The following is a 55,977-nucleotide window of genomic DNA, read 5'->3' on the forward strand; positions in this document are numbered from 1 at the left end:
CGGCGTGTGGACACGCCGCACCCTGCAACCACCCGACCGGGCGGCTACGACGCCATGCCGATGTCCGGAGACATACCTATTCCGATGACGCGAGACACCCTATTCCGATGTGCTGAGCCAGGACACTGTCCCCGCTACGAGTCAGGAGGCCTCTGTCCGCGGAACGCGCGGACCGGGGCCTCTTCGCCATTTCTGCTTGGGGGCCGAGCCCCCAGACCCCCACGGTGCGAGCGGCTTGGGCTTTGCGTTTGGTTACGCGACGTGAAAACGGAGCTTCCGGAGCGCGCGGTGCGAGCGGCTCGGCCATTGCGTTTGGTTACGCGACGAGAAAAAACGAGACCCCAGCCCTTAGCCCCGCCCATGAATTACTTGGCGTAATCGTTGGAGATTTCGGTGGCGTAGTTGCTCCAGAGGGGCTTCATGGTTTCGGCGTTTATGGGGCGGCCGGAGTCGATCAGGGCCTTGAAGTCGCGGAAGTACTGGATGTAGAGGTCGGGCGTGAAAGTGTTCAGCATGACCGCTGGTTCGGTGCCGGGGTTGGCGAAGGTGTGTGGTGCGCCGGTCGGCACGATGATCCAGGTGCCGGGGCCGGCGTCGTAGTTGTCCTCGCCGACTGTGAAGCGCAAGGTTCCCCGGAGCACGTAGAAGCCCTCGTCGTGCTGGGCGTGGCGGTGCTGCAGCGGGCTCGGGAAGCCCGGCGGGATGGTGATCTCGGCGAATCCCAGGCGGTGCTCGGTGTGTTCGCCGTTCTCCAGGATCCGGATCTGCGCCGGGCCGCTCTCCAGGATCTCGCCCTCGCCGGGACGGACGATGGATACCTGCGCCATGGGTTTCTCCCCGCTATCGCGTTTGTTGACGACCACCATCCTGTTCCGGCGGGGCCGTGAGCGTCTTGGTCGTCCGTGCACTGTTGCTGGTCACGAGTGCGCGGGCGGTGTAGCCGTACGTCGCCTTGAACAGCTTGCTGAAATGTGTGGGATCGGCGAATCCCCAGCGGGCGGCCACGGCCGTGATCGTCCGTCCGCTTCCGGCCAGCTCGGCCCGGCAGTGTTCCAGGCGGCGACGGCGGATCAGGGCCGCGACCGTGAGCGGCTGGTCCTCGAAGAGCTTGTGCAGGCGGCGTACGGAGATGTGGTGGGCGGCGGCGATGCCGGGCGGGGAAAGACCGGGGTCGGCCAGCCGGGCCTCGATGTAGCCGGTGATCCGGTCGCGCAGCCGCTCGTCCGGGCCGGGCCGGTTGTCGCCCAGCCGGGCCTCGAGCGCGACCGAGATCAGCTCGACGACGGCCGCCGCCGACCGCAGCGCGTCACCGGCGCGGAACCCGGTCACCGACCGGGCCGATTCGCGGGCCAGCGCGGAGACGAGAGCGCCCGGACCGTTGTTGCCGTCGATGCGTACGCCGATGAGCCGGTCGACCTGGGCGGGGCGGATTCTCAGTTCGCGGCGCGGAACCAGGATGGTGACGTGCGCCGAGGCGGTGCTCTCGAACCGCACCCCTCGGGTGGGGTCGAGCAGCACCAGGTCGGCCGGCCCGAGCTCGGCCTCGCCGCGGCCCTGCCCGATCCGGGTCCGGCCCCGCGTCATCACCTTGACCGCCAGATTCTCGCCGTCGCGGGCGTCGCGCTCGCGGCCGACGCAGGCGCTCTCGGGTGTGGCCAGGGAGACCAGCCGCAGCGGGCCGAGGTCGCGCGTGGCGATCCGGGCCCGGAAACCCCTCCCGGCCAGCTTGTTGGCCAGCGGCGGAAATCCGCTGGCCGCCAGTTCGTCCTGGACCGCATCGAGGTTGCTGACCATCGGCCAACGATACGGTGCGGGAGCGCCCGCGGATGGCGCCGAGTTTGTCCACTTCGTCGCCGGCGCGGCCGTGTGCTCGCGGATCTTGGATGAGCCATTCCCCTGGACCGCTATCGACACTACGATTCGGCGGCATTGGAAGGCGTCCGGGCGGTGGGAGCCCTGTGCGATGCTTAGCGCGAACGGGGCGTTGCGCTTCCGAGTGCCCTGAAACCGGACAAAACAGCATCTTTTACACGAGTCTCGCCCGTGGCGTCACTCGTTAGGACTCGCAGCGGCCGGCCGCGAGCTCGATACTTTTGAACGATCCTGGAGACACCGTGAAGACCGTGAACGCGACAACGGAGACGCTCGCCGAGCCCCTGGCCGCGATCGGTTCGACTCCGTTGCGGGACATCCGGGCCGAGCAGGCCGCCCGCGTGGTGCGACGGATCGTCGACAAGGAGACGCTGCTGCGACGACTGGACGTCGCGGCCTTCCAGTCCGCGCACTGACATGCCGGTCTCGGCGGGTGGTGTCCCGCACCCGCTGAGCCAGTTCGTCCTCAAGGTCCACGGCCGCTGCGACCTCTCCTGCGACCACTGCTACGTCTATGAGCACGCCGACCAGAGCTGGCGGACCAAACCGCGGGCCATGTCGAGGGACGTGCTGCGGGCCGCGGTCCGCCGGATCGCCGAGCACGCCGTCGCGCACGCCCTGCCGCTGGTGCGGGTGATCGTGCACGGCGGCGAGCCCCTGTTGCTCGGCCCGCAGCGGATGGACGACTACCTCACCGAGATCCGCGGCCCCGTCGAGGCCGTCACCCGTCTCGAGCTCACCTTGCAGACCAACGGCGTCCGGCTCCGGCCCGAGATGTGCGACGTGCTCCTGCGGCACGGCGTGCGGGTCGGCGTCTCGCTCGACGGTGACCGTGCCGCCAACGACCTCCATCGGCGCTTCGCCAACGGCTCCGGCAGCTTCGACCACGTACGGGCGGCTCTGGCTCTGCTCCGGTCGCGGCCCTACCGGGAGCTCTACGCCGGCCTGCTCTGCACGATCGACGTGCGCAACGACCCCGAGCGGGTCTACGAGGCGCTGCTGGCCGAGCAGCCGCCGCGCATCGACTTCCTGCTTCCGCACGCCACATGGGACGACCCGCCGCTGCGGCCCGGTGACGACCCCACGCCGTACGCGACCTGGCTCTCCACCATCCATCGGCGGTGGCTGGCCGACGGTCGTCCGGTGCGGGTGCGGCTCTTCGAGGGTCTGCGCTCCACCGCCGAGGGCGGGCCCAGCGGCAGCGAACAGCTGGGCGCCGACACGGTCGACGTGGTGGTGATCGAGACCGACGGCCGGTACGAGCAGGCCGATTCGCTCAAGACCGCGTACGACGGAGCTCCCGCCACCGGGTTGAGCGTGCTGACCCACCCGGTCGACGACGTCTCCCGGCTCGACGCGGTCGCCGTCCGGCAGACCGGCGTGCGCGGCCTGAGCGCCATCTGCCGTGAGTGCCCGGTGGTGCGGCAGTGCGGAGGCGGCCTCTACGCCCACCGATACCGCAGCGGCCACGGCTTCGACAATCCGTCCGTCTACTGTGCCGACCTGCGTGCTCTGATCGACCGGAGCAACGAGGAGACCACGATGCACGCGACCACCCAGTCCGAGGCTTCCGGTGCGGTGCCCACCGACCTCGTCGCCCGGATCGCCTCCGGTTTCGGCGACGAGCGGACCATCGGCTGGCTGGTGGAGCAGCAGCGGTCCATCACCCGGGCCCTGCTCTACGCGACGATCGACCAGCACGGCGCGACCCCGGCCTGGCGGACGCTCACCGATCTCGAGGCGGACCACCCCGATTCCATACGGGCGGTGCTCGCCCACCCCTATGTGCGGTCGTGGGCGGTCGACCAGTTGCGACCCGGAAGCGGCCCGGCCACGCTCTCCTACCTGGGGTCGCTGGCCGCCGCGGCCGCCGTGCGGGCCGGGACCCCGGTCGAGGTCGACGTCGAGATCGCCGACGGTGTCGTCACCCTGCCCACGGTCGGCACCCTCCACGGCCCGCCCGGCGTCAACGGCCCGGCCCGGCTCACGGCCGAACAGGGCAAGCTGTGGGTCGCCGGTCCGGAGGGCACGATCACGGCCGACCTCGCCCACCCGGCCGCCGACGCCGCCTGGCAACCCGCGCGGTGGGTGCCCCTCGACGACTGGGGTGTCCGGCTCGAGGACGGCGATCCCGCTCGCGACTGTCACCGCTGGACTCCGGCCGGCCGGCTCGACGCCGCGGCCGAACGGGCCTGGCGGTCGGCGCTGACCGAGGCCTGGCGGTGGATCCGGGCCGAGGTGCCGGGTTACGCCCCCGCCCTGCGTACGGGCCTGCAGGTCGTTGTGCCGCTGCGGCCGGACCCGTCCGGAGCCCAGCGCGCGTCCACCGCCCGCGACGCGTTCGGCTCGCTCGCGGCCGCCCTGACCGGCCCCGAAGACCTGGCCGTGCTGCTGGTCCACGAGTTCCAGCACGCCAAGCTGGGGGCGCTGCTCGACCTCTGCGACCTCTACGACGCACGGTCGGAGGCGACGGTCATGGTGGGCTGGCGGCCGGATCCACGCCCGGTCGAGGCGGCTCTGCAGGGCGTCTACGCGCACGCGGCCGTCGCCGACGTCTGGCGGGTGCGAGACGGCAACGACCAGTCGTATGCGAAATATCTCCGTTGGACGACCGACGCGATCGCCGCGCTGCGGGGCACCGACGCTCTCACCCCGCTCGGGGCCGAGTTCGTCGACACCATGGCGGCCACGGTGGAGGGCTGGGAGTCGTGATCGGCCGCGACGCGCTCGTCGCCGACCTGGCCGGCCTCGACCTGCCCGCGGGCGGCACGGTTCTGGTGCACTGCGCGATGCGCCGCGTCGGGTGGATCGACGGCGGGGCAGCCACGCTGCTGGCCGCTCTGCGCGAGGTGATCGGTCCGGCCGGCACGGTCGTCGTTCCGGCCCTGACGCCGGACAACTCGCTGACGAGCCCGGTCTATCGCGCCGCCACGTCGGGTATGACGGTCGAGCAGCGGACGCGCTACGAGGCCGCGATGCCCGGCTTCGACCCGGCCACCACCGCGTCGTACGGCGTGGGGACGCTCGCCGAGGAGGTCCGCCGGCACCCGGACGCCCGCCGCAGCCGGCATCCGCAGACCTCGTTCGCCGCGCTCGGCCCGGCGGCGGCCGACGTCGTCCGCATTCATGATCTGCGTTGTCACCTCGGTGAGAGATCACCTCTGGGTGCGCTCTACCGCCGGCGGGCGACGATTCTGCTGCTCGGTGTGGGAATGGACAAGTGCACCGCGCTGCATCTCGCCGAGTACCGTCTCGAGCCGAGGATCATGAGATATTCCTGCTTCGTCGCCGACAACGGTCGTCGCCGGCGCGAGGAATTCGATGCTCCGGCGCTGGACGACACCGATTTCGAGCAGGCCGGAAAGGATCTTCTGACCCGTCCGTGGGCGGTTCCGGGCCGGGTCGGCGCCGCCGCCGTACACGTGTTTCCCATGGTCGAGGCGGTGGACCGGGCCACCGAATGGTTCCGGACGAATCGACGGTCGTCCGCCGCGAAAGTGGACGATGACAGAGTGGTACGGGCCCATTACGCTGGATCCGGGATCGCAGCAGAATCGCCCTAGCCCGGGGAGTCGACGTGCGCGTTGAGGGAATCCGACCTGCCCTCCGTGCATTGATCGGGTTCTGGTCGTGAACCGACCCGACCTCTACTTTTCCTTGATCCACGCGCGGACCCCGTTTCCCAATCAATGGGTCGAGCGCTTCTATCGCCGTCTCGACGAAGAGGTGCGCAGCCGCGCCGAACCGGTGCCCGGCCTGCGTCCCGGTTCGCTCTTCTTCGCCACCGAGGGCGAGGCCCGGCTGGCCCTGGCCGGTTCCCCTCCCGGGGTCCGCGTGCTGGTGCCGCTCTACACCCGCGAGTTCCTGCACGACCCGCCGCCCGACTTCAGCGACCACCTCTACCGCCGGGCCGAACCGGGCGAGCTGCCGTTCGTGCATCCGGTGCTCTGGGACACCTATGTGCCCGCGCGCACCGTCGGCGGGCTGGCCCAGGCCCGGTCGCTGGGCAACTCGGTGCAGGAATACGCCGACTGCGGGATGGCGGCGCTGTGCCGGCTCAACGCGTACGCGGTCGAACTGCGCCAGCTCGTCCAGCTGCTGGCCGAGCGGATCGTGCACGCCGCGCAGAACCCGGACCAGGCTCCGGAGTGGACCCGGGGTGAGCCCACACAGGAGCCGGGCGCTCCCGAGGCCCGCTTCATCGTCTATCTGGTGCGGCGTCCCGGCGCCGGGGCCGAGTGGGCGCCGTTCGGGCCCGAGCCGGGCGTGCTGGGCGACTGGGCCCGCCGCGCCGCCCAGCGGCTCATCCTGCTGCCCGAGCTCGTCGACTATCTGACCGCGCCGGCGATTCCGGCCGGTGGGGTGCCGCGGGCGGCCGGTGTCGTCCTGCTCGACCCGATCGCCCTCGACGAACCGGTCGCGCGGCAGAAGATCAAGCGCCTGTTCGAGCGGCTGCCGGCGTGGATCTCGGTGGTGCTGGTGATCGGCCGTGATTCCGAGGAGCACGAGGCCGAGGCCGTACGGGCCCTGACCGACGAGGCCCGCATGCTCGCGCCGGACGGGGTGCGGCTGGCCCGCAACGCACCCGAGTTCGGCCGGGTGATCGACGAGGCGATCCACCGGGCCCGCAACAACTATCTGCGGCTGGCCCGGCGCGACGGGGGGTGAGGAGTCCGCATGGGACAGGTCATCACGTTCTACTCCTACAAGGGCGGCACCGGCCGCACGATGGCGCTGGCCAACGTGGCCTGGATCCTGGCCGCCAACGGCCACCGCGTGCTGGCCGTCGACTGGGACCTCGAATCGCCCGGCCTGCACCGGTTCTTCACCCCGTTCGTCGACCAGGGCGTGCTGGCCAGCACCCGCGGGGTGATCGACATGATCCGCCAGTACGAGTGGGAGACCACCCGGGCCGACTGGACCCCGGGCCGGATCGGGCGCTCGGCCTCGGTCCGACGGCACGCGTTCTCGCTGGACTGGGAGTTCCCCGGCGGCGGCACCCTCGACTACCTCTCAGCCGGCCAGCAGAACCACGAGTACGCGGGCGCTCTGACCGAGGTGAACTGGGACGACTTCTACGCGCACCAGGACGGCGGGCGGTTCTTCGACGCCATGCGGGCCGACATGAAGGAGCACTACGACTACACGCTGATCGACAGCCGGACCGGGCACAGCGACATCGCCGGCATCTGCACCGGTCACCTGCCGGACGTTCTGGTCGACTGCTTCACGCTCAGCGAGCAGGGCATCGACGGCGCCGCCCAGATGGCCCGGCAGCTGCTGAGCCGTCGCGAGATCCGGGTGCTGCCGGTGCCGATGCGGGTCGACCCGGCCGAGAAGCGCAAGGCCGACATCGGGCGCACCGTCGCCATGCGACAGTTCCCGGGGCTGCCGGGCGGGCTCAGCGAGAGCGACCGGACGGCCTACTGGCTCGGCGTCCAGGTCCCCTATCAGGCGTATTACGCGTACGAGGAAACCCTGGCCGCGTTCTGTGACGTGCCCGGCAGCAGCGGGACGTTGCTCAGCGCGTACGAGGCCCTGGTCGGCCACATCACCGAGGGCGCGGTCGATGCGCTGCCGCCGATGGCCGCGGCCGTGCGGGCCCAGATCAGTGCCCGCTTCGAGCGCAAACCGTTCTCCGAGGCCGACGTGGTGCTGCTCTCGGGCACCGGGGTCGACCACGTCTGGCACGAGTGGGTCGAGCACCTGCTGGTGGCGGCCGGGTTCCGGGTCGTACGGGTGGGAACCGGGCCGGACGGCGACGCGCCGGCGGGGAACGCTCAGCGCCTGAAAATCATCTCGCGGGCCGACGCCGGCACCGCCGGTCCGGAAGATCCCGACCTGCGGGCGATCTACACCGCCGACGTGCCCCGCTGGCAGCGGATCGCCCCGGCCAACGCCGCCGACATCGCCGGGGTGGGCGCCGCGATCGCCGCCGAACGCATCCTCGACCTGGTCGGGCGGCCGATCGCCGACACCGACGCCCTGCTCTCGGGCGCGCCCCGTTTCCCCGGCAGCGAGCCCGACCTGGTGGTGAACCTGCCGGCCCGCAACGCCCGCTTCACCGGCCGCGAGGCGGGGCTGCGGCGGCTCCGCGAGCAGTTGCGCGGGGGCGCGGCCGTGGTGCTGGCCGAGACCAAGCAGATCGCGTTGCAGGGCATGGGCGGCGTCGGCAAGACCCAGATGGCGATCGAGTACGCCCATCGCTACCGCACCGCGTACGACGTGGTGGCCTGGTTGAACGCGGCGACCGACGAGAGCCTGGAGAGCTCCCTGCGCGACCTCGGCGTTCCGTTGCACGTCACGACCGAGCTCTCCGGGCCGGAGTACGTGCGCGCGGTCGTGCAGGACCTCAGCCGGGACAAGCGCCGCTGGCTGATGATCTTCGACAACGCCGACGAGCCCGAGACCGTGCGCAACTACATCCCGTACGGGCCGGGGCACGTGCTCATCACCTCGCGGAACCTGTCGTGGGGTGAGCAGACGCAGCCGCTGCAGGTCGACGTGTTCACCCGCGACGAGAGCATCGACCACCTGGTGCAGCGGGTGTCCACGTTGACCCGCCCCGAGGCCGACCTGATCGCCGAGCAGCTGGCCGACCTGCCGATCGCGGTGGCGGCGGCCGGCGCCTGGCTGGCCGAGACCGGCACCGAGGTCGAGGAATACCTGCGCCTGATCCGGCAGGAGGGCCCGACCGCCGTCCTCGAGGCCACCGACCGGTCGATCGCGCGCACCTGGGACCTCTCGCTCAACCGGCTGCGCGACCGCGACCCGGCCGCCTACCGGATGTTCCAGCTGTGCAGCGTGATGGCCCCGGAGATCTCCCTCGACCTGGTCTACAGCGACCAGATGGCGCAATACCTCAAGCCGTACAACCCGGCCCTGTCCGAACGGCTGCTGCGCGGCGCTCTGGTGCAGCAGATCAACCGGCTCGCCCTGCTGCGCCTCGACCCGCGCCCGGCCTCGGCCGGTCAGGGTGACCGCGGCGGCCAGATCCTCATCCACCGGGTCGTGCAGAATGTCGTCCGCGACCGGATGACCGACGCCGAACTGGCCGAGGCCCGCCTGCAGGTGCACCAGGTGCTGGCCAAGGCCCGGCCCGACGCCGAGATCGAGGCCCAGGAGCACTGGCCCCGGTTCCGGCAGCTCTGGCCGCACCTCGACGCCTCCGGCGCGGTGCACAGCGCCGACGAGTCGGTGCGTCAGCTGCTGATCGACCGCGTCCGTTACTACTACATGCGTGGCGACGCGGCCGTCGGGCGTGAGCGGGCCGAACGCACCAGCGAGGTCTGGTCGGCCCAGCTCGCCGATCTGACCGACGCCGAGCAGGCCCGGGTTCTGCACCGGCAGCTGCTCCATCTGCGGTTCAACATGGCCAACCTGATCCGCGACCAGGGCGAGTTCGAACTGTCCCGCCAGGTCGACGAACAGGTGCTGGACGAACAGCAGCAGCTCCTGCCGGCCAACCACGCGCACATCCTGATGACCCGCGGCGGCTACGCGGCCGACCTGCGCGGGCTGGGCCGCTATCCGGAAGCCCTCGAGCTGGACATCGAGACGTACAACGCCTGGCGCGAGGAGTACGGCGAGGAATACTCGCGCACCCTCAACGCCCGCAACAACCTGGCCGTCTCCTACCGGCTCATGGGGCAGTTCCGGCTCGCCGCCGAGCACGACGAGCAGGTGGTGGCGCGGCGGCGCGAACTGAACGGCGAGACGCACATCTACACCCTGGCCAGCTCGGCCTGCCTGGCCCGCGACTGGCGGGACACCGGAGACTTCAGCCGGTCGGCGGCGCTGCTCGAACAGGTGCTGCGCGACCACATCGAGGTGCGCGGGCCGGACACCCGGGCGACGCTGACCACCCAGGCCAACTACGCGGTCTCGCTGCGCAGCCTGGGGCGGGTCGACGAGGCCGTCCGGTTGCACCAGGACGCCTACCTGCGGCTGGCCGAACTGACCGGCCCGGACAGCCCCGACACGGTGCAGTGCCGGCTCAGCTTCGCCCTGAGCGTGCTGATGTCGGGTGACGCCGAGCGGGCCGCGGGGGAGTTGCGCGGCATCCTCAAGTTCTATCGCGAACGGCTCGGGGCGCGGCACCCGTACGCGCTGGTCTGCATGAACGACCTCGCCATCGCCGAGCGGACCTGTGCCCGGTTCGATTCGGCGCAGGCCCTGATCGCGCTCGCCGCCGAGAGCCTGACCGAGGTGCTCGGACCGGACCACCCTTACTCGCTGTCGTCGCAGATGAACCTGGTGATCTGCCGGACCGAGCCGCTCGACGTGAACGGCGGCGAGGAGAACCTGCGGCGCGCGCGGGAGAGCCTGCTCGCGATCGCCCAGAACACGCGCCGGGTGCTCGGCGCGGAACACCCCAACATGCTGCGCTTCGAGGCCAACCTCGCGTTCATCGAGGGCATGCTCGGCGACCGTACGGCCGGTGACCGCGTCGCCGCCCTGCGCGCGCGGACCGCCACCCGCCTCGGCGACGAGCACCCGATCATCGCCGGGCTGGAGAACCGCAGCTACCTCTTCCGCATGATCGACCCCCACCAGTTCTAGGACGGCCCCTGATGCCCGAATCCCGCGTGACGGTGCCCTCGCTGGTCGTCTCGGCGTGGCGCACCGCCCCTCCGGTGCTGCGCCGGTTCGCGTACTGGGTATGGGGAATCGGTTTTGTCAGCGTCGTGCTCGCGGTCGTGGCCGACACCCGGAACTGGTGGGGTGGCCTGCAGTTCACCTCGAACATCATCGCCGAGATCGTGTGCAGCATGGTCGCCCTGCCGGTGGCGCTGGTCATCATCGGCCGGCTCGCCGAGTATCAGGTCAAGGAGATCGACCGGGTGCGGCTGGACCGGCGTTACGGCGCGCTGCGCAAGCAGATGGCCGTGGCCGTGCGGGACACTGTGGGCCGCATCCAGGACGTCGAGCAGGAGGTGTCGGCCAGCACCAACGACTTCGCCCGGGCGGTCAAGGCCGAGAACGGCGCGCTGGCCGACGTGCATCTGGCCAACGAGGCCGCCCGCACGATCCACGCGCAGACCGACTCCCAGCAGTGGCTGTTCTACGAGCACATCATGGCGCGGCTGCGGATCCTCGGCACCCACCTGCAGAACCTGCTGGACGAGCGGGACCGCAACGGCGACCCGATCGACGAGTCGGCCGACTTCGCCCGGCTGTGGATCGACCTGGAGTCCGCGCTCGCGCATCAGCGGCAGATCATGGCGACCGCGCACGAGCTTTTCCGTACGCGGCCGGCCGTGACCGTGCGCAACGTGACCCGGGCCAACCGGTTGCGCGACGCCGCGATCGAGCACCTGCGCGGTATCGACCGGCTGCTCGAGCTCTGCGAGGCCGTGGAGAAGGAGGTGACCGGGCCCGACCTCAGGCCGTCGTGAGCCAGGCCAGCATCCGCGGCAGCACCTCCATGGCCGCGAAATGGGCCGCGCCGTGCTGCACGACGACCTCGGCCCGGGGGATCCGCTCGGCCAGCCAGCGGCTGTGGCTGGCCGGCGAGAACGTGTCGTGGGCGCCGTGCCAGAGCCGGACCGGCGGCACGATGGTGTCGAGCGCGAACCCCCAGTCGCCGCGGAACGCGAGCACGTCGTCGACCCAGCCGTACGGGCCCAGGCGCAGCGCGTCGGCGTAACTGGCCACGAGCAGGCGGCGGTACATGACGCTCTGCATGAACCGCAGGTCCGGCCCCGACATCTGGGTGCGCAGCTCCTCGATGAGGCTCTCCGGGTCGGCCGCGGTCTGCTCCACGAGGGCGCGCATCTCCTGCATCAGCTCCTCGGCGCCCCGGTCGGCGGCCGAGTGCTTGCGGGCGTTGGTCTCGGACATGCCGCCGTACCAGTCGAGGTCGTCGGCGTCCGAGGGCGCGAGACCGACCAGGACGGCCGCACGTTCGACCCGGTGCGGCAGCAGTGAGGCGCAGGCCAGCGCGTGCGGGCCGCCGCCGGAGCGGCCGACGACGGCGAACCGTTCGACCCCGAGATGGTCGGCGACGGCGTTGACGTCACGGGCGGCGTCGGCCACGCGGCGGCCGGGCAGGCGGGTGGAGCCGCCGTACCCGGGGCGGTCGTAGCTGATGAGCCGGATGCCCTGGCGGTAGAGCAGGCTGTTGCGGGGTTTGGGGCCGCCGCGCGAACCCGGGGTGCCGTGCAGCAGGAAGACCGGGGCGCCGTCGGGGGCGCCGGACACCTCGACCGCGAGGACCCGGCCGTCGACGTCGATCTCGAAACGGGATCTCACGGCGGTCTCCATCCCGAGAGTGACTGTCTGTCTACGGACAGTCATCGATGGTAGCCGCGGTTTTGTCGTACGGGCGCGGTACCGTTCCGCCGTCGTTGGGGTTGTCGTCGTTTTCGAGGTGAGTCGATGTATCGCCAGGGAGACGTGTTGATCGTGCCGGTGGCTTCGGTGCCGGTCTGCTCGGCCGTGCCGCGTGACCGCCGTGGGCGGATGGTGCTGGCCCGCGGGGAGGCGACCGGTCACGCCCACGTGATCGGCGGTCCCGGGCTGCGGCTGCTGGCCGACGTCGACGATCCCGAGAGCATGTTTCTCGACGTGCCGTCCTACGGCCGGGTCACCCACGAGGAGCACGGGCCGATCTCGCTGCCGGCCGGGCACTACCGCGTGGTCCGCCAGCGCGAATACGTGCCCGGTTCGTTCCGCCCGGTCGCGGACTGAGAGGCGGCGTCATGCGACTCACCGACGAGCAGGAAACGGCGGCCGCAGCCGTCGAAGATCAGTGGCTGGCCGCGGCGCTCGAGACGGCGCCCGCCGACCGGGCCGCGGCCGAGGCCGGGGTGCGCTCGGCCTATCGGCAGGCCGGGTTGCCTGAGCCCGAGCGGGTGTTCTGGCTGGGTTCTCCCCGGGCCGGCGCGGTGGCGGCCGCGTTGCTGGGCGGGGCCGCTCCTGAGGGGCCCGACTGGATTTTCCGCCTGCGCGACTCCTTGGCTCTTTCCGGGTCGCGCTCGTCGGCCTCTTCCGAGGCGCGTGGGTCCGTGGCTGCTCCGGGCTGGGTTTCCGTACGTCGTCAGGTGCGCACCGAGCCGTGGGCGGCCGCTCGTGAGCGGGCCGCCGGGGTGCTCGGACCCGAGGGTTGGGCGCAGCTGGGCGCCGCGGCCGGGCGGCGCTCGTGGGGGCTGGTGATGGACCGGGTGGCCGGTCGTCTCCGGCTGCGCCTGGGCGAAGACCTGCTCGCCGAGTTGCCGGGCGGCCTGGGCCGGGCCGCGCGTTCGCGGCTGCTCGACGCGATCTACGGGCAGCACGACGGCGTCTGGCTGTCGACGTTCGAGGCGGCCGACAAGCTGCGGCCCGGGGCCGGGCTGATGGACGGCTTGGGCGGGCTCGCCGCCGTGGCCCGCCACTGTGGCTGGTGGTGGGCCGGTTCACGCTGGGCGATCCTCACCGAGCGCCCGTCCCGGCTGGCCCGCGACAACGTCGGCCGCCTGCACCGCGGCGAGGGCCCGGCCATGGAGTTCCCCGACGGTTATGCGCTGTGGGCGTGGCGCGGCATGCCCATCCCGACCGAACTGGCGGCCGAGCTGCCGTCGCTCACGGCCGAACGCATCGGCGCCGAGTCGAACGCCGAACTGCGCCGGGTGATGCTGGAACACTTCGGTTACGACCGCTACCTGCGCGAGGCCGGCGCCCGGGCCATGCACCAGGACGAGACCGGCACACTGTGGTTCCTGGCCCTCCCCGGCGACGAACCGCTGGTGATGGTCGAGGTCGTCAACGCAACCCCCGAGCCCGACGGCACAAGCCGCGTCTACTGGCTGCGCGTGCCACCCACCACGCGTACGGCCCGCGAGGGCGTGGCCTGGACGTTCGGCCTGACCGCCGACGAATACCACCCGCTGGTGCAGACCTAGGCCGGGTGTTCCCGCTCGTCGCCCATCCCACAGCGGGTTCGGTGCGCGGGAACTGGTTCCCTGCTTCAGCGCTGGCTCGCTGCGCGGGGTTCGTTTCGCGTCTGAGCGCGGGGATGTCGGGTGCGGCGGCTCGTGTCTTGCCCAAGCCTGGGAAAGCCGCGTGCGGTGGCTCGTGGCGTGGTGTCTCTCAGCCCGGGCTCGCTGCGTGGTGGTTCGTGTCGCGTCTGAGCGGGGGATTGCTGTGTGCGGTGGTTCGTGTCGCGTCTGAGCGCGGGACTGCCGTATGCGGTGGTTCGTGTCTCCGGCCCAGCGTGAGGACGCCGCGTGCGGTGCCTCGTGGCATGTCCCCGCGTGGGAGCACTGCGCGCCGCAACCAAGATCGGCTGCTACTGACTCCTACCCATGACCCGCCCTTACCGTGGGACCCCCGCCCTCGGCCATAAGTGTGGCGGGAAAAGGCGATCTCTGCGGGGGTGGGAGGCATCGGCTGTGGACAAACGAGGATTGTGGATAACGACGCTAATCGATTCGGACCGTGCGGGGGTGGGGCGGCGGCACGGTCACACCGACGAACGGCCCGGCGCTAGGTTGCGGGCCAGGTGGCGGGGATGCGTTCCAGCAAGCCCTCGGTGTAGACGTCGCGCAGGGCCAGCGGCTTCAGGTGGACGTAGCCGATGTGGCAGTCGCACAGGGTGTTCGTGCACGGGCGGGGACGTAGGGCGGTGCGCCACGAACCGTCGTACAGGTTGCCCAGCGGGGTGGGGATGAAGTGGCAACGGCGTACGGTGCCGTCGCCCAGCACCGAGATCGCGGTCTCGCCCGCGTGACAGGGCAGGCCCAGCGATCGGTGCGGCCGCACGCTGTCGCCGAACCGGGGGTCCACGGCCGTCCACCGGGCCTCCTCGGCGGCCGTGTAGACGTGGCCCTCGGCGGCGTTGATCCAGAGGTAGACCGAGGGTGGAAGCGCGGCCCGCAGGGCCACCGCCTCGTCGTAGTGCTCGGGCAGGCCGACCACGCCGACCGAGTAGCGCACGCCCAGATCGTCGAGCTGCCGGCAGCGGGCCAGGAAGCGGTCGCGGGTCACCTGGCCCGGGTGGTAGGTCGCCCACAACGCCGCCACTCGGGTGTCCGCTGTGGAGAGCCAGTCCACCCGTACGGCAAGATTGGTCTGGATCGCCACCCGGGCGACGTGCGGCAGGTGGGACAGCCGCGCGATCGTCTCGCGGTACCAGCTGCGCGTCAGGCCCTCGCCCCACGGCGTGAACAGCACCGACAGCCGGCGGTCGTCCGTGGCCTCGACCCACGCGGCGAAGCGCAGCAGGTCGGCCTTGTCGGCGCGCAGCAGCTCGGGCGGGTCGACCCGCTTGGCGAACGGGCAGTACGGGCAGTCGTAGTTGCAGCTCGCCAGCGGCCCCCGATAGAGCACGTACAGGTCGTCGGTCATCGTGGGACGTACGCCCCCATCGCCTCGCGGACCGGCCCGGAGACCAGCCACGGCCCGATGGCGTCGGACTGCGCCAGCCCGGCGGCGGTCAGCGTGCACCGGTCGTCGCTCAGCCAGCCCCGCTCGACCAGTTCGCCCAGCTGCGGAAAGTCGTCGGTGTGGGAGCCGCCGAAACGCTCCCGGTAGGCCACCGCGTCGACGCCCTCGCAGCGCAGGATCGACTTGAGCAACCACCGCCGCCGCTGTTCCGTGCCGTCGAGGTCGAAGCCGATCCCGGCGTACCGAAAGTCCTCCTCGGGCCGGGCCAGATAGTCGTCGATCACCGCTCGCACCTCGGAGACGCCGACCGCGTAGTCGAACGAGTAGTGCAGTGACGTCGTGTACGACCGGGCCCCGCAGCCCAGCCCGACCATGCCGTCGTCCTGGCAGCAGTAGTCCGGCCCGTCGATCACCGGGGCGCCGGCTCGGCGGAACTGCCGCATCGACCGCTGCTCGTACCCCGCCGCGGTCAGCACCTCGACCGCCTGCCGATACAAGTCCTGTCGCTGGGCGTCCCAGCCGTCCCGGCCGTGCGCGCGCCGGCCCAGCCCGGTGAGCGGCCGCACATAGAGCGGATAGAGATACAACTCCTCCGGACTCCACTTCAGCGCCTCGTCCAGCGAATGCTGCCAGGTCGCGGCCGTCTGCCCGTCGATGCCGTAGATCAGGTCGACATTGAGCACGGGGATTTCCGCCGTACGGATGGTCTCGAGCGCCCCGAGCACATCGGCGAGCCGTTGTGGGCGCCCGGCCGCGTGCGCCTCGGCGTCGAGAAAGCTCTGGATCCCCATGCTGATCCGGGTCGTGCCGTGCGCGGCCAGCACCGCCAGCCGGTCGGCCGTCGCGGTCGCCGGTGATGTCTCGACCGACATCGGCAGTGTCCCGACCCCGAACGCCGCCCCGACGATCGCGAACAGCTCCGCCAGCTCCGGCGCGGTCAGGTAGGTCGGTGTGCCGCCGCCGATCGCTAGCTGGGCGAAGGTGGCGTCGGTGGCGAGGGACTCCCGCACCGCGACCGCTTGGCGGCGAAGCTGGGCCAGATAGGCGGTCACCTGCTCGGCGGGCGGATTGGCCCGGGTGAACAGGTTGCAGAACCCGCAGCGCATCTCGCAGAACGGCAGATGCACGTAGCCGAAGAGCGCATCCTGTCGTTCCCGCGCCCACACGTCGCTGAGCGCCCGCCGCGGTTCCAGCCGTCGGTAGGCGGTCTTGTGCGGGTAGGCGTAGAGGTAGCCCTGGTAGGGCGATTCGTCGAGTTTCATCGTGTTCCCGGGTTCGTCCTGCGGGCAGTCTCTTCGGCTTCGGGAAGCGTGGGGGTCGCGCGGGCGTCGCGGGGTGTGGGGGTCGCGCGGGCGTCGCGGGGTGTGGGGGTCGCGCGGGCCTCCAGGACGAACTGGGCGTACGGGACCGTCCAGACTGCCTCGTGGGCGACTCGGTGCCCGGTGTGGCCGTCCTCGCCGTAGAGGGTTCCGTGGTCGGAGCAGATGATGACCTGGCAGGGGCGGCCGCGGCTCGTGACCAGGTCGAAGAGGCCTTGCAAGCGGCTGTCCACATAGGCCAGCGCGGCGGCGTGGCTGGTGAGGCTGTCTTCGGAGGCGCCCCGAAGGTAGTGCTTGTTGGGCTGGTGCAGGGCGGCCACGTTGACAAACGTGAACAGCGGCCGTTCCGGCGGCAGGGCCGCGACGACCGTCTCGAGCCGGGCGATCTGCGCGCCGAGGCCGTCGGGGGCGGTCACGCCGAACTCGCGCTCCCAATGAGCCTCGGCGAAGAGGCCCGGCAGCACCCGCCCGAGCGGCGTCTGCGGGTTGAAGAACCCGACACCACCGAGGCAGACCGTGTGATAGCCGGCTTCGGCGAGCCCGCTCGGCAGGTCGGCGGCCTCGAAGACGTACGTCGTGGGTCCGCTCGTCTCGCTGCCCCCGAAGCGCGCCGCGAACATCCGCTCGTGCGGGCCCGGCGTCACCGGCGTCGGCAGAAACCCGGCGAAGAACGCGTGGTGCGCGGCATAGGTGAAGGACGCCGGCGTGTGCCTTTTCTCCCACTGCCCGCCCGGAAGGTGTTTCGCCAGCGTCGGCGTGCGGCCACCCTCCAGTTCGGACACCGCTACGTCGTAGCGCAAGGTATCGAGCGTCACGAGAAGCAGATCGTGGCTGCCGATCAGCTCACGCACGCGCCGGTCCAGCTGTCGTAGCGCCCGTCCAGGAGGGCCTCGATCTGCGCGCCGTACGTGTCGAGCCCGTCCCGTCCCGGCCCGCGCAGGGGCTCGCCGCCGGCCGGTCGGGTGGCCAGGACGCCGGGGAGCAGGTCGCCGAACGCGTTGACCTCGGCCACGGCGTGGGTGCGCCAACCCGCGCGGAACATCAGGTCGACGCCGACGTGCAGGCTGCGCGGAAAGCAGCGTGCGACCGCCACGCACGTCTGCATGGCCTGGTTCCAGGCGGTGGGACCGGCGGCGGCCCGGACCGCGGCCACGTCGCCCCGGGCGTTGCCCAGGTGGAGGTTGGTCAGTGGGGTGCGGCTCGTGCGGGCGACGATGTGGGAGGGCTCGCCCGCGATCACGACCACCCGCAGGTCGAGGACGCGGTCGCCCAGGCCGGCCTTGGGGAACCAGCGTTCCACGTGCAGGCCGTCGGGTGCGAGACGGTCGACGATGCCAGCGATGGTGGGTTCGTCCTCGTAACGCCGTACGCGCAAGTTGTTGTAAAGACGCCCGTCGGCACCGATCTCGACCGAAGTCGTCGCCAGGATGCGGCGCCCGGAGACGGCGAGCGCCACGACACCCGAGGCCGAGGATCCGTGGGCGGGTTTCACAAAGACCCGGGCCCAGCCGTACGCCGCCATGGCCGCCCGCAACTCCGCGAAACTCGTCACCGGTGGCAGTGCGGGCGGAACCGGAATGCCCGCCTCCACAAGCAGACCATGACAGCGTCGCTTGTCGTTCATGGTCAGGATGTCGCCGACCGGATTGAGAAGCCGCCCACCGCCGGCCGCCACCCGTTCAAGCGCAAGCCCGAGCCCCGCAAAGGCCGCCGCACCCCCGCCGATTTCATGCGGCCGCGCCTGAGCCACCTCGCCCAACGGGTGGGTGGGCTGCGGTCGGGCGGTGGTGATGTGGGGAAGGTGACGCATGTCGGATGGCCACGCCCGGGCCGCGTGATTGCGGTGTTCCTGGGCGGCGGTGATGTGGGGAAGGCGGTCTACTTCGGATGGCTGCGCCTGGGCGGCGGTGGCGCGGAGGAGGTGGTCTACCTCGGGGTCTTCGCCGGGGGAGTCGATGCGGACTGTCTCGTCGGGGGTGGGCACGGGGCCGCCGGTGAGGATGTCTCGCCACGCGTAGACCGTGGGGGCCGGTAGGCCGGCGCGGGCCACGGCGGCGGCGAAGAGGGCGACCCGGCGGTTGGCCGGGTTGCCCACGATCGCCAGGCGCATTACTCCGCGACCGCTGTGTAGCGGCCCCACTCCTCCTCCTGCTGGCGGTCGGAGACGTCGACGCGGACGCCGGGCAACTCCTCGGCCAGGCGCTGTGCGAGCTCTTCGCTGAGGAAGTGGTGGGCCAGGGTGAGCGACGTCAGGTGGGTGAGCGGCTGACCGGCCAGCAGAGCCTCGCCGCCCGCGTCGGAGAGCGCGCCCATCGACAGGTCGAGACTGTCGAGCCGGGCCACGACCGGCGCGGCGGCCAGGGCGGCCGCCACCTCGTCGGCGATCTCGGCGTTGCGCACGGCCAGCGAGGTGAGCGCGGGCAGGGAACGGCCGGAGAGGATCGGGGCCAGATCTTCGGCGCGGGCGTCGCCGCCGTAGTTGTCGACGCCCAGCCACAGCTCGAGGTGGGTCAGGGCGGGGAAGTCGGACGCGCCGACCGCACGGACCACGTCGACCGGCAGGCCGCCCGACTGGAGAACCAGCTCGCGCAGGGACTCGTGACGCACCGGCTTGAGCTCGAGGCCGTCGGCGCCGCGCACCCACAGCCGTTCGAGCTGGGGGAACGCCTCGAGCAGCGGGGTGATGTCGGTCTGCTTGATCCAGGAGATCTCGCACTGCTCGAAGGTGAGCTCGGCGGCGAACAGCGAGCGCAGCCGGCTCAGGCGCGGGGCGTGACGCACCAGCAGGTCGGCCGGGAAGGTGCGTTCGTAGGCCTCGCCCCACTCGCCGACGACCAGGGCGACCGGGCCGCCCTCGCCGGTGCGTTTCAGCAGGGCCTCGAGGGCCTGCTCGAACTCCTCCTCGGGGGCGTCGAACTCCTCGACCTCGAGGCGCCACGCAACGGCGGCCGGATCGTCGGGGGTCTCGTCGGCGTCCCAGGCCACGATCGGAAGGCCCGCGAACGTGCTGATCTTCGAACTGATCGTCACGGGCGAGACCCTAGCAACGCCCCCTGACATTTTGCTGGTCAGCAGGAAAGCTGCTGGTGAAGCCGGGCGACCGCGGTGAATAAGGGGCAGGAGGAACGCTGCTGGTGAAGTCGGGCGGCGCGCGAGCTGCGGCGAACGAGGGTCAGCGGGTGAGCTGGGGGTAGAGCAGCGCCAAATCGCCGGCCAGGGCCGACTTCACGTTGCGGGACACCTCGTCGGCCAGGACCTCGTACGCGTCGGCCTCGATCCCGTCCAGGGCGGCCGCGGCCACGTCGACCGCGTCCGACTTCGGGGCGTCGATGCGGGCGGTCATGTCGGTGTCCACGTACGCGACGTGCAGACCGGTCACCTTGATGCCGCGCTCGCGCAGCTGGAGCCGCAGAGAATTGGTCTGCGACCACAGGGCAGCCTTGGAGGCGCTGTACGGGCCGCCGTCGGCCAGCCACGAGAGCGCGGAGTGCACGTTGAGGATGTGGCCGCCGCCGTTGCGCTCGATCACCGGCACGAACGCCCTGGTCACGAGCAGCGGGCCATAGAAGTTGGTCTCCAGGTCGCGGCGCACGTCGTCGAGCGGCGAGTCGAGGTATGACGCCCCGGCCGCGGCGCCCGCGTTGTTGATCAGAATCGTGACGTCGGAGGCCCGCGCGGCCGCCTCGGCGATCGATGCCTCGTCGGTGACCTCGAGCCGCAGCGGGACGGCGTCGGGGTGGGTGACCGTGCGCGGGTCACGTGCGGTGGCGTACACCTTGGCCGCTCCTCGCCGGAACAGATCGTCGACCAGGGCCTTGCCGATGCCACGGCTGCCGCCGGTGACGAGGACGACCGAATCCTTGATCGCAGTCATGACGAGCCTTTCCACGTACGGAGGTAAACCGATCGGTTTCCACGAACCGTAAACCGATCGTTTTCCGTACGGCAAGGCTTTGTGATCTGCGAAACCGATCAGTTTCCAGACCGGGTAGTCTGGTCGTCGTGACCGACACCCGGGACCGCCTGCTCGACGCGGCGGCCGACCTGTTCTATCGCGAAGGACTCAGCGTGGGCGTCGAGGCGCTGACCCGGGCCGCCGGCGTGTCCAAGCGGTCGATGTACCAGCTCTTCGGCAGCAAGGACGAGGTGGTCGCGGCCAGCCTCGACCGCATCGGCCCCGGCTTCAACGCGAGCCTGTTGCCCGGCGACGAGGCCGGTGGTGGCTCGCGCGGGCGGATCCTGCACGTCTTCCGGGTGCTCGACGAGGTGTCGGCCCAGGCCGGCTTTCACGGCTGCCCGTTCGTGGCCACCGCGATCGAGATCAAGGCGGCCGACCACCCGGCGCGGGACGTGGCCCGGCGCTACAAGGACGCGCTCACCGCGTTCTTCCGGCACGAGGCCACAGCGGGCGGGGCGGCCGACCCGGAGCGGCTGGCCCGGCAGCTCACCATGACCTTCGACGGCGCCAGCGCGTGGGCCGTGATGCACGGCGGCGGGCTGGACGGGGAGGGCGTACGAATGGCCGAAACCCTGCTCGACGCGGCGGGCTTGCGCGAGAGCTGAAGGCCGGCGCCCGACGCCACAACGAACGCCCGGCGCGACAACGGAGGACGCTCGGCGACAACAAAAGCGCGGCAAACGAGAAGGCCCGGCGCCGGGCGAAAACTGGGAGAGGCCCGGCTCCCTCACGGGAACCGGGCCTCTCGATCAGCTCAGAGAAGGATCAGCAAGCGGTGTAACCGGGGGAGACGGTGCGCCACACGCAGGCGTCGATGTTCGTGCCGGCCGCGTTGCGCAGGGTGGCCTGCTCACCGTCGTTGTTCCAGACGTAGCCCACCTTGCCCGCGCGACCCCAGTAACGCTGGTTGCCCGAGTTGGTGCCCTTGCCGCTGCGGATGAACACCGACGCGCCGGCCGCCAGGTTGTAGCTGGGGAACGTGTAGATGATCTTCGCCTGGTCGCGGACGGTCCAACCCTTGAGGTTGATGGTGGACTTCGTCGTGTTGGTGATCTTGGCCCACTCGGTGTTCAGGCTGCCGTTGCTGCCCGAGTCGACGCCGGGGGAGTCGTACTGGATCCCGGTGAACTTGACCGAACCGACGGCCGGGTTGGCCGGCGGGGTCGTCGGCGTGGTGGTGCCGCCGGCGATCCACTGCGAGGTCTCGGCCGACGTCGCGCCGCGCACGGCGTTCGACGGGTCGCCGCTGACGACCGCCCGGAAGGTCTGGTCGCCACCCGGCTGGCCGCTGAGCGCGCTGGTCGTGACGCCCGTGTCGTTGTCGGCGGTCTCGAAGGACTTCACGTTGACCCAGCTGCTGCCCGACTTGCGCTGCACTTGCACACCCAGACCGGGCTGGTTGGGCAGGATGCTGATGGCGGCGACGGCCGTGCCGGCCGCGGCGCTGCGGTCGACCCAGAAGGTCGGGCTGATCCGGCTGTAGACCGTGATCTTGTTGGACACCGCGGTGCCCTGGTGGACCTCGAAGTAGAAGCCCGAGTCGAGCCAGCGCCGGATCGTGAACTTGCCGGCGGTGTCGGCGGTCGCCTTGACGGTGCCGCCGCCGTTCTCCCAGTCGTCCGCGGGCTGCATGTCGTCGAAGCCGTACGCGCTTTCGTACAGCTCGACCACGGTGCCCGGGTCGGCGGTGCCCGTCAGGGTGATCTGGGTGTAGCCCACGCCTTCCTCGGGGCCGGAGAGGGTGGGGGTGGCGGCGGCCGATGCCGGGGCAGCAATGGCGAACGTCGCCGCGACTCCGATCAGGGCGGCCTTGGACACGAGCCTGGAGATCATTCGCAGGAGTGTAGTGATGTCTGCAGACCCATGGATGGCCCGGTTGGACAATTACGGACAACTGTCAGGTCACCGACGAGGACGCCTTTAGTCGGTGGGTTCCGGCGCGCGGCGGGGCTTTTCAGCGCTCGCTATTGCCCTGGTCACAGCCGGTTGTTGGCGTAGCGTGGCGGGCTGGTTGCAGAAGGCTACGATCTTGACCCGTACCTCGGGTTATAACGATTTGGTCGCGGCTGGAAGAACGGGAGAAGAATCGGTCGAAGGGCCGGTCGGATACGGTGATATTTCGGACGTCAGAAAGAGGCGTCCCGGGTTTGGGTCAGTCTGAAACAAGTGGGAGAAATGGCCGAACGAGATCTTCGTGCCGACTGTGCGCGGTGCTCCGGACTGTGCTGCGTGGCGCCCGCCTTCGCCAAGTCGTCCGATTTCGCGATCAACAAACCGGCCGGCACGCCCTGCCGAAACCTGGGTGACGACTTCCGCTGCACGATCCACGACCGGCTCGACTCCAGCGGCTTCCACGGGTGCGTCGTCTTCGACTGCTTCGGGGCGGGGCAGCGGCTGACCCAGGAGACGTTCGGCGGCGCCGACTGGCGGCAGCCGGGGCTGGCCGGTCCCATGTTCATGACCCTGCCGATCATGCGGCAGCTGCACGAGCTGATGTGGTACGTCACCGAGGCGCTGAAGCTGGACGAGGCGGAACCCGTACACCCGGAACTGCGGGACGCTCTCGCCGAGACCGACCACCTCGCCGCCGGGTCACCGGCGGAGCTGAGAACCCTCGATCTCGACGCCCACCGCCACCGGGTCAACCCGCTGCTGCAGCGGGCCAGCGAGCTCGCCCGGGCCTCGATCCCGAAGAAGAAGGACCACCGCGGGGCCAATCTGATCGGGAAGCGGCTGCGCGGCGCGCGGCTGCGGGGGGCCAGTTTCCGGGGTGCGCTGCTGATCGGAGCCGACCTGCGCGACGCCGATCTTCGCCGGGCCGACTTCACCGGGGCTGACGTGCGCGGGGCCGACCTGCGCGGCGCTGACCTGACCGGAGTGCTTTTCTTCACCGAATCGCAGCGTAAGGCGGCTGTCGTGTCGGGCGGATAGAAACACATCACCTCTACGATGTGCGGATGCAGGATGTGTCGGGTTTGGTGTGGCTGCTGACTGTTCTCGGCATCATCGGTCTGCTGCTGTACGACTTCTTCTTCCACGTGCGCAAGGCGCACATCCCCTCGCTCGGCGAGGCGACCCGCTGGACGATCGTCTACGTCTCGATCGCCGTGCTCTTCGGCGTCGGGGTGTGGGTCTTCGGCGGCAACGACATGGGCCAGGAGTACTTCGCGGGCTATGTCACCGAGAAGGCGCTGTCGGTCGACAACCTCTTCGTCTTCCTGCTGCTGTTCTCGAGCTTCAAGGTGCCCCGGGCCGACCAGCAGAAGGTGCTGCTCGTCGGCATCGTCGTGTCGCTGCTCGCGCGCACCGGGTTCATCTTCCTGGGCTCCGCGCTGATCAACTCGTTCGCCTGGGTGTTCTACCTGTTCGGGCTGATCCTGCTGATCACCGCCGGCAACCTGCTGCGCGAGCAGCGCAACGACGACGAGGCGCCGGACAACTTCGTCATCAAGATCGCCCGGCGGGTGCTGCGGACCTCGGACGAGTACGACGGCGACAAGCTCTTCACCGTGCAGGACGGCAAGCGCGTGCTCACGCCGATGCTGCTGGTCATGGTGGCGATCGGCGGCACCGACATCCTGTTCGCGCTCGACTCGATCCCGGCCATCTTCGGCCTGACCCAGAACGTCTACCTGGTCTTCACCGCGACCGCGTTCTCGCTGCTGGGCCTGCGCCAGCTCTACTTCCTGATCGACGGGCTGCTCGACCGGCTCGTCTACCTCTCGTACGGGCTGGCCGCGATCCTGGCCCTGATCGGCGTCAAGCTGATCCTGCACGCCATGCACGAGAACAACGTGCCGTTCATCAACAGCGGCGAGCACATCGACGTCGTCGAGATCTCCACCGCGATGTCGCTCTCGCTGATCATCGGCATCCTGGTCATCACGGTGATCGCGTCGTTGCTCAGCCCCAAGGGCCGGGCCCAGACCTACGTCGCGGCGGCCCGCCGGCACGCCAACGAGTTCCTCGACATCGAGAAGGACCCGGCGTACTGCGACGAGATCTTCCACCGCCTCCTGGTCGAGGAGGCGCACCTCAAGAGCCTGCCCGAGAAGTACCGGGCCCGGATCCGCTCCGAGGACGAGCTGATGGCGCTGCTCGGCAAGGCGCACCGGCTGCACGACGAGCGCGTCGCCAACGGCACCTGCTTCGTGCCGGCGGGCGCACCCATGGAGAACTCACCCCTCCGGAGCGCCGAGCAGTAAACGGACGCCGAGCAGCGGCGCGGGCGTTCAGGGACGGCGCGGACCCGGCGCGCCGGGCCGGGAGGTCATGCGGAATGCGGGAAGACCGGGCCGCCCCGAGACGGCCCGGTCTTCATCAGCCCTGGCGGTGGCTGCCCCGTCCGCTGCTGCCCACCTCGCCGTCGTGGCGGGCGGTGGTGCTGCGCCCGCGCGCCGCGTTCCCGGCGAACCGGGCGGCCGTCCGGCGGACCGACTCGGCCCGGTCGCCGGCCTCACTCGGCCACTCGTCGGCGGCCTCGCGCGGCCGGGGAGCCGAGGCGGGCGGGACGTCGAGATAGGCGGAGAGGTTGGTCTGGTTGTCGAACTCGACGAGCGGCCCCGCGCCGAGCCCCGCGCCACCGGCGACCAGGTTGGCCACGCGGGCGGCCAGCTCGGCGGCCCGGGTGTCGAGGTCGGGGTGTCCGTTGAGGGTGGCGTCGTCGGCCGGGCGGGCCCGCCACTCGCGCTGCGGAACCTCAGGGCGTACGTCGATGTGGGGTCGCGCCTCGTCCGCGGCCGGCTCGGCGTACGCATCGATCGCGGGCCGGATGTCGGAGGCGGCGGGCACCACCGGCGGCCGCCCGGCAGCCGGTTCGGAGGCCGCGGGCACGACCGGGGTCCGCATGGCAGCCGGGTCGGAGGAGACGGGCCGCGACGCATACGGGTCGGAGGAGACGGGCCGCGACGCATACGGGTCGGAGGAGACGGGCCGCGACGCATACGGGTCGGAGGAGACAGGCCGCGAAGCGTGCGGGTCGGAGGAGACGGGGGCCACCGAGGGCCGCGACGCATAGGGGTCGGAGGAAACCGGGGCGACCGGCGGCCGGGAAGACTGCGAGGCGGCCGGGCTGACCGGCGGCAGCGAGGCGTACGACTGGTGGGGCACCGACGGGATCGCCGCCGAGCCGTTGACCGGCTGCGCCGAGCCGGGCTGAGCCACCGGCGCATAGCCGGGCCGCGAGTCGTACGACGGCGGGGCCGCCTCGACCGACACCGCCCCGATCAGCGACACCGTCTGGCCCTCGCCACCCTGGAAGTTGTTGAACTCGGGGCCGATCACCAGGCGGGAGAGCATGCGGACCTGTTGCGCCGCGATGCCGAGCTCGGTGGCGTTCTCCACGCGGTAACGGGCGATGGCCTGGCGCAGCGTGTTGGCCAGACGGTCGGCATCACTCACCGTGGCCAGATCGCCACCGGCGAAGACGAGCGCGGGAAAGCTTCCGCCCGGCCCGGCGCACACGAGCTGGATCTGCGTGACTGTGGCCTGGCGGCCGGTGTCGCGGTTTCCCGGCTGCACCCGCAGATGCTGCGGCCAGGGCCAGCGCAGCTCGCCGGAATCGGCCGCGCCGGGGCCGCGGTAGAGGACGCGCTGGTCGGTGACGACGACCTCGGTCTCTTCGGGCAGAGTCCACCGGGGAAGCGAGGCCGGCTCGTCGAACGCGTATTCGGCCACGGCGGTATGGCCGCTCCAGAGGATGCGCTCGGTGGCGGGCGAGATCGTGTCGCGCAGGGTGGTGGGCGACGCGGGCGCGGACGCGTCGGTCACGAAGTACTGCTCGGGCATAGGTGTTCCCCCCACTGACGCCGCGCCCCGATAACGCGACCGTTACCGATTACAACCGCGCGCCATCGCCCAGACAAGTCGGCAGCCGCGAATCACACCGGATTTCCTGACGAGAACACGACAGGCCGAAAATACTTGCACATTCGGCCGAGGAGATGTTACGCACGGTTACCGAAGAGTCCGACTGGTGGGGAAGGTGACGCCACCGCGACACTGTCCGTGACGGGTTTCGTTCCGCCGGCGAAGCGGTCGAGGTCGGTCTCGAGGCGGCCCGGGAACCAGTCCCCGGCGGCCCGCCGGGCGAGCCCGGCCACCGGCGGCGGGGTGCGGCCGGCGATCACCACGACGTTGCCGAAGCGGCGGCCGCGCAGCACGGTCGAGTCGGCCACGAGGCAGGCCTCGGGCAGCGCGGCGCGGATCGTGGCGACCTGGGCCTTGGCGTGCCGCAGCGGTGGCCCGTCGGTGATGTTGGCGATCAGGTGACCGGCCGGGTCGAGCACCCGGGCCAGCTCGCGGGTGAACTCGACCGACGTCAGGTGGGCCGGGGTGCGGGCGCCGGCGAAGACGTCGAGCACGATCACGTCGTACCCGCCGTCGCGCATGCCCTCGACCGCGGCTCGCGCGTCCCCCACCCGTACGCGGACATTGGCCTTGGCCGGAAGAGGCAGCGCCTTGCGCACGAACTCGACCAGCGGGCCGTCGATCTCGACCACGCGCTGGGCGGAACCGGGCCGGGTGGTGGCGATGTAACGCGGCACGGTCAGCGCGCCCCCGCCGAGGTGCAGCGCGCGCAGCGGCCGGCCGGGCGGGGCGAGCAGGTCGATCGCCGCGGCCATCCGGCGGACGTATTCGAACTGCAGGTGGGTGGGGTCGGCCAGGTCGACGTGGGACTGCGGGGCGCCGTCGAGCAGCAACGTGTACGCCGTGTCGCGGTCGGGGTCGGGCCGCAGCTCGGCAACGCCCGAGGCGACCGTCTCGACCAGTCGTTCCGACCTCTTGCGCTGCGCCACGCAGCAAGTATCCACGCCCCGTCGAACAGCCCGATCGGGGCTATTTAGGGGAAAACGACTCATCCGGCCGGAAGACACTCAAAACTGAGGTCTGCGCGACAGAGGAGGTACAGCCGTGTCCACGAGCAATGTCTTGGCGCAGATCATCGGCGAGCAGCAGCGACGCCCGCCCGCGCCCCCGTCGGCCGGGGACATGCCGGCGATCATCGCCGCGGCTCAGGAGGAGGCGGGACCGCCCCTGAAGATCCGGCGGCACCTCTCCGAGGAGGGCCCGGCGTTCTGGCGCTGGGACTGCGCCAACTGCGGCGAGTACGGTGGTGGGCGGCACCACTCGGACGCGGTCAACCGGGCCACCCGGCACTGCTCCGAGCACCCGGAGCACAAGTCCTCGCTGCTCCCGCCGCTGCTGTGCCGCCAGCGGGACACCTACATGCCGCCGCACCCGATGCTGTTCGCGGTCGACGACGACCCGCCGCCCCCGCCGCTCGCCGTCTGAGAAAAGACGAGCCGCCGCCTCCGCCGCTCGCCGTCTGAGAAGGACGACGAGACGTGCGGGGACGGCGGCGAAAACGCGCGTTACGGGCGGGTGTCGCCTTCCCCCGTACGCTTCTGGGCCTCGTCGACGGCCCGGTCGATGTGCGCGGAGTGCTTGTGGCCGGTCCGCTTGTCGACCTCGTCGCCGATCTTCTCGAGCGCCTGGTCGACCTTCTCGTCGTTCTTGTCCAGGAAGTCCTTGGCCTTGTCGAGGAAACTCATCCGTCTGCCTTTCTCCGGGCGAGGATCGCGGCGATCGAGTGAACGCGCGGGTCCTCGGCTATCTCCTCGAGACCGGCGGTCAACGGCATCCGCCAGTTCGGGTATTCGTTCATAGTGCCTGGAAGGTTGGGCTGCGCGAGCTCACCCAGCACGTCATAAAGCGAAGCGGTGACAAACCGGCACGGCGTACGGGCGAGGAACTCGTGCATCGCCACGATGATCTCGGCATCCGACGCGCCCTCGGCGATCAGGCCGTCGCCCCGCAGCACGGCGACCAGGGCGTCGCGGTCGGCCCGGGCGTTGCGGCGCTCCTGTTCGACCGGACCGGCCAGCTGGCCCAGCTCGGCCCGCACCTTCACCTGCTCACCGGTGAGAAACCCGGCCGCGGTCGGCAGGTCGTGGGTCGACACCGTGGCCAGTGCGTTGCGCGGGTATTCCTCGGCCGGGAAGAACGGCTGGTCCTTCTCGGTCCACTCGCGGGTGAAGTAGAGCACCGCCGAGCCGAGCATGTTCATCCGCTCCAGCGTCTCGGTCACCACCGGCTGAACCGTGCCCAGGTCCTCACCGATCACCACGGCGCCCGCGCGCGAGGCCTCCAGGGCGAGAATGCCGAGCATGGCCTCGGGGTCGTACTGCACATAGGTGCCCTCGGCCGGCCCCAGGCCCGGCGGCACCCACCACAGGCGCCAGAGCCCGGCCACGTGGTCGACCCGCAGGCCACCGGCGTGCTTGAAGATCCGCCGCAGCATGTCGCGGTAGGCCGCGTATCCGGTCTCGATCAGCATGTCGGGCCGCCAGGCGGCCAGGCCCCAGTCCTGGCCCAGCTGGTTGAACGCGTCCGGCGGAGCGCCCGTGTGCACCCCGGCGGCCAGCACGTCCTGCAACAGCCAGCCGTCGGCGCCGTTCGGGTCGATGCCGACGGCCAGGTCGTGCACCACCCCGACCGGCATGCCCCCGGCCCGGGCCGCCTCGTTGGCCGCCTCCAGCTGGGCGTTGAGCAGCCGCTGGAGCCAGGCGTGGAACGCGACCCGGTCGCTGTGGAACGCGCGGACGGCCGGGGAGTCGGGGCGGCGCAGTTCCTCGGGCCACTCCGTCCAGTTCGGGCCGTGCCGTTCGGCCAGCGCGCAGAACCGGGCGAAGTCGGTGAGGCCGGGGTCGGACTCCAGGTCGACCTCGCCCGCCAGCGGCCAGAGCAGGTCGAGGGCGGCCCGTTTGGCCTGCCAGACCGCGCTGTAGTCGATCAGCCCGTCCGCGGTGGGCACGGGCTTGAGCCGGTCGACGGTCGCCCGCAGCTCGGGGTCGGCCCGGCGGTACTCGTCGGTGTCGGCGATCCGCAGATAGAGCGGGTTCGAGAAGCGCCGGCTGGACGGAGAATAGGGCGAGGCCGGCACCGGCAGCGTCGGCGTGATCGCGTGCAGCGGGTTGAGCAGCACCAGCCCGGGACCGCCGGAGACGCCCAGGAACTCGCGCAGGTCGCCGAGGTCGCCCATGCCCCACGAGCGCGCCGAGTGCAGCGCATACAGCTGGAGCATCCAACCCCAGGTCGCGGGCGGTTCGGGCAGCGCCGTGGGCACCACGACGAGCGTGACCTCCTGCTCCCCGATGTGCAGCCGGTGCCAGCCCAGCGGCAGGTCGGCGGGGATTCCGGCCGGCGCGTCGCGGGTGGTGCCGTCCTCGAGCGTGATCCGGGCCGGCGCGGGCAACTCACGGGTCGCTCCCTCGCGCACGACCACGGTGCCGGGCATCAGACCAAGGGCCACCTTCCCCCGTACGGCGGAAAGCTCCTCCGAAATCGCCGACGGGCTGGACGCGTCCACACCCAGAAGTCGCAGGACCCCCACCACCGACTCGTCGGCGACGTCTTTGCGTTCGCGGTGCCAGTCCTCGTACCAGGTGGCCACCCCGTGTGCCGTCGCCAGTTCCGCCAGATCGGCGTCCATCCGGGCCCCTCTCGTTGCCTGTCGCTGCTCATACCCTGCCCGATGCGGGGGTAGTCCGGGGACACGTCGTTGCGAGGATCGGTCAGGATGGAACACATGTCTGCAGCTATTCAGTGGTGGTCGCGCCTGGCCGCGGCCGTGACCGGGGCGACCCTGGCGCTCGTGGTGCCCGTGCACGCCTGGGCCGCGAGCAACGGTGTGACCGACGTCGCGATCGAGGCGGCCCGGTCGCGCCGGCGGGGCGGGTTCGGGTTCTTCGGCATCTTCGGGGCCTTGTGCTGCCTCTTTGTGGTCGCCGCGATCGTGCTGGTGATCGTTCTGGTGGGGCGCAACCGCAAGCGGAAGTAGGGGGATTTCCCGAACTCCGGTGATCTTGGCCGGGCGCGACCTAGCGTTGAAGGATGCGTATCCGCGCCGGCCACGTCCGAACCGTCGCGCTCGGCGGCGGGATCGCCGTCGTGCTGTGCGCGCCGCTGGCCGTCTCGGTGGTCGCGGGCGCCGACGACAACGTGCTGATCTCGCGCGGCCGCCCGGCCCTGGCGACGTCGAACACCGGCAACGAGGTCGCGGCCCGGGCCAACGACGCCAGCACGGTCACCCGCTGGGCCAGCGCCGCCGGTCCGGGCACTCAGTGGCTGCGGATCGACCTCGGCTCGGTGCAGCGGATCGAGCGCGTACGTCTGAACTGGTCCGGCGCCTATGCCCGGACCTACCGCGTGCAGGCCTCGGCCGACGGCTCGAACTGGGCCACCCTCTATGCGACGAGCGCCGGCAACGGCGGCGCCGACGACCTCAAACGGCTCAACGGCACCGGCCGTTATCTGCGGGTGCTCGCCACCCAGCGGGCCCGCACGACCGGCGGCTACGCACTGAGCGACCTGAGGGCGTACGGACCGTCGGCCAAGGTGTTGCCGGCCGCCGCCACACCCACCGGTTCGCTGGTGTCGGGCCTGGACGACCGCCGCAAGAAGGAGCGGGCCCTCGAGCTCGTCTCGAGCGCGGAGAACTCGACGCTGAGCTGGCGCCATTCGTTCGCCTACATCGAGGACATCGGCGACGGGCGTGGCTACACGGCCGGGATCGTGGGCTTCACGTCGGGCACGTCGGACATGCTGGCCGTCGTCGCCGAGTACACCCGCCGCAAGCCGGTCAACGGCCTGGCCAAGTTCCTGCCGGCGTTGCGGGCGGTCGACGGTTCGGACTCGCACGCCGGGCTCGACCCGGGCTTCCCGGCCGCATGGCGGGCCGCCGCCCAGGACCCGGTGTTCCAGCGGGTGCAGGAAAACGCCCGCGACACCTACTACTTCAACCCGGCCCTGCGGTTCGCCCGGGCCGACGGGCTGCGGGCGCTGGGCCAGTTCGCCTATTTCGACGCGGCCGTCATGCACGGCGTCTCGGGCATGCGGGCGATCCGGGCCGCGGCCCTGCGCACCGCGAAGACGCCGGCCCAGGGCGGTGACGAGCTGGCCTATCTGAACGCGTTCCTCAACGCCCGGGTGGCCGAGATGCGTACCGAGGAGGCGCACAGCGACGTCAGTCGGGTCGAGACCGCCCAGCGGATGTTCCTGCGCCGCAGCAACCTCGACCTGACCACGCCGCTGACCTGGCACGTCTACGGAGATCAATACCGCATAGCGCAGTGAAGCCGGGAACCCCCGCGAGGGCTCCCGGCTTCAGCGTGTCAGCGAGCTGTCAGGCCTTGGTCCACTTCTGGTTGGACGTGCCAGCGCAGTCCCAGAGCTGCAGCTGCGCGCCGTTGCCGCCGTTCCAGTCCTTGATGTCGACGCACCGGTTGGCCGAGAGGTTCACCAGGTCGCCGGCGCCCGAGAGGGTCCAGCGCTGCACCGGGTTGCCGTTGCAGGTGACCAGCTGGATCGGCGTGCCGTTGCCGAGCGCGCCACCGGCCGGGTCGAAGCACTTGCCGAGCGCGGTCAGGGTGCCGTTGGAGTTGAAGGTCCACTTCTGGGCGCCCGAGCCGTTGCAGTCCCACATCTGGATCCGGACGCCGTCCGCGGCGTTGCCGTTCGGGATGTCGATGCAGCGGCCGCTGAAGTTGCTCTTGAGCATGGTGCCGCCGGTCGAGGGCGGCGGGGTGGTGCCACCGTCGTTGTTCCAGGCGTTGACGCGCACCCAGTCGACCAGCATGGTCTGCGGCATCTGGGTGGTGCCGTCCGGGTAGCCCGGCCAGTAACCGCCGACGGCCACGTTCAGGATCATGAAGAAGTTGTGGTCGAAGACCCACTGACCCGGCACGTTGGACGGGGTGACCCGGAAGTACTCGGAGCCGTCGAGGAACCAGCGGATCAGGTTGGGCGACCACTCCACGGCGTAGTTGTGGAAGTCGTTGCCGAGCGGCGCGCCGGTGACCCGGTTGCCGCCGACGCTCGCGCCGCCCGAGTAGCCCGGGCCGTGCACCGTGCCGTAGACGGTGTTGGGCTCCTTGCCGACGTTCTCCATGATGTCGATCTCGCCGGTGGTCGGCCAGTTGTTGCCGCCGAGCATCCAGAACGCCGGCCAGATGCCCTGACCCTTGGGGATCTTGATGCGGGCCTCGAACCTGCCGTACGTCTGCGCGAACTTGTCCGCGGTCAGGATGCGACCCGACGTGTACTGGCAGGTGCCGTAGTGGCACTGGTAACCGGCCGGGTTCTCACGACGGGCGGTGATCTCGAGCTGGCCCGCGCCGTTGACCCGGACGTTGCTCTGCGAGTTGGTGTAGTACTGCTGCTCGTTGTTGCCCCAGCCGCTGCCGCCGATGTCGAACTTCCACTTGTTGGAGTCGATCGGGCCGGCGGCGCCGTTGAACTCGTCGGACCAGGTGACGGCTCCGACCGCGGCTTCGGCGGTGTCGTTGCGGGAGGCGGCGAACAGGCCGCCCGTGAGTGTCGTCGCGATCACGGCCGCGGCGAGAAGAACCCTTGCCTTACGCATGGGGGATGCCTCCGGGGGAAGAGGTGCGTATCGGAAACAGTCTTTAGAGATTGACGTCATGCAGTCAATGGAGACCGGTCCCGGAACCCCGGATAACGCCTTTTCTTACAACTTCTTGAAAAGATTGGGCAGCGCGGACGGCTCCCACCCGGGCAGCGCCGTGTGCGCCTCCTTGACCTGGTAGGTCACGCCCTCGTAGGTCACCAGGTCGCCCGCCTCGTAGTCGGTGAACGCCTTCCAGGCGGCCGGCTTCGGCGCGGCCGGCGGCTTCGACGTGGCCGGAGGTGCCGCGGGCGGCTTTGACGTGGCCGGGGGAGTCGTGGGCGCGGCGGGAGGGGTGGAGGAAGGGGGCGAGGACGGCGCGGCCGACGGGGTGGTCGGCGCGGGCATCGGCTTCTTGCCCGCCGTCACCTTCACGAAGTCGACCTCCATGCGGGCCGGCCGCCGCCCGTCGGTCGCGAGGTTGAGCACCAGCGCGATCGGCAGCCCCGGCTCGTCCGGCGTCAGCTTCAGGCTCGGCCGTCCGTCGACCGACCAGATCACGCTCCGCGGCGTCCAGTCGATCGTGTACGTGTGGAAGCTGCGGCCTGAGGTCGGGTCGGCGTCCCGGTCCAGCGTCTCGACATTGCCCCGCAGCACCCGGCCGTACTTGTCGACCACGCCGAAGGCCCGCCACGGCCCTGCCGCGCGCCGCACCTTGATCCGCGCCTCGGCGTGCCCGTACGGCTCCGCGAAGGCCCGCCGCGTGCTGATCAGCCGGTCCACGACGAGGGTGCCGTCGCCGTCCTGGCGACCGTGCCGTTCGTCGCCGTCGAGCAGCCAGCGCGACCGGTCGAGGCCGGCGCCACGCTCACCGCCGAAGCTGTCGTCGAAGACCGGGCGGTGCTCGGAGGCGACCGCCACGCCGCCCTGCCCGGTGAAGAAGATCGTGCCCGCGAGGCCGGCGCTCGCCACCGCCAGCAGGGCCAGCGCGCGCGGCAACTTCGACCGACCGGAACGATGCCGTGCGTCATTCACCTGGTGCCCCCTTACTGACAGCAGGACGACTTTCATAAAGGTGAGAGCTTCTCGCAAGATCGGCGAGGCAGGTTTAAGGCTGACTTAAGGAAGACCGGCTGGACACTCGAACCGTGGTGCCGTCCGTCCCCGTGATGAGCTCGAACGAGTCGGTCAACTCCTCGGCCAGCCACAGCCCCCAGCCGCCCGGCTGGTCGGCCGGCGGGCGCACTGCGGGTTCCAGCCGGGCCCCGGCCAGGCCGCTCCCGGAATCGCTGACCTGACAGACCACGTCGCCGGCGGCCGACCACATCTGGACCCGGCCCAGGCCACCCCCGTGCCGCACGGCGTTGGTCAGCAGCTCGTTGACCGCGACCACGAAGTCGTCGAGGCGGTCACCGGTCAGGCCGGCCGCCCGGGCGCAGGACGCGACGGAGTGCCGCAGCGTCGTGATGGCGTCGCGGTCGAAGGTTTCGTCGAGCAGAACTTCGGTGCTGATGCCCTCGACGGTAGGCCACGCCTGATCTTCCCGCAGGGCGGCCCACGGGTGGTGCACGTCATGTGGGAGGGTCGGCGCATGGCGGACGCACGCAACAGCGGCCTCGAAGCGCCGCTGTGGCGGGCGATCGCGGTCTATCGCATCGCCGCCCTGGCCTACACCTCCGGCCTGGTCATCGTCTACGTCAGCGACTACTGGCACCCCGTCTGGGCCTGGCCCGTGCTGGCGGTGATGGCCGGGTGGACGGTCGTGACCACGTACGGGTACGCCGACCCGGCCCGCCGCCGCACCCCGCTGCTCGTGGCCGACCAGCTGGTCACGATGGCCGTGCTCACCTCCAGCCTCTACATCGTCGGCGCCGACGAGCTCGCGCTGGGCACGCCCACCATCGCCGTCGCCTGGCACGTCGCCCCGGTGCTGTGCTGGGCGGTGGCCCGCGGCCGCCGGGCCGGCATCACCGCGGCGCTGGCCATGGGCGCCACCGACCTGGTCGTCCGCGCCCACTGGGACCAGTCCGCGTGGACCGGCACCGTGCTCATGCTGCTGGCCGCCATCGCGGTCGGCTACCTCATGCGGATCGCCCAGGTGGCCCAGGAACGCCTCGAACGCGCGGTCGAGCTCGAGGCGGCCACCCGGGAGCGGGAGCGGCTGGCCCGCGACATCCACGACTCCGTGCTGCAGGTGCTGGCGCTGGTCAAGCGGCGCGGCGCCGGTCTCGACGGCGAGGCGGGCGAGCTGGCCCGGCTGGCCGGCGAACAGGAGGCCGCGCTGCGCAGCCTGGTGGCGGGACGGCAGACCAGCGAACCGGTCGGTGACGAGCTCGATCTCATGGCGCTGCTGCACCCGTACGCGGGACCCGACGTGACCGTCTCGGGCCCGGCCGGCGCCGTCCGCCTGCCCGCCCACACCGCCCGCGAGCTGCGCGCCGCCGTGGGCGCCGCCCTTGACAACGTGACCCGGCACTGCGGGCCCGGCACCAAGGTCTATCTGTTCGTCGAGGACGAGCCGGACGAAGTCGTCGTGACCGTCCGCGACGACGGCTGTGGCATCGCGACCGACCGGCTGGCCCAGGCCGAGGCCCAGGGCCGGCTCGGTGTCGCCCAGTCGATCCGCGGGCGCGTGGCCGACCTCGGTGGCCGGGTGCAGATCGTCTCCGCACCCGACCAGGGCACGGAGGTGGAGATGACGGTGCCGCGGGTCCCGATATCGTGACGGGCATGACGGCAGCGATCCGGGTGATGGTGGTCGACGACCACCCGATGTGGCGTGAGGGCGTCAGCCGTGACCTGACCGCGGCGGGCTACGACGTGGTGGCGACCAGCGGCGAGGGGCGGCAGGCGGTGCGCATCGCGGCCGCGGCCCGGCCCGACGTCGTGATCCTCGACCTCCAGCTGCCCGACGTGTCCGGCGTCGAGGTCATCAACGGACTGCAGACCGAAGTTCCCGGCGTACGGGTCCTGATGCTCTCGGCCAGCGGCGAGCAGCAGGACGTGCTGGACGCGATGAAGGCCGGCGCCACGGGCTACCTGCTCAAGTCGGCCGCCCAGGCCGAGTTCCTCGACGCGGTGAGCCGCACGGCCGCCGGCGACACCGTTTTCACACCCGGACTGGCCGGGCTGGTGCTCGGCGAGTTCCGCCGGCTGGCCACCGCGCCGCCGGCCGACAAGAGCGAGCCGGCGCCGAAGCTCACCGAGCGCGAGACCGAGGTGCTGCGGCTGGTGGCGAAGGGCCTGTCGTACCGGCAGATCGCCGAACGGCTCGTGCTGAGCCATCGCACCGTGCAGAACCACGTGCAGAACACGCTCGGCAAGCTCCAGCTGCACAACCGCGTGGAACTCACCAGGTACGCCATCGAACAGGGCTTGGACTGACCTACTCGTACTTCGGGGCGTTCGTCTCGTGCATGGCCAGCTCCTCGGCGCTGGCGCCGCCACCGGACGCGCCGGCGTCGTAGGCCACGCTGTCGGCCTCGTCGTCGAACCCGTAACCCTCGTCGGGCGCGACCAGGCGGCCCACCGGCTGCGGGCTGTCGTCGTCGAGCTGGCCGTCGTCGTAGAGCGACACCTGCGAGTCGGGGTCGGAGGTCGGGCTCGCGCCCCAGACGTCGGCGTCGAAGTTGCGCTGCTCCGAGCTGTCGACGGTCTCGTCGTCGGGGTCGCGGCGCGGCGGGATCGGGTCTTCCGCGCCGAAGTCGGGCTCCTCCTGCCGGAGGCGGCGGTCGAGGGACTCACCCTCGCGCGCCTCCTCGGCGGTGTCGCCGAAGCGGTTGGACCCGCCCGGTCCGACGCCCGCGAGCGCCGCCGGATCGGGGCCGTCGGCCCAGCGCGAGCTCTCCATCTGGTCGTACGCGGTCGAATCGTCATCCGCGGTGTCGGGCAGACCGGACGCTTCCGGGTCGGACACCTCGGCGGGGTAGTCGTTGTCTCGCATGACCGCAATCTACCCGCGTACGGGGTCGGGCATGCTTGCCGTTTCCGCCGCTTCTTCCCCGTCCTCCTCGGCCGCGAGCAACGCCCACACCACTTTGCCTTCGTCGAGCCGCAGGCTGCCCCAGCGCTCGGCCACCGAGTCGATCAGAAGCATCCCGCGACCCCCGTACGACGTGGGTGGCACCGGACCCCCGGTGAAGGTGGGCACCCGGGGCGTGTGGTCGCGCACCGCCACGCTGAGGCCGCTGCCGTGGGTCGCGACGAGCACGACCATGGGCGTACGGGCGTGGACGACGACGTTGTTGACGAGCTCGGTGACCACGATGCAGGCGGGCCCGGCCAGATCGGGCCGCTCCCAGCGTCCGCAGGCCTCGGTGACCAGCTCGCGGGCTCGGCGGGCGGCGCCCAGCGCTGGTTCCTGATCGAGGCTCAGCCGGTGGTCGGGGTCGGGCTTGCCCAGTTCGGCCAGGGCTTCCCGGGTGCTCGGCCAGACCGGCCAGCCCAGGCCGGGCCAGGCGTCGGCGCCGCGGGGGTCGCAGAGGGCGAGATGGGCGGCGGGCCAGTCGGCGGTCTCGTCGCGCAGGGCGCGCAGCACGGCCACCGCCTCGGTCGTCGGGCCGGTCACCGCGGCGGCGTCGACGAGCACGGCCTCGGGCTGCCCGGCGAGCAGGTCGAGGAGGGCGGACCGCACTGTCCGCGCGGTGTCGGCGTCCAGCGCTCCGGTCAGCATCACCAGCGGGTACTCCGACCCGCGGTCGACCGGATGTCGCGTCTCGCTCGCCATGGTCGCTCCATTGTGCATAACGCGTCCCCTTTTCGCATTTTCCGTGCGTTCGGAGGACCGGGACCGCCTTCCGTGGAGAGCCGCATGGCGTCAGAGGCTGTCCTGCCGCTCTGATAGCCGGCCCGACGCCCCTGGTGCCTGTTTCACGGCTGAGGCGGGGGCCATGGTCAGCAAATACCCGGGGCCACGGGACTCATGCCCGCGGGAAGTTCCGGAAATGCCCCAGATTCCGGAACGTTTGGGTTCCGGAAGTGGCGGTTGCGCGTTCGGGAGCATTCCGGCACGCCTGGGCGAGGGGTGTGGGTCAGCGGCCGGCCGGTGCTGCGCGGGGGTGTTTGCGGCGCGCTTGGACGAAGGCGTGTGGGTCAGCGGCTGGTCGGGGCGGTGCGCAGCGCCGCGGGCTCGGGCCGCCGCGTGGGCGGGGCCGGCGCCTGGTGGTGCTGCGGCTCGGCGTAGCGGGTCAGCGCGATCACCGACGCCAGCGTCACGACGAAGCCGACCCCGGCCAGCCACTCCTTGCCCGGCTCGATGCGGTCGCCGAGCAGCAGCAGGCCGACGATCGCGGCCGGAACGGCACCCGCGGCGTCCATCGCCGCGACCGCCGCCGTGGTCGAGCCGCGCTGCATCGCCAGTCCCAGCAGCAACTGGCCGACCAGCGAGTGCACGACGAGCAGATAGAGCAGCGGGTTGGCGAAGAAACCGACGGCCGAGTGCTCGTTGGCCAGCGGGCGGGCGGCGATGGCGGCGGCGGAGAAACCCACGCCGGCCAGCGAGCCGAGCACCACCGAGCCGAGCGCGCCCTGAAGGCGTACGGCGAAGAAACCGAGACCACCGATGAGCAGGAGCGCCAGGGTCAGGCCGGCGATCGCGGCCGCCCCCAGCGGCCGCGCGTGGGCCGGCTGCGCCGATTTGACCAGCGCGGCGATGCCGACCATGAGCAGCACCAGCAGCACCACCTCGGCCGTGGGCAGGGTCCACTTGAGGAACAGCACGCCCAGCACCGCGGTCACGCCCAGTCCGGCCGCCACGCTGGCCTGCACGAGGAACAGCGGCAGATCTTCGCGGGCGAGGAAGGCGAGCACAAAACCGGCCACCTGGCAGCCGAGGCCCATCAGGTAGGTCCGCTGGCCGGCCAGCCGCACGAGCAGGCTCGGGTCGAAGGTGTGGTGCACCGTCGTGCGGGCCGCGGCCGCCGACTGCAAGAGGTTCGCCACCCCGTACGCCAGGATCATGGCGGCGAGGAAGCACCAACCCGAGGACACCACCTGACGCACGATAGACCAGCCGCCGCCCGGCATCAGCGCTTCGGGGGACACCGTCGCCGTGGGGTGTTTGTCCGCTTACGCAGCGCCATGACTTCTGGGGCTTATGTCCGGTTAACGGGTAAGGGCCGTAAGTACCGTCTCGTGCAGCAGCCCGTTCGTGGCGATCACCGAGGACTTGTCGGCCGGCGGGCGCCCGGCGAGGTCGGTGATCGTGCCACCGGCCTCCTGCACGATCGGGATCAGCGCCGCCATGTCCCACAGCGAGAGCTCGGGCTCGACCATCGCGTCGAGCGCGCCCTCGGCCAGCAGCATGTAGCCGTAGAAGTCCCCGTAGGCCCGGCTCCGCCACGCGGCCAGGCTCAGGTCGACCAGCTTGCCCAGCCGGCCGATCTGCTGCCATCCGTCGAGGCTGGCGTAACAGACGCTGGAGTCGGCGACCCGGCCCACACCCGAGACCTGGATGCGGGTCGCGGCGTGCTGGTGCTTTCCCGCGTACGCCCCGTGGCCGCGCGCCGCCCACCAGCGACGCCCCAGAGCCGGGGCGCTCACCAGGCCCGCCACCGGGGTGTCGCCCTCGAGCAGGGCGATCAGCGTGCCCCAGATCGGCACCCCGCGCACGAAGTTCTTGGTGCCGTCGATCGGGTCGATCACCCAGCGCCGGCTGCCCGGCCCGGCCGCCGCGTGGGTCAGGCCGAACTCCTCACCGAGCACCCCGTCGCGCGGCCGGGCCCGGCCCAGCGTCGACCGGATCGCCTGCTCGACGGCCGTGTCGGCGTCGGAGACCGGGGTCAGGTCGGGTTTGCTCTCGACCTTGAGGTCGAGCGCCCGGAACCGGCTCATCGAGATCGAGTCGGCGGTGTCGGCGAGAAGGTGGGCGAGCGAGAGATCGTCGGCATAACCGGCCATGGTGCGAACGCTAGCCGATCGGGTGCGGTTCCTCGTCGCCGCCGGTGTCTTCCCTCGGGTCGGTCTCGCCGGCCCGGGAGGCCAGCAGCCGCCGGTACGACTCCAGGCGTCGCGGGTCGGCCTTGCCCTCGGCCACCCAGGCGTCGAGCCGGCAGCCCGCGTCGCCGGCCGTGTGCCCGCAGTTGGGCTGGTCCTCCAGGGTGCCCTCGACCAGGTCGGGGAAGCCGTGCAGCAGGCTCTCGGCGCTCACGTGGGCCAGGCCGAAACTGCGGATGCCGGGCGTGTCGATGATCCAGCCTGGATCTTTGCGGCTCTTGCCGATCGGCGGCAGCCGGAGCGCGACCGCGCTGGTCGAGGTGTGCCGGCCCTTGCCGACCGCGCTGACCACCCCGACCGCGCGCAGGGCGTCCGGCACCAGGCGGTTGACCAGCGTCGACTTGCCGACCCCGGAGTGGCCGACCAGGACCGAGATGTTGCCGGCCAGACGTTGGCGCAGCTCGGCCAGGTCGCTGCCGGGGCGGATGGTCACGTACGGCAGGTCGAGCTCGGCGTAGTAGTCGAGGATCTCCTCCGGGCCCGCCAGGTCGGCCTTGGTGAGGCAGAGCAGCGGCTCGATGTCCGCGTCGTACGCCGCGACGAGGCAGCGGTCGATGAATCCCGTACGCGGGGGCGGGTCGGACAGGGCACTGACGATCACGAGCTGGTCGGCGTTGGCCACCACGACCCGCTCGAGGCGGCCCTCGGGGGTCGTGTCGTCGTCGTCGGCCGTGCGGCGCAGCACCGACGTGCGCTCGCCGATGCGCACGATGCGGGCCAGCGCGCCCGGCGCCCCCGACACGTCACCGACGAGCGCGACCCGGTCGCCGACGACAACCGACTTGCGGCCCAGTTCGCGGGCGCGCATGGCGGTGATGACCGGGCTGTCGGGCGGCGCCTCCTCGCGGACACAGCCGTAACGGCCCCGGTCGACGGTGATCACCAGCCCGTCGACGGCGTCGTCGTGTTTCGGCCGGGTGCGGGTGCGCGGGCGGGACGACCGGCCCGGCCGGATCCGGACGTCGTCCTCGTCGTACTCCCGCTTGCGTGCCGGCAGGTCTAGCTCCTCGCCACGAGTCCGGCCCAGAGTTCGGGGAACTCGGGCAACGTCTTCGAGGTACACGCTACGTCGGTGAGGCGGACACCCGGCACGGCGAGCCCCAGAACCGCCGCCGCGTGAGCCATCCGGTGGTCGGCGTACGTCTCGAACTCGGTCTCGTGCAGCGGGCGCGGCTCGATGCGGAAGCCGTCGCGGAACTCGGTGACCTCGGCCCCGGCCTTGGACAGCTCGGCCACCAGGGCGGCGATGCGGTCGGTCTCGTGGCCCCGGATGTGCTCGACCCCGCGCAGCTCGGTCGGGGAGTCGGCCAGGGCGCCCAGCGCGGCGATCACCGGGGTCAGCTCGCTCACCTCGGACAGGTCGGCCGTGATGCCGTGGATGGTGTCGCCGCCGGTCACGGTCAGGCCCTCGGCCGACTGCGTGACCCCGGCGCCCATCGCGGTCAGCAGCTCGATCAGGCGGCCCACCGGCTGCCAGCTCTCGGCCGGCCACCCGGCGAGCGTCACGGCGCCCCCGGTGACCATCGCGGCGGCGAAGAACGGGGCGGCGCCGGAGAGGTCGGGCTCGATCACCCACGTGCGGCCCTGCAGCGGGCCCGGCTCGACGGTCCAGACGTCGGGCACCGACTCGTCGACCGTCGCCCCCGCGGCCCGCAGCATGTGGGTGGTCATGCGCAGGTGGGGCGCGGACGGCACCGGCGGCCCCTCGTGGCGCAGCGTCAGGCCCTTGCTGAACCGGGGCGCCGAGAGCAGCAGCCCCGAGACGAACTGGCTGGAGGCGGAGGCGTCGATGACGGCCTCGCCGCCCTCGACCAGCCCCGCGCCGTGCACGGTGAGCGGCAGCCCGCCGGTCTCCGAGGCGTCGATCGACACCCCGAGCGTCCGCAGCGCCTCGACGATCGGGCGCAGCGGCCGGTTGCGGGCGTGCGGATCGCCGTCGAACTCGACCACCCCGTCGGCCAGCGCGGCGGCCGGCGGCAGGAACCGCATGATCGTCCCGGCCAGCCCCACGTCGACCCGGGCCGGTCCCCGCAACGGCCCCGGCTCGACCAGCCAGCGCTCGGTGTCGCTCGAGTCGACCCGTACGCCCAGCGCCCGCAGCCCCGCCGCCATGAGCTCGGTGTCGCGGGCGCGCAGTGGCCGCTCGACCACCGAGGGCCCGTCGGCCAGCCCGGCCAGCACGAGGGCGCGGGCCGTCATCGACTTCGAGCCCGGCAGCCGGACGGTGGCACCGACCGGCCCGGTCGCGGACGGGGCCACCCACACACGCTTCTCCACACTCACGTGGCCATTGTGCCGAAGCGCCCCGCCGGTCACCCGTGGCGGGGCCTGTGCGGGCCGGCTCCGGTGTAGCGTTCCCGGACATGTGCGGGCGGTACGCGACGACCAGGAGCGAAGCCGACCTCGAAGACCTGTTCGAGGCCGTGAGCATCGCCGAGCGGGCTGCCCCGAGCTGGAACGTCGCCCCCACCGATCCGGTGCCGGTGATCCGCATGTCCGCGTCCCGCGACGCCCGGGTGCTCGACGCCGCCCGCTGGGGCCTGGTGCCGCCCTGGGCCAAGGACCTCCGGGCCGGTGCCCGCATGATCAATGCTCGCTCCGAGACCGTGGCCACCTCCCGGGCGTTCGCCCCGTCCTTCGCACGGCGCCGCTGCCTGGTGCCGGCCGACGGGTGGTTCGAGTGGGTCCGCGAGGGCAAGCAGCGCCGGCCGTTCTACATGACCCCGGCCGACGGTTCGCCGCTGGCCTTCGCGGGCCTGTGGACCACCTGGGGCCCCGACGCCGTGCTCACCTGCACGGTCCTGACGACGGCGGCCGTCGGCCCGCTGGCGCGCATCCACGACCGCATGCCGCTGATCCTGCCGGGCGACCGCTGGCCCGACTGGCTGGCCGGGGGCGGCGCCCCCGAGACGCTCCTGACCCCGCTGACTCCGGCCGAGCTGGCGGCGATCGAGGCCCGCCCCGTGCGGCCCGACGTCGGGAACGTCCGCAACAACGGCCCTCACCTGCTGGAACCTCCGCCCGTGGCGGCCGATCCGGAGCCGTCCACCCTCTTCTGAGGTCCGGTGTGGACAGACCGCCCTTCCCGATGACAGCGGGCCGGGCGGGTTCTGCTACGTTCCTCGCGCCCTCGCCGCCCGCCATGAGAAGACCGAACTCACCGACCCCGCTCTCGCCGCCGCGCCGAGAGGACCGAACCCTCCGGCACCACTCTCGCGTGCGCGCCGAGAGGGCTGAGCTCGCCGCCGCCCTCGCTTGTCCCCACATGCGCGACGTCCGAATTGGGTGCTTAGCGGGTTTTTCGGGTGGCTGGGCGAGGGGTGCCGGGTCGGCCTTGCGAGTGGTTGACGGCGGGCGCCACGCGGCTGAGCTGGGACAAGATCAACATTCGACTTTGTCAATAGATGTCCGCATTTTATATTGGCAACTTTGTTTCAAGATAGATAAGACCCTTGTTCTGATCTCCTACCCTGCGATAGAAAACTGCGCCGGAGTGGTGCAGGTTCGCACGGTGCGAGCCCGTTGCCACACGCAGTACCGGTCCCACGGGGGAGGTGGGCTGATGACACGGGCTCGTATGCCGCGTCCACATGAGGTAGCCATCGCGCGGCGTGATCCGCGCCTGATCGAAGCGATCAGCGAACGACGCAGCGACGAGGCTTGGCGGACCCGCGGCGCATGCCGCACGGTCGACCCGGAAACGTTCTTTCCGGCGCCGAACGAACCGTCCGAAGGCGCGGTTTCGCTCTGCGGCACCTGCACTGTCCAAGGGCCGTGCCTGGCCTGGGCGTTGCAGGTCGGCGACTGTCACGGCGTCTGGGGCGGCACGACGCCCCGCGAACGCCGCGCCATGCTGGTCGCCTGGCGTGAACGCGTCGGGCCGAACGGCGAAACCATCGACGACGACACCGACGAAGAAGACCGCAGGTTGCTCAGCCTCACACCGATCAGCCGCTGACACATCGTCATCCGCTTGCCGACACGTCCTGAGCGGCGTGCCGGCAAGCGGCGTGTCGGTGCGGGCCGGGCTGGTTTCATAGGGCCGTGACCGAGATCGAGATCGAGACGCCCCGCGGGCCCGCCCTGGTGCGGGTCAGCCCGCCCAGGGGGAAGACGTTCAGCGTCCTGGTGCTGGGGCACGGCGCCGGCGGTGGGGTCGACGCGCCTGACCTCCGGGCGGTGCACGACGCCGCCGTCGCCGGTGGGGTGCGCGTGGTTCTGGTGACGCAGCCCTATCGCGTGGCCGGGCGGCGCGCGCCGGCCCCGGCGGCCCAGCTCGACGAGGCCTGGAGTGCCGTGGTCGGGCAGGTGGGCGTACGGGGAAAGCCTCTGATCGTGGGTGGCCGGTCGAGTGGCGCGCGGGTGGCGTGCCGAACCGCGGCCCCGCTCGGCGCCAAGGGTGTGCTCGCGCTGGCGTTCCCGCTGCACCCGCCGGGCAAGCCGGAGAAGAGTCGCGCCGACGAGTTGCCGGTCGGGCTGCCCACGCTGGTGCTCAACGGCGACCGCGACGCGTTCGGGGTGCCCGGGGCGACGGCCGACGTCGAGGTGGTCGTACGCCCGGGGGCCACCCATGACCTGCGCAAGGGCGTCGCCGAGACCGCCGATCTGGCCGTCGCGTGGCTGCGGCGGCACGGGTGGGCGCGCTGAAGGAATGCAAGTTGCGTGTTCGTGGTTGTAAGCCCCGGAGCTTGAAAGTCGGAAGGGGTTTTACTGGTGCGAGCCGGAACCGAGAGCCTCGAGCGCGGGGGCCGGAACGTCGACCGGGTGCGGGACCTGCTGGGTTCCCCCGAGTGGCCGGCCACCGAGACCACGAACACCACCACATCGGTGAGTGTCAGCACACCGGCGGTTTTCGAAGCCGCTGACGGGGTAGTGCCCGTATCCTCGGCGGGGCGGTCGAGGGGAGAGCACAGGGTGGCCCAGACAGAACGGACCGAGGAGCGCAGAGCCCGCTTCGAGCGGGACGCGTTGCCTTTTGTGGACCAGCTTTATGCTGCTGGTCTGCGGATGACGCGCAACCCGGCCGACGCCGAAGACCTGGTGCAGGAGACGTATCTGAAGGCGTTCTCCGCGTTTCACCAGTTCGAGGAGGGCACGAACCTCAAGGCGTGGCTGTACCGCATCCTCACGAACACCTATATCAACTCGTATCGGCGCAAGCAGCGTCAGCCGGTGCAGGCTCCCACCGAGGAGATCACCGACTGGCAGCTCGCCTCGTCGGAGTCGCACACGTCGGTGGGCCTGCGCTCGGCCGAGACCGAGGCGCTCGACCGGCTGCCCGACAGTGACATCAAGGAAGCCCTGCAGGCCCTGCCCGAAGACTTCCGTCTGGCCGTCTACCTCGCTGATGTCGAGGGTTTCTCATACAAGGAGATCGCCGACATCATGAACACGCCGATCGGGACCGTCATGTCCCGTCTGCACCGCGGCCGGCGCAACCTGCGCAAGCTTCTGGAGCAGTACGCTGCCGACCGGGGAATCACCCGGACCGCTTCGGAACCGCAGGAGGCGTGACGCAGATGAGCGGCCTGAACGGCGAGGACCACGAGACCGACTGCGGCATCGTGCTCAGCGAGGTCTACCTCTATCTCGATCTGGAGTGCAGCGAGGACCGCCGCACGCTGATCCAGAAGCACTTGGACGACTGCGACGGGTGCCTCCGCGAATACGGCATCGAGCACGAGGTGAAGGCGCTGGTGTCGCGCTGCTGCGGCGACGAGAAGGCGCCGCGCGAGCTGCGTGACCGGCTCCGCATCAAGCTCGACCAGCTCGAGGTGCAGGTGGAGACCCGGGAGTTCCTCCCGTAAAGACATGCGACACGAAGAAGCCCCGCGGCCTGCGCCGCGGGGCTTCTTTCGTCACGTCCACGGTCAGCTGTTGGGCCGCTTGCCGTGGTTCGCGCTGCTCTTCTTACGAGCCTTCTTCTTGCGGGCCTTCTTAGCCATGGAACGACTCCTTGTCCGTGCTGTGTTTCCCGGGCCGATGGTAGTCGGCGCGTCCGGTCGCCTCGGACTCGCCCGAGGGAGATCCGTGATTTGATGACCGGTAACGACAGACCGAGGAGGGTCCCATGGCCGACGAGATCCGGGCCGAAATGGTCGCCAACGTGTGGAAGGTCGTGGCCAACAGCGGCGACACCGTGGCCGAGGGGGACACTCTCGTGATTCTCGAGTCGATGAAGATGGAGATCCCGGTCGTCGCCGAGACCGACGGCACGGTGGCGGAACTCGCGGTGCACGAGGGCGACGTGGTGCAGGAAGGTGACCTGATCGCCATCATCCAGGGCTGATGTCGACATCTGTCCCGGGCTGATCAGACGGCTCAGGCCGTGTCGACCGGCCCGCCCGGCAGCTGCAGCTCGATCGCGGGAAAAGTGGCGGCCTGCGGCTGGTCGGCCCAGAGCGCGCGCAACTGACCCTGCAGGAAGGCCATGAGCCGGCGCCGGTATTCGGCGTCGAAGATCTCCAGGGTCTCGATCTGTTCCTGCAACGCCTTCCGCTTGACCGAAAGCCCGCCGACCGCATCCTCGTACCGGCGCTGCGCGCGCTGTTCGAGCTGCTCGGCGGTCTCGTTCCCGCCGGCGACGATACTTTCCGCCTCGGCCCGCGCCTCGGTGAGCAACAACTCGGCCTGCCGCCGGATGTCGGCCGCCTGAACCTGCGCCTCCCGGTGGGTGAGCTCGGCCGTGGCCCGGGCCGCGGTCAGCAGTTTGTCGGCCTCGGAACGCATCTGCTCGGCATATTCGCGAGCCTCCTGGCGGCAGTGTTCGGCGTTCGTCTCCGCCTCTTCCCGCACCGCCTGGGCCGCCTTGTTCGCGGCGGCGACGTACTCCTCGGCCGTTCGCTGCGCCAGGGTCAGAACCTGCAGTGCCTCGCCCGGCAGCGCGGCCGGCACCGGCGTCGACAGGGATTCCGGGGACGGGGACGGGGGCGCTTCGTGCGATGTCAGGGACACCGGTGCGCTCTCAGGCGGCGCCGATGACGGTGTCATCGGAGAGATGACGGGATGAACCGCGGTCACGCTGTCGACGGAGGCGCGGCCGAGCAACAACCGGACGCGTCCGGTCAAGGGGTTGTCGTTCACGAGTGTCTCCCGTCCCTCTCAGGGGGTGGTGCCGCTGGGCGAAAGGCGTTACCCAGCGGCACCAAAGGGGTAGAGCAAGGCGTTGTCAGCCCGATGTTTCTTACAATCAGAGCCGTGGTTGCGTCGCGATTCCCCTGCCGACTGACCCATATTTCATGACGGCAGGGAAACCTCGGCGTCCTCCGGCCCGCCCTCAGTTACGGACGGCCGCCCGGGCCCTGGTGACCGGGGCGCACGATCGGGCCCTGGTTGCCGGGGCCGATCGGGCCCTGGTTGCCGGGACGGACGATCGGACCCTGGTTACCGGGACGCACGATCGGACCCTGGTTGCCGGGGCGGATGACCGGGCCACCGGGGCGGACGATCGGGCCGGGGTGACCCGGACGGAAGAACGGACGCGGGTGACCGGGCCGGAACATGCCCCGGTGCCCCGGACGGATCTGACCCCACCAGCCCGGCCGGAACTGGGCCGGGAAGCCGCGGACCACGGTGAACGGGCGGCCGAAGCCGGCCGGGCCCCAGTCGTCGTCGCTCGCGACCTCGAGCGCCCACGTGCCCCGGCGCACACCGAGCTGCACCAGGTCACAGTCGTGGTCGTCCCAGGCGCCGCTCCGCTCGCCGAACTGCCCCGCGAGCTCGCAGGCCCGCAGCGACCGGTAGAAGCCGACGACCTGGGTGCCGTCGCGCCACTGAGCGACGTGGCCGGCGCCGGACTTGCTCTCCGCGGCAACGCCGGCCGTGGTCGACGCCTGGGCCGGCGCGGTTCCGACGGCCAGTGCGGCGAGTACGCCGAACCCTCCCATGGTGAGGGCGCGGGTGAGCTTCTTCATCGCATTTCCTTTCGTACCGTGTTGCGCGGTGACTTACGGAATGGAAAACCGCATTTGAACCACGTCGGAAGTCGAACGCGCGTATGCCGTCGAGCGCCGGAATGACGGTCGGCCGATAGCCGTTCGGCGGACCTTTCTCGAAGGTCCGGAACCGGCTCGCCAGGCCCGTGCGGGAACGGTAATCAATGAATTTCCGGGGGAGTGCTGGGAAAGTGTCCGGCGGGCCGGGCCGACCCCGGTTCCGGCGACACCGCGACAACACGGGAGCACGGAAGGTGACCGGAGCCGGGTGTGGCCGTGCGTGCCGAGAGCGGCCGGGGCGTCGCGCACCGTGTGTGTGCGGCCCGGCGCCCCGAAAGAGAGCTCAGTCCAGGCCGTTCCCGGTCGCCGGGAGGGATGCGACGGCCGGCCGGACGTGAAGGAAAGCGGCTGTGCCTGCGCTAAATCGGATTTGCGGCCGCTTCCGACCGCCGTGCGTTGCTTCGCCGCCCACCGGTGGAACCGGCTCGCCGAGCTCGCGGGAGCCGGAGCGTGTGCGTCACCGGCACCCGTACGGCTTAGTACGACAGGATCGGCGGCACAAATTTTCGGACGCGCCGGGCGGTCCGGCTGGTCGTGCCGGTCGAGAAAAGACCGAGGAGCTACCTGGCCGCCGGTCGTTCATTTTTGTAGCTCCTCCCTCGAAATGATTGCCGACCGGGTTCCACGCCCTATTGCTCTGCGCCGGTCGCCCTGATAGCGGGTCGTTGCCTCACAGCAACAGTGCGTGGAAGCGAGGTCAGACGTTTCTGGCAAAATCCTTGGCATGTCGAATGCCAGAAGTCTTTCGGCCGGATTCCTTGTGCGCCGACCTTGATCGTTGATGTTGAGCGGCGGTGGCGACCGGAACGATTTCGCAATGAAACTCGCATTGTGCGAACTTGATCGCCTCTTCGAAGAATGGCGTCGCCGGTCCACTGCGCCGCTATTCGGATCCGGGATGCGCGCGAAGTGATCGCGTCGTATCGGTTCTAGCATCCCCACCCGGCCGCCGGTCCACCGCCGGCCGGCCGGTTTGTCGCATGCCCGGCTGAATTTCGGCCGGTACGAGCGAGACCAGGTTTGGCCACCTGATCCGCGGTTATCGCTCGACTCGTCGCGGGCCGCCCGACCGCGATCTTCGTTGAATCAGTAAGGAAACACCCGATGGGAACGAGCAACATCGCCCTTCCGGCCCGCTGGCGAACGGCGTACAAGGCGGCTCTGGAGCTCCTCGAGAGCGACAAGCCCTACAACGACCCCCAGGACGCCCAGGCCCGGGCCCGCGTGCAGCGCATGCGGACGGACACACGCCGGTGGATACGGGAGCAGAAGATCATGGCGGCGGCCGGACTCCTTTCTCCGGTTCAGACGTTGTTCATCGCCCACATCCCGGACAACTGGCGTGAGATCGACCTGCGGCGCCGGACCCTGCGGCAATGAATTGACGTCCGAGGCCAAGACAAAAAGAAGGGCGTCCGGGCCGCGGTTTCGCGGTCCGGACGCCCATTGTTCGGGGATTCAGTTCATGCGGAGCGGCCGGCCATGACGGGTGACGTCGCCGGCTCCGGCGGAAGGCCGGCCTCGAGGGAACCGTTCCACAGCATGGTCAACTGCCGCTGTATCGAGCTGATCAGTTGTTGCCGGCAATAGGCGTCGAACATCTCCAGCGCCCGTACCTGTTCCTCCAGGGCCAGTCGCCTGGTCGGGAAACTGCCGACGGCATCCTCGTAGCGGTGCCGGGCCCGCTGTTTCAGCTGATCGAGCCGATCGCGGCCGTCGGCCCGGATGCGCTCGGCCTCCACCCGGGCGTCGGCCAGGACCAGCTCGGCCCGGCGCATGGTGCCCGCGGCCCGATCGGCCGCGTCACGATCGGTGAGAACGGCGGCGGCCTGCGCGTCCGCCAGCGACTCCTCGGCCTCTGCGCGGATCTTCTCGGCGTCCAGCCGTGCGTCCTGCCTGATCTGTCCGGCCCGGGTCCGGGCCTCGGCGCGGATCTGCCGCGCACGTTCCCCGGCCGCGGTGACATAGGCCTCGGCGGTGCGCCGGGCCAGCGTCAGCACTTCCTGGATCTCAGCGTCCCCGCGCTCCGCGTGCCGGGCGGTCACGAGTTCGTCTTCTCGGACATGTAGCCGCTGTAGTAGACCGTGGTGGAACCGACCGGCAACGCCGTGTCCCCCTCAGCGGACGGCAGCTCCAGCGGCGACCGGCCGTACGGTTCCCCATCCGGCCGGCCGGACGCGCGAGAAGGAAAAAGCGCGAGGAACCTGATCGCGCCGACACCGAGCAGGTTGCAGACCGCCTCCACCGGTGTCAGCAGGATCCAGGTCCGCAGCTTCTCCGACCGGCTCATGGCCGGCCGGACGGCCAGGTAGTGGCCCGCCTTGGCATATCGCACGAGCAGGTAGAGCGCACCGTAGAGAATGAGCCAGGGCGCCTGCGACGTCTCACCGGAGGCGGCCTCGACGAGCAGGACGACGGCGCAGAAGACCCACGCCGGACCGCACAGAAGCCGGAGCAGGACAATCGCGCGGGTCCGGTTCCGGTTCGGGGGCTCTGGCGCCAAGGTCGTCGCCAGCACCCGCCACCGCCTGGCCGCCGTACGCATCAGCTGCCGGCGGACGGTCGCGAAGTCGGTCGGGGCCGTCGTCCACACGATCGCCTCGGGTACCGGAACCACCTCGCCGTCCAGATCCGGATACCTCGCCAGGCAATGGTCGTCACCGTCGGCGGCCGGGTCCACCACGGGGCGCTCGTGCTCGAACAGGACACGGGCCCGGTAGACCGACAGTGCCCCTGGGCCGATCTGCACCGCCCGCAGGGCCGATCGGCGCGTCGGACGCATGACGCCGGTGCCGGTGTTCAGATCGACCAGGCGGGTCAGCATGTTGTGCCCGCCGTTGCGCATCACCACCATCGCGGTGGTCGCCACGACGTTCGGCTGGGCGAACTCCCGGAGCTGACATTCCACCGCGTGCTCGTCGAGCACGCAGTTGCCGTCGACGGCCATCACGAAGTCCCAGTCCTCCGGGTCGAGACGGTCGAGAACATAGCGCTGAGCGGCCCGGGCGCCGCCGTGCTCGGTCCGATGCCACCGCACACGCGGATGGGCGAAGGGCTGCACCGGCGCGTGGGTCGAGCCGTCGTCGACCACGTGGACCTCGTCGACGACCACGCGGCTCTGGTTGAGGATCGACCAGATGCAGGCGCGGAGGTCGGATTCGTTCTGCTCGTGCACGCTCACCACGGCGACCACGCGGCCGGTCACCGATCCGGAGCCGGCCCGGCGACGATTCCGGGCGAGGGGATACAGCGAATAGATCACGGCGCCGTTGCTGATCCACCAGAAAGTGAGCAGAGCCGGGTGGTCGATCCGCCCGCGGAAGTGCCATGTGGCTGCGATCAGGCCGAGGAAGAACGCGCCGGCGATCACCGTGCAGATGAAGAACACACGCCGGGAGGCGAGTTTGTCGAACCACATGGGAACTCCTCAGCAGAGCTTCTCGGAAAAGTCGGCAAACGGCATTGCCGAACGTGCGTGATGACTGGCCGGGCCCCCGCGGCTCAGTATTGTGACGATCCGGACACGGCCGAGGAAACTGTGTCGGCCGACGTTCGCACGAAAGTGCGCGGCGGCCGGGCGGTGCGGCCCGCTCTCTACGACGGCGATCATCCGAACGGTCAGCCGGGCCTTATCCATTCTCCGGAACGGCTATCCCCGCGACCGAATTCGGGCGTTGCCGCGGCCGAGTTCTACCTCCTGCAAGAAGCGGTTCCCGGAGCAATCGGTGCTCCTTCGCCGGACAACCGCCCGTAACCGGCGGCGCCGCCGGTGGCGAGCCGGCGAAATCGATGGCCCGGCATGAACCCGCCGGGGGTTCCCGACGTCCCCCGTGAGGGAGCCCCCGGTTGCAGCACATACGACACAGGAAAGGTACGGCGGCCCGGCTCATGACCAAAGTGGAGATTCTGGCGCTGTTGTTGTCGTGTGCCGTAGCGCTGAGTCATCAGCCGCCGCGGGACCGGCGGCCGGGTTCACCGCCGTACGACGACGACGCCGGCCGGCCGGTCTTCGGTCCCCGTGACGCCTGGCCGAGCTGCGGCGGGCGGTATCCCCAAACCGGCGCGCTGCCCCGCCGTCAGCCGGTACGCCGCCACCGGATGCTGCCCGGGAGCTGCTTCGTCCGCCGCCGGCGGTGAAAGTCCGGACCGTCCCACCTCGTCTCACCTGATCAAAGGCTCACCACATGGCAGGCAAACGATGATCGCCCCCGGCAACGAAAGTGTCGTGCTGACACTCGCCCTCGGATTCCTCCTGTCCAGCGCCTACGCGTTCGGCCGGATCCACCAATGGCACAAGCGTGGTCTCGAACGGGACCAGGCGTACCGCACCGGATATGACAGCGCGTCGCAGTCGATCATCAACATGATGACCGCACGACATTCTCCGGCCTCGACGAATTCGTTCGTCCACCGCCCCCATAATGACCGGCCGCAGGCATATGCGGCCGACCGCGAAGAAGTCAGGCCGTTCTGAATCCGTTGCCGGGCGTCTTTGCTCCGCCCGCTCCGACGTGGCCGTCGAAATGACCTGGATGATCGGCCATAAATGCCGTACAGAAGTTGCGTCACGGGTCCACTCGGGCCTTATTTCGCTCGTCGTGATGCAGACTCTAAAGTCAGGGCATGCCGATCGGTAACAGTGGCTCCCTGCAGATCATCGCCGGTGTCGTGCTTTCCATGATGAGCGCATACGGCGGCGGACGTATTCATCAGTGGTACATGCATGGCATGGACCGGGACCGGGCTTTCCGCGAGGGGTACGCCCACGGGTACCAGGCGCTTTTCCCCCTGGCCGCCCGGGGCACCCGTCCCACACCCGGCCCGGCGGGCCCGGCGACCCGTGCCCGGCAACTGTCCGACGCGCCCGTCGACTGAAAACCGTGCCGGCGCAAGGCCCTTCATCCGATGGCGCTACCTGTGCGTGTCGCGCCGACGCCGGGAACGGATCTGCGTGCTCTTCTGATCTTGCGCAAGCGTGATCTTGCGCGGTTCGGTACTCGAAAAGGAGCACGTCAGTGAAGAAAACCATGCGCGTCTTCTCGGCGGCCGGCCTGGGCCTGATGGCCGGTCTCGCGATCGCCGCCGGTCCGGCTCAGGCGTCCGGCGCCACCGCGCAGTCGGGCAGCGCGCCGAGCGCGCAGCAGGGACTCGGCCGGGACAACATCATCGGCTACTTCCGTTCCCCGGCCGTCTGCGAGGTCGCCGGCCGCCTCGGTGAGCGGCAGGGCCGCTGGGACTACTACGACTGCGAGTTCGTGCACGTCGGTTTCCGTCCGGGCTGGGTGCTCCGGGCCGCGTGCGAGTGCGGACGGGGCGTGCACGGCCACCACAAGCCGGGCAAGCCGCACGGCACCAAGGGCGACGACGGCTACAGCAAGCCCCAGGGTTCCAAGAACGACGACGGTTACGGCAAGCCGCAGGGCGACAAGAACGACGACGGCTACGGCAAGCCGAAGGGTGACCAGAACGACGACAAGTACTGACCGGCCGGTTGGCACGTCGCCGATGAGGCGAACCGGCCACAGCTGAGCAGCGTCACGACGTCACTTTCGTTGCCGGGTATGCCATGGGCGTGTCCGGCAACGACGTTTTTCACCGCGGACTAACCCCGCCGCCAGCGCAGGGAGAGACGGCTCCGGCCGCGCTGACGGGGCACGGCGGGCGTCCGGGTGATCGCCGCGGCGAGCTGTCGCGCCGGCTCGTCGAGGGCGGGCGTGGCCAAGGCCAGCTCGGCGAACGACCGCGCACCGGACCGCGAGCCCACCTCGGCCAGCCGGGCGGTCACCACGGCCGCCACCTCGGGGCGCGCCGCCGGGTCGACCCACGCGGCCACGATCAGCGCGAACAGGGCGGCCTCGGTGACCCGGTCGACGCCTCCCTCGACCAGACCCAGCAGCATCCGCCGCCGCTCGGAGTCGGGCCAGGGCTCCTCCGGGCGGTTGTGCAGCAGACCGATGCAGGCCCAGACCTCGGCCGCGGCCACGTCGGCCGGCGGGTGGGCGACCAGCGCGATCAGGTCGGACGGCGACAGCATGATCAGCGGCATCGCCGCGTCGTAGGCCGCCGGCGGGTGCGCCCACGAGAGCGACGCCACCTGCCGCAGCCGGCGAACGGCGTCGTCCGACGGCTCGGCCGGCGCCGGGGCGTTGCCCGGGGGCAGGGGCGCCGCCGCGGGCGTGCCGCTCAGCCACGGGGTGTCGCGGCAGCAGTCGGCCAGGTCGGTGTGCTCGTGCGACTCGTCGGGGTGGTCGCGGATGTAGTCGGCCAGGCGCACCAGGTGCATGAGGTCGCCGTCGGCGCGGTGGCGCAGGCGGTGCGCGGTATGCACGGCGCAGTCGTACTCGGGGTCGCGTTCCAGGGCGCGGTCGACCCAGCTCAACGCGTCGTCCAGGCGACCGTTGTCGGCCAGGGTGCCGGCGATGTCGGCGTACACGGAAAGGTCGTCGGGGTCATGGGCGACCGCGCGGCGCAGGGCCGCGAGCGCCTCGGGCAGACGGCCGGCGCTGCGGTAGGCGTAGCCCAGCCAGATCTCGCCGAGCTTGGACGGCCGGACCCGGGCGCCGCGCGAGGCCCAGTCGACGGCCAGGTCGAACTCGCCGACCCGGCGGGCCAGCGCGGAACCGGCGCCCAGCAGCATCGCGTGCTCCGGATAGGCGGCCAAGGCGTGGCGGACCACGGACAGGTAGGGGCGCAGCGTCGGCGGAGCCGGTTCGCCGACCCGGGTGCAGAGGCGCATGAGAACCTGGGCGAGCAGGCCCGGTTCGATGCGGACGCCCAGCGCGGGCTCGGCCACCCAGGGGACGCCGGCCCAGTCGGCGGTGGGTGACTGCCCACTGGCGGCGGCCAGCAACGGGAGGCCGTCTTCGGGGCGGCCGGCGGCGGCCAGCAGATGGGCCCGGGCCGCGAGCCGGCCGGGTGACGCGTGCGGGCCGGCGCGGAAGAGATCGAGCCCGCCGCCGGGCCGGGCCGCGAGCCGTCCGAGCACCTCGTGGACCTCGGGAAGCGTGGGGGCGTGGGCGAGCGCACCGGCGATGTGATCGGCGGCCTTGGCCGGCTCGTCGGTCGCCAGGGCCGATCTTGCCTGTTCAAGAGCGCGGTCGGCGGCGCGGCGTACATCCACGATGCAAGACAGTAGGGGAAAGAGCCCTTCCTGTCAGTAGGAGGTTTGCTGCGCATTAGTGCTCGAAACGTTGACGAAGTAAGCTCATTCTTGCAAGACTGCGCATAAATCGCACATGCAGGTGCTCACCAGGGGAGGAACACGTGTCATCACGAGGCCAGGGCATGGCCGCGGACATCGCGGAACAACCGGGCGGATTCGCACGGTTGCTCGAGGGTGAGCACGCCGGCGCGATCGCCGCCGTCGCCGCCGAGGTGGCCCGCCGGCGGCCCCGCAACGTCGTGTTCGTGGCCCGGGGCACCTCCGATCACGCGGCGCTCTACGGGGCGTACCTCACCGAGATCCGCCTGGGCCTGCCGGTGGCCAGCGCCTCGCCCAGCGCGATCACGCTCTTCGGGGCGCGCCCCAACTTCTCCGACACGCTCGTGGTCGGCGTCAGCCAGAGCGGCGGCTCGCCCGACCTCACCGGCGTGCTCCAGGTCGCCCGCGAGACCGGCGGCCTTACCCTGGCGGTCACCAACAATCCCGATTCGCCGCTGGCCCGGGCGGCCGAGCTCTCGATCGACGTGGCGGCCGGTCACGAGCGGGCGGTCGCGGCCACCAAGACGTACACGGCCGAACTTCTCGCTCTTCTGCTTCTGGTCGAGGGCATCCGCTCGGGCGACGGCTCGCTGCCCGACGACGAGCGGGCCGCGCTCGACAAGCTGCCCCAGCTGGCCGAGGACGCCCTGGCCGACCGCACCGCGGACGACCTCGCGCAGCGCTACCGGTTCGCCTCCCGGCTGGTGACCACCGGGCGCGGGTACGCCTATCCGACCGCCCGCGAGGCCGCGCTGAAGCTGATGGAGACGTCGTACCTGCCGGCGCTCGCCTTCTCGGGCGCCGACCTGCTGCACGGGCCGCTGGCCATGACCGACCCGGACGTGCCGGTGCTCGCCGTCGTGGGCGAC

56 protein-coding genes (1 of these 56 only partly in view) are annotated in these 55,977 nt (G+C 70.9%); 27 read left to right on the forward strand and 29 right to left on the reverse strand.

Translation table 11 applies throughout. The annotated features are described in order from the left end of the window. Nucleotides 1-365 precede the first annotated feature (365 nt). Together JIG36_RS36865 and JIG36_RS36870 are read right to left on the reverse strand one after the other, a co-directional pair. Entirely contained in the window at nt 366-827 is a 462-nt protein-coding gene (locus JIG36_RS36865) for a cupin domain-containing protein (RefSeq protein WP_203381080.1), read from the reverse strand. A 13-nt stretch (nt 828-840) separates the two neighbouring features. Then, nucleotides 841-1,794: an AraC-like ligand-binding domain-containing protein gene (locus tag JIG36_RS36870; protein ID WP_203381081.1), complete on the reverse strand. Its 954-nt coding sequence runs from the start codon at nt 1,792-1,794 to the stop codon at nt 841-843. A 329-nt stretch (nt 1,795-2,123) separates the two neighbouring features. Between JIG36_RS36870 and fxsA the strand changes: the two genes are divergently transcribed. The 6 genes from fxsA (at nt 2,124) to JIG36_RS36900 (ending at nt 11,270) form a co-directional block, all read left to right on the forward strand. After that, nucleotides 2,124-2,288, forward strand: a complete 165-nt coding sequence (gene fxsA / locus JIG36_RS36875) for an FxSxx-COOH cyclophane-containing RiPP peptide (RefSeq protein WP_203381082.1) — start codon at nt 2,124-2,126, stop codon at nt 2,286-2,288. A 1-nt stretch (nt 2,289) separates the two neighbouring features. After that, a complete protein-coding gene (locus JIG36_RS36880; protein ID WP_203381083.1) occupies nt 2,290-4,584 on the forward strand; it encodes an FxsB family cyclophane-forming radical SAM/SPASM peptide maturase in 2,295 nt (764 codons plus the stop codon). After that, complete coding sequence (locus JIG36_RS36885; RefSeq protein ID WP_307873055.1) at nt 4,581-5,435, forward strand: AAC(3) family N-acetyltransferase; 855 nt, start codon at nt 4,581-4,583, stop codon at nt 5,433-5,435. The genes JIG36_RS36880 and JIG36_RS36885 overlap by 4 nt, the downstream gene beginning before the upstream one ends. A 67-nt stretch (nt 5,436-5,502) precedes the next feature. After that, complete coding sequence (locus JIG36_RS36890) at nt 5,503-6,540, forward strand: hypothetical protein (protein WP_203381084.1); 1,038 nt, start codon at nt 5,503-5,505, stop codon at nt 6,538-6,540. Between the two features lie 9 nt (nt 6,541-6,549). Beyond that, nucleotides 6,550-10,434: an FxSxx-COOH system tetratricopeptide repeat protein gene (gene fxsT, locus JIG36_RS36895; RefSeq protein WP_203381085.1), complete on the forward strand. Its 3,885-nt coding sequence runs from the start codon at nt 6,550-6,552 to the stop codon at nt 10,432-10,434. A gap of 11 nt (nt 10,435-10,445) precedes the next feature. Beyond that, nucleotides 10,446-11,270 carry a hypothetical protein gene (locus JIG36_RS36900; RefSeq protein WP_203381086.1) on the forward strand — a complete coding sequence of 275 codons (825 nt, stop codon included), beginning with the start codon at nt 10,446-10,448 and terminating at the stop codon, nt 11,268-11,270. Here JIG36_RS36900 and JIG36_RS36905 read toward each other — a convergent pair. Then, nucleotides 11,257-12,126, reverse strand: coding sequence for an alpha/beta fold hydrolase (locus JIG36_RS36905; protein ID WP_438870784.1), 870 nt, complete (start codon nt 12,124-12,126; stop codon nt 11,257-11,259). The genes JIG36_RS36900 and JIG36_RS36905 overlap by 14 nt on opposite strands. 126 nt (nt 12,127-12,252) lie before the next feature. Here JIG36_RS36905 and JIG36_RS36910 point away from each other — a divergent pair, with 126 nt between their 5' ends. Together JIG36_RS36910 and JIG36_RS36915 are read left to right on the forward strand one after the other, a co-directional pair. Further along, a complete protein-coding gene (locus tag JIG36_RS36910; RefSeq protein ID WP_203381088.1) occupies nt 12,253-12,564 on the forward strand; it encodes a DUF8820 family protein in 312 nt (103 codons plus the stop codon). Between the two features lie 11 nt (nt 12,565-12,575). Beyond that, nucleotides 12,576-13,754, forward strand: coding sequence for a DUF6745 domain-containing protein (locus JIG36_RS36915; protein ID WP_203381089.1), 1,179 nt, complete (start codon nt 12,576-12,578; stop codon nt 13,752-13,754). 583 nt (nt 13,755-14,337) lie between these two features. Here the strand turns inward: JIG36_RS36915 and JIG36_RS36920 are convergent. The 6 genes from JIG36_RS36920 to JIG36_RS36945 form a co-directional block, all read right to left on the reverse strand. Next, on the reverse strand, nt 14,338-15,198 hold the full coding sequence (locus JIG36_RS36920) for an STM4011 family radical SAM protein (protein ID WP_203381090.1): 861 nt from the start codon (nt 15,196-15,198) through the stop codon (nt 14,338-14,340). Further along, nucleotides 15,195-16,499, reverse strand: coding sequence for an STM4012 family radical SAM protein (locus JIG36_RS36925; RefSeq protein WP_203381091.1), 1,305 nt, complete (start codon nt 16,497-16,499; stop codon nt 15,195-15,197). The genes JIG36_RS36920 and JIG36_RS36925 overlap by 4 nt, the downstream gene beginning before the upstream one ends. Then, complete coding sequence (locus JIG36_RS36930; RefSeq protein ID WP_203381092.1) at nt 16,496-17,407, reverse strand: STM4013/SEN3800 family hydrolase; 912 nt, start codon at nt 17,405-17,407, stop codon at nt 16,496-16,498. Before JIG36_RS36930 ends, JIG36_RS36925 begins: the two co-directional genes overlap by 4 nt. Continuing rightward, entirely contained in the window at nt 17,395-18,666 is a 1,272-nt protein-coding gene (locus tag JIG36_RS36935) for an STM4014 family protein (RefSeq protein ID WP_203381093.1), read from the reverse strand. The genes JIG36_RS36930 and JIG36_RS36935 overlap by 13 nt, the downstream gene beginning before the upstream one ends. Further along, complete coding sequence (locus tag JIG36_RS36940) at nt 18,666-19,586, reverse strand: STM4015 family protein (RefSeq protein WP_203381094.1); 921 nt, start codon at nt 19,584-19,586, stop codon at nt 18,666-18,668. Before JIG36_RS36940 ends, JIG36_RS36935 begins: the two co-directional genes overlap by 1 nt. A 142-nt stretch (nt 19,587-19,728) precedes the next feature. Then, nucleotides 19,729-20,430: an SDR family oxidoreductase gene (locus tag JIG36_RS36945; protein WP_203381095.1), complete on the reverse strand. Its 702-nt coding sequence runs from the start codon at nt 20,428-20,430 to the stop codon at nt 19,729-19,731. A 128-nt stretch (nt 20,431-20,558) separates the two neighbouring features. Here JIG36_RS36945 and JIG36_RS36950 point away from each other — a divergent pair, with 128 nt between their 5' ends. Next, complete coding sequence (locus JIG36_RS36950) at nt 20,559-21,119, forward strand: TetR/AcrR family transcriptional regulator (RefSeq protein WP_203381096.1); 561 nt, start codon at nt 20,559-20,561, stop codon at nt 21,117-21,119. A gap of 160 nt (nt 21,120-21,279) precedes the next feature. On the opposite strand, the gene JIG36_RS36955 is transcribed toward JIG36_RS36950, so the two are convergent. After that, entirely contained in the window at nt 21,280-22,347 is a 1,068-nt protein-coding gene (locus JIG36_RS36955; RefSeq protein ID WP_236048990.1) for a lamin tail domain-containing protein, read from the reverse strand. A gap of 396 nt (nt 22,348-22,743) precedes the next feature. Here JIG36_RS36955 and JIG36_RS36960 point away from each other — a divergent pair, with 396 nt between their 5' ends. Both JIG36_RS36960 and JIG36_RS36965 read left to right on the forward strand, forming a co-directional pair. Beyond that, nucleotides 22,744-23,445 carry a pentapeptide repeat-containing protein gene (locus JIG36_RS36960; RefSeq protein ID WP_307873056.1) on the forward strand — a complete coding sequence of 234 codons (702 nt, stop codon included), beginning with the start codon at nt 22,744-22,746 and terminating at the stop codon, nt 23,443-23,445. A gap of 26 nt (nt 23,446-23,471) precedes the next feature. Next, nucleotides 23,472-24,719: a TerC family protein gene (locus JIG36_RS36965; RefSeq protein WP_203381098.1), complete on the forward strand. Its 1,248-nt coding sequence runs from the start codon at nt 23,472-23,474 to the stop codon at nt 24,717-24,719. A 115-nt stretch (nt 24,720-24,834) separates the two neighbouring features. Here JIG36_RS36965 and JIG36_RS36970 read toward each other — a convergent pair whose 3' ends face one another. Together JIG36_RS36970 and JIG36_RS36975 are read right to left on the reverse strand one after the other, a co-directional pair. Further along, nucleotides 24,835-26,301 (reverse strand): translation initiation factor 2, encoded by a 1,467-nt coding sequence (locus tag JIG36_RS36970; protein ID WP_203381099.1) that lies wholly within the window; start codon nt 26,299-26,301, stop codon nt 24,835-24,837. Nucleotides 26,302-26,459: 158 nt separating this feature from the next. Then, nucleotides 26,460-27,311 carry a spermidine synthase gene (locus JIG36_RS36975; RefSeq protein WP_203381100.1) on the reverse strand — a complete coding sequence of 284 codons (852 nt, stop codon included), beginning with the start codon at nt 27,309-27,311 and terminating at the stop codon, nt 26,460-26,462. Between the two features lie 115 nt (nt 27,312-27,426). Between JIG36_RS36975 and JIG36_RS36980 the strand changes: the two genes are divergently transcribed. Further along, entirely contained in the window at nt 27,427-27,807 is a 381-nt protein-coding gene (locus tag JIG36_RS36980; protein WP_307873057.1) for a hypothetical protein, read from the forward strand. Nucleotides 27,808-27,887: 80 nt separating this feature from the next. Here JIG36_RS36980 and JIG36_RS36985 read toward each other — a convergent pair whose 3' ends face one another. Further along, entirely contained in the window at nt 27,888-28,067 is a 180-nt protein-coding gene (locus tag JIG36_RS36985) for an antitoxin (protein ID WP_203381101.1), read from the reverse strand. Next, nucleotides 28,064-30,007, reverse strand: a complete 1,944-nt coding sequence (malQ, locus tag JIG36_RS36990) for a 4-alpha-glucanotransferase (protein WP_203381102.1) — start codon at nt 30,005-30,007, stop codon at nt 28,064-28,066. Before malQ ends, JIG36_RS36985 begins: the two co-directional genes overlap by 4 nt. Nucleotides 30,008-30,103: 96 nt before the next feature. Here malQ and JIG36_RS36995 point away from each other — a divergent pair, with 96 nt between their 5' ends. Beyond that, nucleotides 30,104-30,355, forward strand: coding sequence for a hypothetical protein (locus JIG36_RS36995; protein ID WP_203381103.1), 252 nt, complete (start codon nt 30,104-30,106; stop codon nt 30,353-30,355). A gap of 53 nt (nt 30,356-30,408) precedes the next feature. Then, nucleotides 30,409-31,650 (forward strand): chitosanase, encoded by a 1,242-nt coding sequence (locus JIG36_RS54405; RefSeq protein ID WP_203381104.1) that lies wholly within the window; start codon nt 30,409-30,411, stop codon nt 31,648-31,650. Nucleotides 31,651-31,699: 49 nt separating this feature from the next. Here JIG36_RS54405 and JIG36_RS37005 read toward each other — a convergent pair whose 3' ends face one another. The 3 genes from JIG36_RS37005 to JIG36_RS37015 all read right to left on the reverse strand — a co-directional run bounded on the left by JIG36_RS37005 (nt 31,700) and on the right by JIG36_RS37015 (nt 34,469). Next, nucleotides 31,700-32,938 (reverse strand): glycoside hydrolase family 16 protein, encoded by a 1,239-nt coding sequence (locus tag JIG36_RS37005; protein WP_203381105.1) that lies wholly within the window; start codon nt 32,936-32,938, stop codon nt 31,700-31,702. A gap of 105 nt (nt 32,939-33,043) precedes the next feature. Then, nucleotides 33,044-33,955 (reverse strand): carbohydrate-binding protein, encoded by a 912-nt coding sequence (locus JIG36_RS37010; RefSeq protein ID WP_203381106.1) that lies wholly within the window; start codon nt 33,953-33,955, stop codon nt 33,044-33,046. Nucleotides 33,956-34,028: 73 nt separating this feature from the next. Continuing rightward, a complete protein-coding gene (locus JIG36_RS37015) occupies nt 34,029-34,469 on the reverse strand; it encodes an ATP-binding protein (RefSeq protein WP_203381279.1) in 441 nt (146 codons plus the stop codon). A 42-nt stretch (nt 34,470-34,511) separates the two neighbouring features. Here JIG36_RS37015 and macS point away from each other — a divergent pair, with 42 nt between their 5' ends. Together macS and JIG36_RS37025 are read left to right on the forward strand one after the other, a co-directional pair. Next, on the forward strand, nt 34,512-35,645 hold the full coding sequence (gene macS, locus JIG36_RS37020) for a MacS family sensor histidine kinase (protein WP_236048992.1): 1,134 nt from the start codon (nt 34,512-34,514) through the stop codon (nt 35,643-35,645). A gap of 5 nt (nt 35,646-35,650) precedes the next feature. Next, entirely contained in the window at nt 35,651-36,304 is a 654-nt protein-coding gene (locus JIG36_RS37025; protein ID WP_236048993.1) for a response regulator, read from the forward strand. A 1-nt stretch (nt 36,305) separates the two neighbouring features. On the opposite strand, the gene JIG36_RS37030 is transcribed toward JIG36_RS37025, so the two are convergent. The 6 genes from JIG36_RS37030 to aroA form a co-directional block, all read right to left on the reverse strand. After that, nucleotides 36,306-36,863 (reverse strand): DUF5709 domain-containing protein, encoded by a 558-nt coding sequence (locus tag JIG36_RS37030; protein WP_203381108.1) that lies wholly within the window; start codon nt 36,861-36,863, stop codon nt 36,306-36,308. Nucleotides 36,864-36,872: 9 nt separating this feature from the next. Then, nucleotides 36,873-37,646 carry an ATP-binding protein gene (locus JIG36_RS37035; protein WP_236048994.1) on the reverse strand — a complete coding sequence of 258 codons (774 nt, stop codon included), beginning with the start codon at nt 37,644-37,646 and terminating at the stop codon, nt 36,873-36,875. 365 nt (nt 37,647-38,011) lie between these two features. Then, a complete protein-coding gene (locus JIG36_RS37040) occupies nt 38,012-38,911 on the reverse strand; it encodes a hypothetical protein (RefSeq protein WP_203381110.1) in 900 nt (299 codons plus the stop codon). A 111-nt stretch (nt 38,912-39,022) separates the two neighbouring features. Then, entirely contained in the window at nt 39,023-39,817 is a 795-nt protein-coding gene (gene hisN, locus JIG36_RS37045; protein ID WP_203381111.1) for a histidinol-phosphatase, read from the reverse strand. A 10-nt stretch (nt 39,818-39,827) separates the two neighbouring features. Beyond that, on the reverse strand, nt 39,828-40,910 hold the full coding sequence (gene rsgA / locus JIG36_RS37050; protein ID WP_203381281.1) for a ribosome small subunit-dependent GTPase A: 1,083 nt from the start codon (nt 40,908-40,910) through the stop codon (nt 39,828-39,830). A 2-nt stretch (nt 40,911-40,912) separates the two neighbouring features. Next, nucleotides 40,913-42,196 carry a 3-phosphoshikimate 1-carboxyvinyltransferase gene (gene aroA / locus JIG36_RS37055; protein WP_307873058.1) on the reverse strand — a complete coding sequence of 428 codons (1,284 nt, stop codon included), beginning with the start codon at nt 42,194-42,196 and terminating at the stop codon, nt 40,913-40,915. A gap of 80 nt (nt 42,197-42,276) precedes the next feature. On the opposite strand from aroA, the gene JIG36_RS37060 reads away from it, so the two are divergent. The 5 genes from JIG36_RS37060 (at nt 42,277) to rsrA (ending at nt 45,720) form a co-directional block, all read left to right on the forward strand. Further along, nucleotides 42,277-42,972 carry an SOS response-associated peptidase gene (locus JIG36_RS37060; protein WP_203381113.1) on the forward strand — a complete coding sequence of 232 codons (696 nt, stop codon included), beginning with the start codon at nt 42,277-42,279 and terminating at the stop codon, nt 42,970-42,972. A gap of 503 nt (nt 42,973-43,475) precedes the next feature. Then, entirely contained in the window at nt 43,476-43,871 is a 396-nt protein-coding gene (locus tag JIG36_RS37065) for a WhiB family transcriptional regulator (RefSeq protein ID WP_203381114.1), read from the forward strand. A gap of 86 nt (nt 43,872-43,957) precedes the next feature. Beyond that, nucleotides 43,958-44,560 carry an alpha/beta hydrolase family protein gene (locus JIG36_RS37070; protein WP_203381115.1) on the forward strand — a complete coding sequence of 201 codons (603 nt, stop codon included), beginning with the start codon at nt 43,958-43,960 and terminating at the stop codon, nt 44,558-44,560. A gap of 66 nt (nt 44,561-44,626) precedes the next feature. After that, nucleotides 44,627-45,427 (forward strand): sigma-70 family RNA polymerase sigma factor, encoded by an 801-nt coding sequence (locus JIG36_RS37075; protein ID WP_203381116.1) that lies wholly within the window; start codon nt 44,627-44,629, stop codon nt 45,425-45,427. A 5-nt stretch (nt 45,428-45,432) separates the two neighbouring features. Continuing rightward, entirely contained in the window at nt 45,433-45,720 is a 288-nt protein-coding gene (gene rsrA / locus JIG36_RS37080) for a mycothiol system anti-sigma-R factor (protein ID WP_203381117.1), read from the forward strand. A 63-nt stretch (nt 45,721-45,783) separates the two neighbouring features. On the opposite strand, the gene JIG36_RS54830 is transcribed toward rsrA, so the two are convergent. After that, complete coding sequence (locus JIG36_RS54830; protein WP_369752275.1) at nt 45,784-45,858, reverse strand: 50S ribosomal protein bL37; 75 nt, start codon at nt 45,856-45,858, stop codon at nt 45,784-45,786. 125 nt (nt 45,859-45,983) lie between these two features. On the opposite strand from JIG36_RS54830, the gene JIG36_RS37085 reads away from it, so the two are divergent. Beyond that, nucleotides 45,984-46,202 (forward strand): biotin/lipoyl-binding carrier protein, encoded by a 219-nt coding sequence (locus tag JIG36_RS37085; RefSeq protein WP_203381118.1) that lies wholly within the window; start codon nt 45,984-45,986, stop codon nt 46,200-46,202. A gap of 32 nt (nt 46,203-46,234) precedes the next feature. On the opposite strand, the gene JIG36_RS37090 is transcribed toward JIG36_RS37085, so the two are convergent. After that, nucleotides 46,235-46,867 (reverse strand): hypothetical protein, encoded by a 633-nt coding sequence (locus tag JIG36_RS37090; RefSeq protein ID WP_203381119.1) that lies wholly within the window; start codon nt 46,865-46,867, stop codon nt 46,235-46,237. Nucleotides 46,868-47,193: 326 nt separating this feature from the next. Next, complete coding sequence (locus JIG36_RS37095) at nt 47,194-47,826, reverse strand: hypothetical protein (protein WP_203381120.1); 633 nt, start codon at nt 47,824-47,826, stop codon at nt 47,194-47,196. 1,185 nt (nt 47,827-49,011) lie between these two features. Here JIG36_RS37095 and JIG36_RS37100 point away from each other — a divergent pair. Beyond that, the gene (locus JIG36_RS37100) at nt 49,012-49,287 is read left to right on the forward strand and encodes a hypothetical protein (protein WP_203381121.1); all 276 of its coding nucleotides are present in this window, start codon (nt 49,012-49,014) and stop codon (nt 49,285-49,287) included. Between the two features lie 83 nt (nt 49,288-49,370). On the opposite strand, the gene JIG36_RS37105 is transcribed toward JIG36_RS37100, so the two are convergent. Beyond that, nucleotides 49,371-49,952, reverse strand: coding sequence for a hypothetical protein (locus tag JIG36_RS37105; RefSeq protein WP_203381122.1), 582 nt, complete (start codon nt 49,950-49,952; stop codon nt 49,371-49,373). After that, on the reverse strand, nt 49,949-51,325 hold the full coding sequence (locus JIG36_RS37110; RefSeq protein WP_203381123.1) for a glycosyltransferase family 2 protein: 1,377 nt from the start codon (nt 51,323-51,325) through the stop codon (nt 49,949-49,951). The genes JIG36_RS37105 and JIG36_RS37110 overlap by 4 nt, the downstream gene beginning before the upstream one ends. A gap of 780 nt (nt 51,326-52,105) precedes the next feature. On the opposite strand from JIG36_RS37110, the gene JIG36_RS37115 reads away from it, so the two are divergent. The 3 genes from JIG36_RS37115 to JIG36_RS37125 all read left to right on the forward strand — a co-directional run bounded on the left by JIG36_RS37115 (nt 52,106) and on the right by JIG36_RS37125 (nt 53,390). Further along, complete coding sequence (locus tag JIG36_RS37115; RefSeq protein WP_203381124.1) at nt 52,106-52,381, forward strand: hypothetical protein; 276 nt, start codon at nt 52,106-52,108, stop codon at nt 52,379-52,381. A 149-nt stretch (nt 52,382-52,530) separates the two neighbouring features. Continuing rightward, nucleotides 52,531-52,782, forward strand: a complete 252-nt coding sequence (locus tag JIG36_RS37120) for a hypothetical protein (RefSeq protein WP_203381125.1) — start codon at nt 52,531-52,533, stop codon at nt 52,780-52,782. Nucleotides 52,783-52,922: 140 nt separating this feature from the next. Next, nucleotides 52,923-53,390 carry a hypothetical protein gene (locus JIG36_RS37125; protein WP_203381126.1) on the forward strand — a complete coding sequence of 156 codons (468 nt, stop codon included), beginning with the start codon at nt 52,923-52,925 and terminating at the stop codon, nt 53,388-53,390. A 119-nt stretch (nt 53,391-53,509) separates the two neighbouring features. Here the strand turns inward: JIG36_RS37125 and JIG36_RS37130 are convergent, their stop codons facing one another. Then, nucleotides 53,510-55,027, reverse strand: a complete 1,518-nt coding sequence (locus JIG36_RS37130) for a tetratricopeptide repeat protein (protein WP_438870785.1) — start codon at nt 55,025-55,027, stop codon at nt 53,510-53,512. Nucleotides 55,028-55,191: 164 nt separating this feature from the next. Between JIG36_RS37130 and JIG36_RS37135 the strand changes: the two genes are divergently transcribed. Next, nucleotides 55,192-55,977 carry the 5' portion of an SIS domain-containing protein gene (locus tag JIG36_RS37135; RefSeq protein ID WP_203381283.1) on the forward strand. Its footprint extends 252 nt past the window's final position, so 786 of the gene's 1,038 nt are visible here — the first part of the coding sequence; it begins with the start codon at nt 55,192-55,194; its stop codon lies off the right edge, out of view.

Origin of the sequence: Paractinoplanes ovalisporus, from assembly GCF_016834655.1 — a bacterium.
Lineage (GTDB): Bacteria > Actinomycetota > Actinomycetes > Mycobacteriales > Micromonosporaceae > Actinoplanes > Actinoplanes ovalisporus.

Bases quoted from the DNA above. Each gene is read 5' to 3' on its own strand.
- hisN (WP_203381111.1), bottom strand. From the start codon at position 39,817: ATGGCCGGTTATGCCGACGATCTCTCGCTCGCCCACCTTCTCGCCGAC.
- JIG36_RS54405 (WP_203381104.1), top strand. From the start codon at position 30,409: ATGCGTATCCGCGCCGGCCACGTCCGAACCGTCGCGCTCGGCGGCGGG.
- JIG36_RS37120 (WP_203381125.1), top strand. From the start codon at position 52,531: ATGCCGATCGGTAACAGTGGCTCCCTGCAGATCATCGCCGGTGTCGTG.
- JIG36_RS36985 (WP_203381101.1), bottom strand. From the start codon at position 28,067: ATGAGTTTCCTCGACAAGGCCAAGGACTTCCTGGACAAGAACGACGAG.
- JIG36_RS37095 (WP_203381120.1), bottom strand. From the start codon at position 47,826: ATGAAGAAGCTCACCCGCGCCCTCACCATGGGAGGGTTCGGCGTACTC.
- JIG36_RS36995 (WP_203381103.1), top strand. From the start codon at position 30,104: ATGTCTGCAGCTATTCAGTGGTGGTCGCGCCTGGCCGCGGCCGTGACC.
- JIG36_RS36870 (WP_203381081.1), bottom strand. From the start codon at position 1,794: ATGGTCAGCAACCTCGATGCGGTCCAGGACGAACTGGCGGCCAGCGGA.
- JIG36_RS37060 (WP_203381113.1), top strand. From the start codon at position 42,277: ATGTGCGGGCGGTACGCGACGACCAGGAGCGAAGCCGACCTCGAAGAC.
- JIG36_RS36880 (WP_203381083.1), top strand. From the start codon at position 2,290: ATGCCGGTCTCGGCGGGTGGTGTCCCGCACCCGCTGAGCCAGTTCGTC.
- JIG36_RS37005 (WP_203381105.1), bottom strand. From the start codon at position 32,938: ATGCGTAAGGCAAGGGTTCTTCTCGCCGCGGCCGTGATCGCGACGACA.
- malQ (WP_203381102.1), bottom strand. From the start codon at position 30,007: ATGGACGCCGATCTGGCGGAACTGGCGACGGCACACGGGGTGGCCACC.
- JIG36_RS36925 (WP_203381091.1), bottom strand. From the start codon at position 16,499: ATGAAACTCGACGAATCGCCCTACCAGGGCTACCTCTACGCCTACCCG.
- JIG36_RS36900 (WP_203381086.1), top strand. From the start codon at position 10,446: ATGCCCGAATCCCGCGTGACGGTGCCCTCGCTGGTCGTCTCGGCGTGG.
- JIG36_RS37115 (WP_203381124.1), top strand. From the start codon at position 52,106: ATGATCGCCCCCGGCAACGAAAGTGTCGTGCTGACACTCGCCCTCGGA.
- JIG36_RS37110 (WP_203381123.1), bottom strand. From the start codon at position 51,325: ATGTGGTTCGACAAACTCGCCTCCCGGCGTGTGTTCTTCATCTGCACG.
- JIG36_RS37085 (WP_203381118.1), top strand. From the start codon at position 45,984: ATGGCCGACGAGATCCGGGCCGAAATGGTCGCCAACGTGTGGAAGGTC.
- JIG36_RS37100 (WP_203381121.1), top strand. From the start codon at position 49,012: ATGGGAACGAGCAACATCGCCCTTCCGGCCCGCTGGCGAACGGCGTAC.
- JIG36_RS36865 (WP_203381080.1), bottom strand. From the start codon at position 827: ATGGCGCAGGTATCCATCGTCCGTCCCGGCGAGGGCGAGATCCTGGAG.
- JIG36_RS36955 (WP_236048990.1), bottom strand. From the start codon at position 22,347: ATGATCTCCAGGCTCGTGTCCAAGGCCGCCCTGATCGGAGTCGCGGCG.
- fxsT (WP_203381085.1), top strand. From the start codon at position 6,550: ATGGGACAGGTCATCACGTTCTACTCCTACAAGGGCGGCACCGGCCGC.
- JIG36_RS36935 (WP_203381093.1), bottom strand. From the start codon at position 18,666: ATGCGCCTGGCGATCGTGGGCAACCCGGCCAACCGCCGGGTCGCCCTC.
- JIG36_RS36965 (WP_203381098.1), top strand. From the start codon at position 23,472: ATGCAGGATGTGTCGGGTTTGGTGTGGCTGCTGACTGTTCTCGGCATC.
- JIG36_RS37025 (WP_236048993.1), top strand. From the start codon at position 35,651: ATGACGGCAGCGATCCGGGTGATGGTGGTCGACGACCACCCGATGTGG.
- JIG36_RS36910 (WP_203381088.1), top strand. From the start codon at position 12,253: ATGTATCGCCAGGGAGACGTGTTGATCGTGCCGGTGGCTTCGGTGCCG.
- macS (WP_236048992.1), top strand. From the start codon at position 34,512: ATGGCGGACGCACGCAACAGCGGCCTCGAAGCGCCGCTGTGGCGGGCG.
- JIG36_RS37065 (WP_203381114.1), top strand. From the start codon at position 43,476: ATGACACGGGCTCGTATGCCGCGTCCACATGAGGTAGCCATCGCGCGG.
- JIG36_RS37030 (WP_203381108.1), bottom strand. From the start codon at position 36,863: ATGCGAGACAACGACTACCCCGCCGAGGTGTCCGACCCGGAAGCGTCC.
- JIG36_RS36945 (WP_203381095.1), bottom strand. From the start codon at position 20,430: ATGACTGCGATCAAGGATTCGGTCGTCCTCGTCACCGGCGGCAGCCGT.
- JIG36_RS36915 (WP_203381089.1), top strand. From the start codon at position 12,576: ATGCGACTCACCGACGAGCAGGAAACGGCGGCCGCAGCCGTCGAAGAT.
- rsrA (WP_203381117.1), top strand. From the start codon at position 45,433: ATGAGCGGCCTGAACGGCGAGGACCACGAGACCGACTGCGGCATCGTG.
- JIG36_RS36920 (WP_203381090.1), bottom strand. From the start codon at position 15,198: ATGACCGACGACCTGTACGTGCTCTATCGGGGGCCGCTGGCGAGCTGC.
- JIG36_RS37035 (WP_236048994.1), bottom strand. From the start codon at position 37,646: ATGGCGAGCGAGACGCGACATCCGGTCGACCGCGGGTCGGAGTACCCG.
- JIG36_RS36970 (WP_203381099.1), bottom strand. From the start codon at position 26,301: ATGCCCGAGCAGTACTTCGTGACCGACGCGTCCGCGCCCGCGTCGCCC.